Source organism: Novosphingobium sp. UBA1939 (genome assembly GCF_002336885.1).
Taxonomy (GTDB): domain Bacteria; phylum Pseudomonadota; class Alphaproteobacteria; order Sphingomonadales; family Sphingomonadaceae; genus Novosphingobium.
The window spans coordinates 1-57,671 of the sequence record NZ_DDFB01000012.1; the positions used below are offsets into that span (position 1 = coordinate 1).

Below are 57,671 nucleotides of genomic sequence, written 5' to 3' on the forward strand. Positions count from 1 at the left end.
CGCCTGCCGCACCGCGCCGGACCCGAAGCGGACGCCGCCGCGGCGCGGGCTGCCATGGCCGCGCTCGATCTGGAGGGCTTCGCCGCGCGGCCCGTTTCCGCCCTGTCCGGCGGGGAGCGCGCCCGTGCCCTGCTGGCGCGCGTGCTGGCCGGCGAACCGGGCTGGATACTCGCCGATGAGCCGCTCGCCAGTCTCGATCTCGCGCACCAGCTTGCCTTGCTGGCCCGCTTCCGCATCCTCGCGGGGGGCGGAACGGGGGTGGTCCTCGTACTCCACGATCTTGCGCAGGCGATGAACCATGCCGATCGCGTCCTGATCCTCGATCACGGGCGCCTCGTGGCCGATGGGCCGCCCGAAACGACGCTTACCCCCGCGATGATCGGAGAAGTGTGGGGCCTTGATGGCCATTGGCTGGGCGAGCCGGGCCGCAGGGCGCTGGCCTTCTCGCCGTCCTGACCGCGCCAGGCCCTTCTACTGGTCGCCGCTGAACGGGGGCGGCGCGAAGATTTCCACAATCGCGGTGCCGGCGGGCGCAGTCTTGCCGGACATGGTCTGCGCCGTGATCCCGGCACCGGCCAGCGCGTTCGGCAGGGCCTCGTCGTGCGCGTCCTCGGGCATGGCGATGCGCACGTGGGCAACGCCCCAGCGCTGCAACGCCCAGATCGCGACACCGGCGGGAATCGTGTCGGCGGGGGCTCCCTCGGTGGTCAGTGCGATACGCAATTCCGGTGTGGCGGGCGGGATCACGCGCACGCTCCAGCCTTCGGCGGCATCGGTGGCGATGCGTTCGGCCCGGAGATAGTCGGCCAGCTTCCAGCCGGGCGCGGCAACCGGTTGTATGTTCACCGCGCGTTCGGTCCGGTTGATCCACAGCGCGGTGGTGGGCAGGCCGATGCTGGCGCGGATGCGGGCATAGGGCGGCACGTCGGCGGCGATCCCGGCGGCGGTGCGTTCCATCGCCGCGTCGATCATGGCGCGGGTTTGCGAGGGCAGATCGGCGGCCAGCACCTGCTGGAGATTGACCGAGACCGCAGGCCCGACTTTGGCGGCAAGGAGATCGTGGACGCGCTGTTCGCCGTTCGCCGCATATTGCGGGGCGATGACGACCGCATTTATCGAGGGATCGCCGAACAGGGGCCAGTGCGCGTCCATTTGCGCGATGCTGGTGCCCCGTTGGCCTGAAACCTGCTCGATCGCATTCCTCGCCGACGAACGCAGCGTGCCCTCGCGCTTCACCTGCACCAGCGTCATGGCCAGCGGGGTGGCCAGCGCGAGGAACGCGGCAATCCCGGCGACAGTATGCGCGGTGGTCCACTGCACGTTCTGCAATGGCCGCGCCGCGCCGGACAGCCGGGCGACCAGCGCGAAGGCAAAGGCGATGGCCGAAAGGTTGGTCAGGAACAGCAGCAGCGCGCCCAGCGCGAAGGTGGGTTGCAGCGTGGCGATGCCATAGCCGACGGTGGTCAACGGTGGCATCAGCGCGGTGGCGATGGCCACACCGATCGCGGTTCCGCCCTTGCCCATCACCGTGGCGTACCCGCCGGCGATGCCCGAAAGCAGCGCGACGGCAAGGTCGAGCAGGGTGGGTTGCGTGCGGGCGAGAAGTTCGGGCGTGGCGTTGCGGATCGGGCTGATCCAGGTGATCAGCATCCCGGCGGCAATGCCGATCGCCGCGCCCACCAGCACCACGCGCGCGGCATCGCGGATGCGCTGCCCGTCAATGGAGGCGAAGCCGAAGCCCAGCGCGGCGATCGGGCTCATCAGCGGAGAAACCAGCATCGCGCCGATCACCACGGCGGTCGACGATTGCAGCAGGCCCAGTGCCGCGATGCCGGCGGCAAGGCCGCACATCAGCATGTAACCGCGCGTCAGCGCGCCATCGTCCTGCACCTGATGGCGCAAGTCGCGCGCGTCGTCAGGCGACAGTTCCGGCAGCAGGATGAGCCGCGCGAACCGGATCCGCCAGCGCAGCAGGCGATGCCGGACCGGAGCGAGGCGGGAGGACAGCGATGCGGGATCGGGAAAGCGGAATACCATGGGGGGGAGGATAGCGGCCTTGCCGCCGGCCGCCAAATCCGCAGGGGTTCGTGCCGCCGACGATTTCGTCCGGACCGGATGCGAAAAAGGGCATGGAACCGGTCCATGCCCTTTTGTTCGTTTGCGTATCGGCGGGCGATCAGGCCGGCAGCGTCAGCGCCTCGTAGCGTTCGAGATGCCAGTCGGCGGGGCCGAACTGGCTTTCGATCATTGTCAGGCGCTTGAAGTAATGGCCGGCAGCCAGTTCCACGGTGATGCCGATGCCACCGTGGGTCTGCACCGCGTTCTGGCCGATGAAGCGCAGCGACTTCGAGACTTTCGCCTTGGCCAGGCTGACCGCCGCCTTGCGCTGTTCGGCCGGAAGATCGAGCTTGAGCGTGCCCATCAGCGTCATCGAGGCGACCTGCTCGGCCTCGATCATCATATCGGCCAGGCGGAACTGCAGCGCCTGGAACCGGCCGATCGGCTGGCCGAACTGCTTGCGCTCCTTGGTGTAGGCCAGCGTCAGTTCGTGCAACTGGCGCCCGGCGCCCTGGCCTTCGGCGCAGACCGCCATCGTGGCCTCGTCCACCACCTGCTCGATCAGGTCCATGCCGCCCGGCAGCAGCGCTTCGCCGGGCACGGCGACGTTCTCGAAATAGACTTCCGATGCCTGGAACCCGTCGACCGTCGGGTAATCGCGGCGGGTGACGCCCGCGCTCTTCGCGTCCACCACGAACAACTCCACGCCACCGCGTTCGTTGCCCGATCCGCCGGTGCGCGCGGTGACCAGCAGGTGCGTGGCCCACGGCGCGGCATAGACCACCGCCTTGTGGCCGTTCAGCACATAGCCGGCGCCATCCTTGCGCGCGGTGGTTTCGATCCGCGCCAGGTCATAGCGGCCCTTCGGCTCGGCATAGGCGAAGGCGAAGATCACGTCGCCGCCGATGATGCCGGGGATCAGCGCATCGGCCATCGCGCCGCCCGCCGCCTTCAGCGCGCCGCCGCCGATCACGGCGGTCTGGAGATAGGGCTCGATCGCGATGACCTTGCCCAGTTCCTCCATCACGATCAGGTTTTCCAGCGGTCCGCCACCCAGGCCGCCCTGTTCCTCGGTGAAGGGGGCGGACAGGATGCCCAGTTCGGTCGCCAGCGCGCGCCAGATGCCCGGATCGCGGCCTTCGGGGCGCTCCAGCATCTTCTTGCGCGTTTCGAAGTCGTAGGTGTCCGCCAGGAAGCGCGAAAGCGTGTCGCGCAGCATGTCCTGCGTTTCGGTGAAGCTCAGGTCCATTCGTATCTATCCTCTCGGTCGGCCCGCCGGATGGCCAGCCTGTGGCTGGCTCAGAGGCCGAGAACCATCTTGGCGATGATGTTGCGCTGGATTTCGTTGGACCCGCCATAGATGGTGGTCTTGCGCATGTTGAAATAGCTCGGCGCGGTGTGGTGCGCCCAGTCCGGCCCGATCGGGTGCTCGTTGTCGCCTTCGCCGAAGCCGCGGAAATAGGGCGCGCCATAATGCCCCGCCGCTTCCAGCGCGAGTTCGGTGATGCGCTGCTGGATTTCCGAACCCTTGATCTTGAGCACGCTCGATTCCGGCCCCGGACCGCGCCCGGCGGCTTCGCCGGCCAGCGTGCGCAGTTCGGTGAATTCCAGCGCGGTCAGGTCCATTTCCAGTTCGGCCACCTTGCGGCGGAAGAACGGATTGGCCAGCAGCGGACGGTCGCCGTCCATTTCCGACGAGGCGATCGAGCGCACCCGCTCGATCCCGCGCTTCGAGGCTGCGACGCCGGCGATGCCGGTGCGTTCGTGCGCCAGCAGGAACTTGGCGCAGGTCCAGCCCTTGTTCTCTTCATAGACGCGGTTTTCGACCGGCACCTTCACGTCTTCGAGGAACACTTCGTTGACTTCGTGTTCGCCGCCCAGCGTGATGATCGGGCGCACGGTGATGCCCGGCGTCTTCATGTCGATCAGCAGGAAGCTGATGCCTTCCTGCTGCTTGGCATCGGGATTGGTGCGCACCAGGAAGAAGCCCCAGTCGGCATGCTGCGCCATCGTCGTCCAGGTCTTCTGGCCGTTGACGATATAGTGCGAGCCGTCCTCGCTCAGCACCGCGCGGGTACGCAGCGAGGCAAGGTCGGAGCCGGAACCGGGCTCGGAATAGCCCTGGCACCACCAGTCCTCGCCCGAAAGGATGCGTGGCAGGAAGCGGGCCTTCTGTTCGGGCGTGCCGAAGGTGTAGATCACCGGGCCGACCATGGTGATGCCGAACGGCATGATGCGGATGCAATCGGCCCGCGCGGTTTCCTCGGACCAGATGTAGCGCTGCGTGGCGGTCCAGCCGGGGCCGCCGTATTCGACCGGCCACGCGGGCGCGATCCAGCCCTTCTTCGCCAGCACCTTGTGCCAGGAGAGGAAATCCTCCTTGCTCAGGTCGCCGCCCTCGTCCTGCTTGCCGCGCAGCTGGGCGGGGTAGTTTTCGGCGATGAACGCGCGCACTTCGTCGCGGAAGGCAAGCTCTTCCGGGCTGAAATCAAGGTTCACGACGTCTCTCCCTTTTATAGACCGTCAGGCGCTGACCGGCGAATGCGAAGGCTGCCGGAACAGTTCAATCGCGCGATTGAATAGCAGGAAAATTCCCCGGTTTTAAGCGGGTGATGCAGGCTGCGGCGCAAGAGCGCGGCAGCGCCGGACGAGGCCGGATGACGTAACGGAAAGAAACGCGGCAAGGTGCCGAAGCAGCCGATTAGGGCGGTCTGCGGGGGCAGCGCGGATGTGCCGGGAAGGGCCGCAAAAGCACTTCGCGCGAATCGGGTCCGGATCTTAGACCGGCTTGGCGCGGGCAGGACGAAGTGTGATGAAACTCACGGACGCTGGCGATGCCATGGTTCTACCATTTGGCCCTTGCAACGCTTCCCTGAAGCTGGAAACGCGAAGTACCGGGCATGTCTGGCAGGTCGAAGGGAATGCACAGGGACGAACGCATAACGGCGATCGCCGCGATGTTCGATTGCGCGCCCGCGCTGGCTGCGCAAGTAGAGCCATCGATGCAGGCGGTATCGTTCGCGCACAAGGCGGTGCTTGCCCATCAGGGCGATAGCTCCGAACATTGCTGGCTGGTGATCGGCGGCACCGTGCATATCCAGGTCAACGGCATCGACGGACAGCGCGTGCAACTGGCTTACCACGGGCCAGGCGAATTCTTCGGGGCCTATCCCGAACCGGCCACCCACCGCGCGGACATGGTGGCGCATGGCGCGGTCGATTTGCTGCGCATTCGCTGCACCGAACTGGCGGCGTTGGCTCACAGCCAGCCAGCGCTGGCGGTGGGCCTGGCCAGACGGTTGGCGCGCCAGCTCGATCTGTCGCTGGACCGGATGGCCGCGCAGACCACGCTTTCGGCGCCAGGTCGCATCCATGCGGAATTGCTGCGGCTGGCGGATGCGGACTATCGCATCGTGCCGGCGCCCCAGATCACCGCGCTGGCGCTCAACGCCAACACCGCGCGCGAAACCGCATCGCGCGCGGTCAGCGCGCTGGAACGGCGGGGAATCGTGGAAAGGTCCGAGCGGGGCCTGACCATTCTGGCCCCGCGCATGTTGCGCGATATGATCTACTGACCGGGGGCCGGTCGCGCGGCCTTAGCGGACCGCCAGCAGCCCCAACGCCAGATCCCCCTGCGCCGAAGCGATCTGGCCGAAGTTTTCGCAGTGCAGGTCCGGCGCGTGCAGGGTGAGCGCCAGCGCCAGCGAGCGGGACACCGGCACTTGTCCCGGCAACCCCGCGCCAGCCACGCGCACGGCCGTTTCCAGCCGTTGCGTGGCGTTCCCGGCCGGATCGTAAGCGCCATAGGTCACGCCCAGCGTGCGGCCGTGCAGCGTCACGTCCGCCAGCGCGATGCGCGCCGCCGCGACCGGATCGTCGAATCGCGCGATGGTGAACGCGCCGTGCCGGATCAGCGCCGCGCCGGCGTGGGCAAAATGGTCTGCCTGTTCGCCATCGGGCACGGCGACAAGCGCCTCACGGGCGAAAGTGGGCGGAGGGCTGGCCGTGGTGCCGCTGCGCTCGAGCGAAACTCGTTCGATGGGCAGACCCCGATCGCGCCAGGCGGCGTCCAGCAGCGAACCTTGCGCGCGGGTGCCATCGCCCAGCCGCAGGGCCACGGCATGGCTTTCGAGCTGGCGGGCATGGCGGATCGCGCAGCCCATCGCCATCTCGTCGCCGACATAGATGCCCGATTGCGAAACCGCGTCCAGCGTCTCGATGGTTTCCACCGAGGCCGCAGCATCGAGAATGGCGTCGAAACGCGCTTCCCAATGCGTGCCGAAGCTGGAGACCGAATCGTGCCGGAAGCCCTCGATCGTGGCGGGCAGCATCACGTGGAGTTCCACGTCGCGTTCGAGCAGCGCTTCGGCCACCATGATGTCCGCCCCCGCGGCCAGCGCACCGAAGGCGAAGCCGGGCCGGATGCGGTCCACGGCCTCGGCGATCCGTTCGGGCGATTGCGTCTGGTCGGGCGCGACGTGGATGATCCCGCTGAAATGCAGGCTGGCCGGTGGGCGATAGGCATCCAGCCATTCGGCCGGCTGCGCGAGAGTCGCCATGATCAGCCGGAAATGCCGCAGGGTGGAGGCGTGATCCTCCCACGCGCGCGGAGCCTGCCGGACGGCCTGCGCCAGCACCGCCTGGCCCTTGTCGATCTCGCCCAGCAGCAAGCAGGCTTCCGCGCGCGTGGCGTGCAGCCAATAGGCGGTTTCGGGTTCGTGATCGCCCGCATCGAGCATGGTCAGGACGCGGGTTGCCAGGATCGCCGCGTCCTTGCGGTTGCCTTCGAGCAACGCGATCGTCGCGGCATTGATCAGCGGATACGTCGCCGGCATCATCGCCGCGGCCGAGAGATAGGCCTGCCGCGCCGCACCCAGCAGCCGCGCGCGTTCGGCCGTCGACGGCGCGGAAAGGCCCCGGTCCTTCAGCAGGCGGCCTTTCAGCGTCAGCGTATCGGGATGCCGATCGCCTTCCAGCGCGGCATCGGTGAACATCTGCCACGCCCGCATCGTATCGCCGCTGCGGGCAAGCCGTCTGATGATCGGGATTTTTGAATTGTGCACGGCTTGCCCAGCTTTCCTTGCGGGGTTTCAGTTCAGCTTCGGCGGCGGGTTCTTGATGTCGGGATCGATGCTCATTCCGATCCAGCGCGGTCCCCTGCGGCTTTTCTGCAGCAGATCGATGTTCACGTTGAAGGCGTGCGTGGTGCCGAACTTGCCGCCCTTGTTGAAGCGCGCCACGAAGCGGACGATCTTGTAGCGATCCAGCTTCTCGTCGTAGCCGTCGTATTCGAGATTGCCATAGAACGCGCCGAGATTGGCATCCTTCATGGTGATGGCGTCGAATGCCTTGGAGAAGAACAGCTGGTCGCCCTTCAGCACGATCTCGACCATCGTGTCTTCGGTGATCGCGATGTAGTCCTGTGCTTCCTGGCCATCCTGGTCCATCTTGAGCACGATTGCGCCGTTGCGGGCATAGAGGCTGATCGTGAAGGTCAGCGCCTTGCCCGCCGCCGTGCGCAGCGCGGGATCGTGGGGAAGCGCGTATTGCGCGGGGGAACATTGCGACATGTTACTTCTCCGTTTTCAGATCGGGAAAACTTTGCAGGATGCGCAGCCGCCAGGTCAGCCAGTCGCGGTTGTCGGGGTCGGTCGCGATCAGCCGGTTCGCGGCCTGCATGGCCTGTTCTGCGGGGCTACGCGCGCCGGCCTTGTCGCCAAGATCCCGAAGCAGCGTCGCCATCGAATAGCGCGAAAGCATCCAGTCCTGCTGATAGGCGGCATTGGCCGGATCGATGCGCAGCAGATCGTCCATGATCACGGCCTGCTGCTGGCGTTCCGCCAGCGCGTCGCGCTTGTTTCCGGCGGCGTTGAGCGCATCGGCCAGCCAGGCATGGCGGTTGGCGAGATCGGCCTTGATGCCGGCATCGCGCGGGTGGGAGCGCGCGGCCTGCTCCATCGCGGCGAGCGCGCTGCGGCAGGCGTCGAGCCCGGCCTGCGGGCGCGCCTGCTCCGCCAGTTCCAGCGAACAGATATTGCCCTGCGCGTAACCCAGCTCGCGCAGCGCACCGGCATCCCCAGGCTGCAGCTTCACCAGCTTTTCGGCCAGCGCGCGATAGGCGGTGAAATGCGGGCGCGCGGCGGCATAGCGGTTGCGCTGGTAGTCGGTATAGCCGATCCAGAACTCGCTTTGCGCGTGCGCGAACACGCGCTGCGGATCGTTCGGCATTTCCGCCAGCAGTGCGCCGGTGGCGCGGTGCGCCTCGCTGAACTCCATCAGTGCGGCGTCCATCCGTCCGCGTTTCTGGTCATCCTCGCCCATCGCCTGGAGGACGCGGGCGCGCCGGTCGAGCGATCCGGCGGGCAATCCATCAAGATCGCCCTGTGCGGCATAGTAATCCAGCGCGCGCGTGTTGACGGATTCCAGCACGTCGAGCCGCCCCACTCCTTCCAGCCTTGTCCGCAGGTCTGTCAGCATGAACTCGATCAGCCCTTCGGCCTGTTGCCTTTGCCGGTCTGCCTCGTTGCGCGCGTTGATCGCCACGAACAGGAGCGTGGACAGCACTACAACGGTCAGGGCGGAAACAAGCGTGATGGCCGTCACGCGGCGCAGCTGCCGCTGCGCGTCGCGCTGCACCAGTTCGTCCAGGCCGATGCCGGTCAATCCGGCGACAAGGCGCAGCCGGGCCAGCTTGCCATCGCCGATCCGGCGGAAGTCGGCGGCCGCCGGTTCGCGGACCGCTTCTCCGCTTTCCCGGTCGGCAGCCGGGTCGGTCAGACTGGGCGGAAACGCGTCGTCCGGATCACCGTGAAGCAGCCCTGCCAGAATCGGGCGATCCGGATGCTTTTCGCGGAAATAGCGGATTTCCTGATCGACCCAGCGTGAACGCCGCGCTTCCGGCGAACAGAGCACGATCAGGCAGGCCGAAGCCGCCAGCGCGTTGCGGACTTCCTCGTTCAGATCGCTGGATGCGGGCAGTTCGTTGCGATCGCGGAAGATCGGCGTCAGCCGGCGCGGCACCTTGCCGCGCGGCGTTTCCAGCCCCACCAGCCGGGGGGGGATGCGGTACGTTTCCAGCCAGCGGTGCAGCCGCGCGGCCGCCGGCGTATCGGCATGGCTATAGCTCAGGAAGGCGCGATAGCGCGGCTGCTCGTTTGCGGAACTGGCCTCCGGCGGGGCAGTCATCGATCACTCCAGCGGACAGGCTTGCAGACACAGGGCCAAGGGTTGCCGAGATGTATACTCGGGCAACGCCCTTAGACAATTGTCGCGGCCGCTGGTGTGATCGATGCCGCAGCCGGTGGGTCAGCCTATCCCGGGCACAGCCTCCGGCACGGCGGCATCGCTTTCGAAGCTGGCGACCGGATAGGCGCAGTAGTCAGCCGCGTACCACGCGCCCGGGCGGTGGTTGCCGGATTCGCCCAGCCCGCCGAACGGCATGTTCGCCGCCGCGCCGGTGGTCGGGCGGTTGCGGTTGATCACGCCGGCGCGCGCGAAGTCGAGATAGTGTTCCCACTTCGCGTCATCGCCGGTGATCAGCCCGGCGGAGAGGCCATAGGCGGTGGCGTTGGCGGCGGTGATCGCCTGCTCGAAATCGCCCACGCGGCGCACGAACAGCACGGGCGCGAAGATTTCCTCGTCGGGCACGTCCACGCCGGTCACGTCATAGAGCGCGGGCTTGACGAAGCTGCCCGGCCGGCCGGCGATCCCGGTGAAGCGCCGCAGCGGCCGCGCCCCCATCCGCTCGATCGCGCCGACCATGTCGAGCGCGCGTTCGGCGGCCTGCACCGACACCAGCGGTCCCATGAAAGCATCGCCCGCGTCGGACCACGCGGCCACCGGCAAGCGGTCGATCAGCGCGGCCAGCGCCTCGAGGAAGGCATCGCCCGTCGCGCCTTCGGGCACGATCAGCCGGCGCGCGCAGGAACAGCGCTGGCCGGTGGTGATGAAGGCGGACATCGCGATCACGCGGGCCACGGCTTCGGGATCGCCATCCCACGCGATCAGCGGGTTGTTGCCGCCCAGTTCCAGCGCCAGCATCACGTGCGGCCGGTCGATGAAGGCGCGGCGGAAGGCGCGGCCGGCGGCGGAGGAGCCGGTGAACAGCAGCCCGTCGATATCGCCCCCGATCAGCGCCGCGCCGGTTTCGCGCGCGCCCTGCGCCAGTTGCAGCACGCCATCGGGCAGGCCCGCCTCGGCCCAGGCGCGGGCCATGACCTCGCCGGTCCACGGCGCGATCTCGGACGGCTTGAACACCACCGTGTTGCCGGCCAGCAGCGCCGGCACGATGTGCCCGTTGGGCAGATGGCCGGGGAAGTTGTAGGGGCCAAGCACCGCCATCACGCCGTGCGGGCGGTGGCGCAGCACCGCGCGGCCGAACGCGGTCGCGCTTTCGCGGGTGCCGGCGCGTTCGGCCTGCGCCGCGATCGATACCTCGACCTTGCCGGCCATCGATGCGGCTTCGGTCTTGCTTTCCCACAGCAGCTTGCCGGTCTCGCGCGAGATCGTCTCGGCGATCGAGCCGGCGTTGGCCTTCAGGTAATCGGCGTAGCGCCGGGCCACGGCGATGCGCTCGTCCAGCGGCGTGCGCGACCAGCCCGGCAGGGCGGCGCGGGCGCGCTCGACCATCGCGGCGGCTTCCGCCGGCGCGGTGACGGCGCCTTCCCACACGGTTTCGCCGGTTGCGGGATCGATCGACTGGAGCATTTCGGCCATGTTCGCGTCCTTCAGGCCCGGACCAGGATCTGGCTGCCGGCGTCAAGGCCAAGCATCCGGGCGGTGGAAGCCGGAATGTGGGCATTCCCGTCGCAAATGTCGACGGGGGCGTGAGTCACGCGGAAGCGCTCGATGGCGTCGTTGGCGACCAGCCGCGAAGGCGCGGCGGCGGCGTTGTCGTTGACGGCCACCGTGCAGGGCGTGGTCCGGCGGATCGTGTCGATCTTGTCGCGCGCGCAGGTCACCGTTGGTCCGCCGTCGAACACGTCGACCAGGCCGGTCCAGCTGAAGCCTTCGCTTTCCAGCATCTTGCGCGCGGCGCGGCCATCGGGGTGGACTTCTCCGATCACGTCGCGCGCGAACGGTTCGATCAGTTCCAGGTAGATCGGGTGGCGCGGGGCCAGATCGACCAGAAACTGCCCGTTGCTGGCGGTGATCATGCGGTCCGCTTCCTCGAAAGGCAGGCGGAAGAACTTGGCGGAAACGCCTTCCCAGAACGGGCTTTCGCCTTCCCAGTCGAACCAGCCGCGCAGCTCGGAAACGATCTTGTCGGCAAAGCGGTCGCGCGCCGCCGCGATCAGCATGTAGCGCGATGCCGCCAGCAGCGTGCCGTTGCCGCCGCCGCGATGCTCCGGGTGGACGAACAGCGAGCCGACCTCGCTGGCTCCGGCGCATTCGTTGACGAGCACCAGCGCCTCGTGCTCGAAGTTCACGCCAGCCGCGTTCGAATGCTGCGCCAGCTTGACCACGCGGAACGAGAAGTGCGGGCGCGCCACGCCGATCGCCCCGCGCACCGAGGCGACGCCGATCACTTGCCCGGTCTCGCTTTCCTCCAGCATCAGCGTGTACCACGCTTCCGCCGCCGGCACGGCGCCGGCGAAGCTGGCGGCCGACAGCGCCAGCCGGTTGCCGAGCGTGTCTGCGCATTCGGGCAGACTGGTCAGCCCCGGTCCGCTCAGACGGGCCAGTTCGAGCAGGGCGTCGAGATCGGCTTCGGTGCCGGGGCGAACGATGCGGCCCATGGCGGTCAGGCCACTTCCGGAACGCGCGCGTTCCAGGCCGCGAAGGTGGCGTCGAGCTTGGCGAGCGCCTCGTCGGCTTCGTCCTCGCTGATGATCAGCGGGGGCAGCAGGCGGATGCAGTTTTCGCCGCCGCCGGCCACCAGCAGGCCCTGTTCGCGCGCGGCGGCCATCATCTCGCGGTTGTTGGGCTTCAGCTTCACGCCCACCAGCAAGCCCTTGCCGCGCACTTCCTCGACGATGTCGGGATAGCGTTCGATCATCGCGCGGAGGCCGGTGGCCAGCCGATCGCCCACCGCGCGCACATGGGCGAGCAGCGCTTCATCGGCGATCAGGTCGAACGCCTTGGCCGCCACCGCCATGGCCAGCGGATTGCCGCCGAAGGTGGAGCCGTGCGTGCCGAAGACCATGCCCTTGGCGGCTTCCGCGCTGGCCAGGCACGCGCCCACCGGGAAGCCGCCGCCCAGCGCCTTGGCCACGGCCATGATGTCGGGCTCGCAGCCGTCGAACCACTGGTGCGCGAACAGCTTGCCGGTGCGGCCCATGCCGCTCTGCACTTCGTCGTAGATCAGCAGCACGCCGGCTTCGGTGCAGCGCTTGCGGACATTGGCCAGCCATTCGCCGCTGAGCGCGCGCGCACCGCCTTCGCCCTGCACCGGCTCCACGATCAGCGCGGCCGTGGTGGGGGAGGCGATGGCCTTCTCGATCGCGGCCATGTCGTCGACATGAAGCTGGACGAAGCCGGGCAGGCGCGGGCCGAAGCCGTCGAGATAGGCCGCGTTGCCTGAAGCGTTGACGGCGGCATACGTGCGGCCGTGGAACGAACCGGCGAACCCGATCACGTCGATGCGTTCGCTCTGGCCGTTGACGTGGTGATAGCGCCGCGCCGTCTTGATCGCGCACTCGATCGCCTCGGAGCCGGAATTGCCGAAGAACACCACATCGGCAAAGGTCGCGCCGGTCAGGCGGTCGGCCAGTTCCTCCTGCCCCGGAATGCGGAAGATGTTGGAGACGTGCCACAGCTTGTCGGCCTGCGCCTTCAGCGCGGCGACCAGCGCCGGATGGCAGTGGCCCAGGCCGTTAGTGGCGATGCCGGCCACGCAATCGAGGAACACGCGGCCGTCGCGCGCGTGCAGGCGCACGCCTTCGCCGCGTTCGACTTCGATCGGGGCGCGGTTGTAAACCGTCATCAGGTGGTCGCTCATGCCTGTTCCTCCGGTTGCTGGGTCACGTATGCTCAGGCCGCGCGCGTCATCGTGAAGATGCCGGTCGCGTTGGCGCTGTCGAAGCTGAGATCGAGTTTGCGCGACAGCGGTTCGCGATCGCGCGTGATGAATTCGTAGAACGATCCGGGCACTTCGCGTTCCACGCCGCGCCCTTGGGCATCGCGGAAGAAGCGCAGCACCGGATCGGCGCGGAACGCGGTCTGGCGCACGCGGCCGTTGGCGGAAACCTCCACGCGGTCCTTGATCGGGCGGCCAAGGGCACGCTGCTGCCCCGCCACTTGCTCGACATCGTCGACCCGGTCGGTCACGTGGTTGAAGGCGTTACCCTCGGTCGCGATCCATGCCGCCTCGGCGGATTGGCTCAGCAGGGCTTCGTAGTCGGCCAGCGCCGGCATGGCGTGCTGACGATCGAACGCCGCCAGGATCGTGCGCAGGGCGGGCAGGGCATCGGCCAGCGGCACCACGCCTTCGCTGGCGAAACGGGCGAGTACCGCCTTCGCCTGATCGTCCAGCGGATCGCTGCTGCTGTCGAACACGCGGTGCGCGGCGGCGCCGAACGCGCCGTCGAACTGGCCCACATCCAGCTCGCTGACGAAGAACTGCGGCACGTTCTCGGGATCGCCCAGATGGCGGAAGGCGAAGCCGGTCATGCGCAGGCGGGGAAGGGGATAGACCGCCGCCACGCGATAGCCCAGCGGCTCCAGAATGCGGCGGAAGGCGTCGATCCCGCCCGGCAGCGCGCCGGTCGCGCTCGACGGGAAGCGGACGGTGCGCAGCGCGCCGTGATCGAAGCGGATGCGGTCGCCCGCCGCGATGCGGTCGGCGACGTAGGCCCGGCCGGAAGGCACGCGCTCCAGCAGATCGGCGAACAGCGCGGCGTTCATGGCCCAGGTGAAGTCCAGCCGCGATGCCATTCCGGCGGGCGCGCCGGTGGATTCGGGAAGATGGGCGATGCGCGCCAGCGTTTCCTGCGCCGCCGCTGGCCCGACCAGGCCTTCGACCAGCCGGGCAATCGCCGTATCATGCATATCGATCATCTTTCCTTGCGCCGAATGCCCTTAAATGCCAGCTTCACAAAAGGATCGGAAAAGACATTTCATCATCTTCTCATGACGGATCATCATCAGGAAGCCCGGCGCAAGGAACTGCCGCCACTGCCCGCGCTGGCCAGTTTCCTGGCCGCGATCGAAACCAGCAATTTTTCGCAGACGGGGCAGCGCCTTGCGCTCACCCAAAGCGCGGTCAGCCGCCAGATCGCCTTGCTGGAAGACTGGTTGCAGGTGAAGCTGTTCGAACGGAAAGGCCGGCGCGTGGTGCCGACCGCCGCCGCGCTGGCCTATGCCGAAGCGATCGGCCCGGCGGTCGACCGTATCCGCTCCGCCACGCGCCGCGCGCTGCAGCCGCCGCAGGACGCGGCACTGTCGATCGCGACGCTGCCCAGCTTCGGGATGCGCTGGCTGGCGCCGCGCCTGCCCGATCTCAGCGCGCACTATCCGGACATGCTGGTCAACCTTGCCGCGCGGTCCAGCCCGTTCGATTTCGCCGACGAAGGCTTTGATGCCGCCATCCACTTCGGCCTGCCGGACTGGCCCGGCGCGGAACACGCGCTGCTGTTCCGGGAAGACGTGGTGGCCGTCTGCTCCCCCGCATGGCTGGCGGCGCATCCGCTGAATCGGCCCGCCGATCTGGTCGGCAGGACGCTGCTCAGCCTCGATTCCCGGCGCGATTCCTGGTCGCGCTGGTTCGCGGCGGCCGGTGTCCCGGCCAAGGGGCCGCCGGCGGGGCCATTTTACGAACACTTCCTGATGCTGTCGCACGCCGCCGCCGCCGGGCTGGGCGTGGCGCTGGTGCCGCGCTTCCTGATCGTGCCCGAACTGGAAAGCGGCGCGCTGGTGGCGCCGTTCGACCTCGTGCTGACGGCCGAGGAAGCCTACTACCTCGTCTGGCCAATCGACCGGCCGGTCAGCCGGATGCTCGACCAGTTCCGCGCATGGCTGCTGCACGCGGCGGAGGGTTCCTGACGTCCCTCGCTCAGAACCCGTACACCATGGTGAAGCGGGTCACAGTATCGGTTTTCTTGAAGCCGGCCGGCGGATTGCTGTTGTTGGTGATCTGGTAGGATACCCGCGCCGACAGGGCGTTGCTGAGTTTGGCGGACAGCGAGGTCAGCGAATTGAGATTGGTGTTGTCGCGGCTGTAAAGCGCGTTGGCGTCTTCGGTCAGCGTCAGCGTGCGCGAAATCGCCCAGCGCGCGTTGAGCGCGGCGAGGCCCGTCAGGTCGCTGGCGGCCGGTTCGCCGATGTAGCTGGTCTTGCGCCAGGCCGGGCCGGCCTTCACGTCCACGGTGAAATTCGGCTGCGCGATCACGCGATAGCCGAGGCCGCCGGAAAGCGTGGTGCGCGAGGTGAAGCCGGCGAAGCGGTCGCGCTCGTACTGCGCCAGGCCATAGGCGAACAGGCGTTCGTTGAAGCGGTAGTTCGGTTCGAACGCGAACAGCATCTGGTTGCGGCTGGTCTGCCCATTGTTGCGCTGGTAATCGGCCAGCGCGCGCAGGCTGAAGCGCCAGCGCAGGCTTTCCCGGGTCAGCGCCAGCCCGGCGGTGAGGCCGACGGTGGTGGCATTGCCCGATGATTGCGTCGCGCCGATCTGGCCTTCGCCCTTCCAGCCCTCCAGCAGGCCCAGATGGCGCAGCTTCTCTTCCTTGGCGGCGGCGATCTGCGCGCGGTGGTCGCCGATCGTCCGGTCGATCTCCGCCGCGTCGGCGGGGCTGGCCTGCTTCAGGTACTTCGCGATCGTGTCGATATCGGCGTCGTTGCCGCTGGCGATCGCGGCGTCCAGCATGGAGCGCAGCTGGGGCGCGAGTTCGGCATGGGCGGTGCCGGCGGCCAGCAGGGCCGTACCGGCGAGAAGAAACGACGCTGTGCGCATAGAGCCTCGGCTGCGTGACGGATCGGGACTGCGCACAAAGTCCCGATCCCTGCCGGCGTCAATTTGGGGACTGGACCGAAGTGCCGAGCATCGGCGCGAACCTGCTCCATTACGGCAGGGTCCGCGTCGGGCGCGCCGGCTCAGCCCGTCCAATCAGCCCTTGGGCGCACCATAGGGCATCCGGCATTCGTAGCTGCCGGCCAGTTCCGCATCGCCGCCGGTATAGTGGGCATAGGACGGCCACGGGCACATCGGGCGCTGGCGCGAAGGCTGGCTGGAGCGCCAGCTCAGCACCGCTTCGGGCGTCCGGCCCTGTTCCACCCAGGCGACCACCGCGCCGAGCAGGTCGAAATCGTCGAAGGAATCGCCACCCCGGCAATGCCCCATGCCCGGCACCATGTAGAACCGGCTGGCATCGCGCCAGGCCGCGCCGTTCGCGGCGGAGGCGCGCTGCCAGTAGTTCAGCGTGTCGAACGCGGAAAACCACGGATCGCTGACACCGTGGTAGAACAGGATCTTGCCGCCGCGCCCGAGGAAGGTGTTGAGGTTGGTCCAGCTATCGGTATCGGTCAGGCGCTGGCTGGCATTGGCGCGGATGGCCTGGATGCGCGCATCGATATCGATCGCCAGATCGCGATTGGCCGGGCCAAACACGCCCGGCTTGCCCGTGGGCAGGAAGCCGGGAAGGCGGCCCTCGGTATTGGTAATGCCGGTGTCATAGGGATAGGGCGCGTAGAGCGAGGCGCCCGCCTTGTCGCGCGGGGCGGTGAACGCGCGCTGGATCGCGGTGACTTGCGCGGGCTTGAGGCAATCCGCCTTCTGTCCCTTGTGGCAGGCCAGCCGGCTTGCGTCGAAGCGGCATTGCGCCACATTCATGATCATGCCGTCGTCCAGGCCATCCAGCCCGTCGCACTGGGCGAGCAGCCCCTTCTTCAGCACCGCGCGGTCCGCGTCGGAGAAAATGCGTTCGACCAGCGGCTTGCCCGCGCCATCGCGCGGGGCGGCCTGGTTGAACTGCACGGCGGCCCAGCTCAGCGCCAGGTTGGAATTGCCGGTGCGCATGGCCGGCGCGCCCACCACGATGCCGTCGAACAGTTCGGGATAGCGCTGTGCCGCCAGCATCGATTCGCGTCCGCCGGTGGAACAGCCCGCCATATAGCTGTGCCCGACCGCGCGGCCATAATAGCTGGCGATGATCGCCTTGGCGGTGTGCGCCACGGTGGGGACGGCGTTTTCGGAGAAATCCAGCGCGGCGCGCTGGTCGGCCATGAAGCTGTCGTCGAACACCGCGCCCTTGTGGCCGCTGTCGTGGCTGGCCACGGCAAAGCCGCGCGCCAGCGCCGGGATGTCGCCGGCCGCCGCCGCGCCGATCGGCGGGTGGACCGTGCCGTTCAACCCGCCGCCGCCTTGCAGCAGGAAGCGGCCGTTCCAGTTGTCGGGCAGGGCCAGCGCGAAGCCGATGCCGAACGGCTTGCCCCCCGCGCCGGTGCGTTCGCCGATCACGCCTTCGATGCGGCAATGCGGCGGAATGGAATTGGCGAGCGGCGCGGCATCGGGTTCCAGGCGGGTGCCGGCCGGCGTGACGCCCACCGTCCGCGCGGTCAAAATCTTGACGTCGCCGGGCAGGGTCTGGCCGGCCAGCGCGGTGCAGCGGTCCGTGACGGGCGGCGCCGCCACCGCGACAGGGGCAGCGGGCGGAGCGGCGGCAGGACGTGCCGCCAGGGCATGCACGCCGGCACACAACACCGCGGTCATGCCCGTCAGGCCCAGCACCGTGCCGGAAATGCGTCTTGTCATCCGTTCCCCCCTCCACCGGTCCAGTCGTAACACCCGGTCCCCGAAGTTATCGGGTATTACGATTGGCGGGCGAAGGGCAAGCGTTCAGGCGGTTGGCGTTGCGACGATGCGCGTTCAGGCGGGAAGCGACAATTCCGCTTCCATCACCTTGCGCATCTCGAACTTCTGCGCCTTGCCGGTAACGGTCATCGCGAAGGCGCTGACGATGCGGACGTAACGCGGCACCTTGTAATGCGCGATGCGGCCCTTGCAGTGCGCGATCACATCGTGCTCGCCCAGCGTTTCGCCCGGCTTGGCTATGATCCACGCGCAGACTTCCTCGCCGAACTTGGCATCGGCCACGCCGAATACTTGCGCATCGGCGATCGCCGGGTGCGACAGCAGGAACTCCTCGATCTCGCGCGGGTAGATGTTCTCGCCGCCCCGGATGATCATGTCCTTGATCCGGCCGGTGATGCGGACATAGCCCTGCGCGTCCATCGTGGCGAGATCGCCCGAATGCATCCAGCCGTCGCCGTCGATCGCTTCGGCGGTCTTTTCCGGATCGTCCCAGTAGCCCAGCATCACGGCATAGCCGCGCGCGCAATATTCGCCCTGCTGGCCGATCGGCAACGTCTCGCCAGCGAGGCCCACGATCTTCGCCTCGGCATGGGGATGGACGCGGCCCACCGTGGCCACGCGTTCCTCGATCGGATCGTCGGTGGCGGTCTGCGTGGTCAGCGGGCTGGTTTCGGTCATGCCATAGCCGATGGTCACTTCGCGCATGTTCAGCCGTTCCATCACCTGCCGCATGGTGGTGACGGGGCAGGGGGAGCCTGCCATGATCCCGGTGCGCAGCGTCGATACGTCGTAGGCGTCGAGATCGGGCTGGTTCAGGATCGTGATGAACATGGTCGGCACGCCGTAGAGCGCCGTGCAGCCTTCGGCCTGCACCGCTTCCAGCGTCAGGCGCGGGTCATAGGCCTCGCCCGGATAGACCATCGCCGCGCCGCTGGTCAGCGCGGCCAGGTTGCCCAGCACCATGCCGAAGCAGTGGTACAGCGGCACCGGGATGCAGATGCGATCGTCCGGCGTCAGCCGGATCGTGCGCCCGGTGAAGTACCCGTTGTTCAGGATGTTGCGGTGGGTGAGCGTGGCGCCCTTGGGAAAGCCGGTGGTGCCGCTGGTGAACTGGATGTTGATCGCGTCGTTCGGGTCGAGCGTGGCATCCACGCCCGCCAGCCGCGCGGGATCGGGCTCGGCGCGCAGGTCGGCCCAGGGCATGAAGCCCTCGTGCCGTTCCTCGCCCAGCACCACGATCTGCTGCAGCAGCGGCAGCTTTTTCGCGCCCAGTTCGCGCAGCATCCCCACGTAGTCGCTGGTCTTGAACCGCGCCGCGGTGACCAGCACCGTGCAGCCCACCTTGTTCAGCGCGTATTCCACTTCGGAAACGCGATAGGCGGGGTTGATGGTAACCAGCACCGCGCCGATGCGGGCGGAGGCGAACTGGATCACCGCCCATTCCGCGCAGTTGGGCGCCCAGATACCCACACGATCGCCCTTGCGCACGCCCAGATCGAGCAGGCCGGTGGCGATGCGGTCGGCCTCGGCGTCCAGCTCCGCCCAGGTCCAGCGGATGCCCTGGTGGCGCGAAGCCAGCGCCAGCCCGTTGCCCCAGCGCCGGCCCGCTTCGCGCAGCGCGCCGCCGATCGTCGTTTCCAGAAGGGGGACATCGGTCGCCCCCCGCGTGATCGACAAGCCCTGCATCATCCTCCGCTCTTGTTTACTTCTTGATATTGATGACCTGAAGCTGGGTATATTCGGCCAGCCCTTCCACCGACTGTTCCACGCCCAGCCCCGAATTCTTGAAGCCCGCCATCGGAATGTGCGGCCCGATGCCGACATGCTGGTTCACCCAGACCTGCCCGCTTTCGATGCGCGAGGCAATGTCCGCCGCGCGGGCCACGTCCTTCGACCACACCGATCCGCCCAGCCCGTATTCCGAAGCGTTGGCGCGGGCGATCACGTCCTCCACGTCATCGAAGCGGATCACCGGCAGGATCGGGCCGAACTGTTCCTCGTCCACGATGCGATCGCCGTCGGTCACGTCGCGCACGATCGTCGGGCGGATGAAATAACCGGCGCGTTCCATCACCTCGCCGCCGGCGATCACCTTGCCTTCCGCCTTGGCCGCGTCGAGGAAACCCTTGACCTTGTCGAACTGCATCGCGTTCTGGATCGGGCCGATCTGCGTGCCCTGCTGCAAGCCGTCGTCCACCACGGCGGCCTGCGCCAGGTTGGCCAGTTCCTCGCACATCGCGTCATAGATATCGGCGTGGACATAAGCGCGCTTCACCGCCAGGCACACCTGCCCGCAGTTGAGGAAGGCGTTGCCGAAGATCGCCTGCGCGGTTTCGCGCACGTCCACGTCCTCCAGCACGATCGCCGGGTCGTTGCCGCCCAGTTCCAGCGTCACGCGCTTGAGCGTGTCCGCGCCCGTCGCGGCGATGCGCTTGCCGGTGGCGGTCGATCCGGTGAAGCCGATCTTGGCGACATCGGGGTGCGAGGTCAGGTGCGGCCCCAGGTCGTTGGCGTCGGTGATCACGTTGACCACGCCCGCCGGGAAGATGTCGCGGCACAGCTCGCCCAGCATCAGCGCCGCGACCGGCGTTGTCGGCGCGGGCTTCAGCACGATCGCGTTGCCGGCCAGCACGGCGGGGCCGATCTTCCAGCAGGCGACCAGCAGTGGGAAGTTCCACGCGATGATCCCTACCACCACGCCCAGCGGCTTGTGCTTCACCGCGATATAGCCCTCGGCATCGTCCTGGATCACGCGGTCGGGCAGTTCCAGCGTGGCGTAGTGCCGCAGGTATCCCTCGGTCCAGGCGAGTTCGCCCTGCGCCTCGGCCAGCGGCTTGCCCTGTTCCAGCGTCAGCGTGCGGGCGAACTCGTCCTTCCGCGCGGCGATGGCGTCCGCCAGTTCGATCAGCTTCTTGCTGCGTTCTGCGAACGGCACCGCTGCCCAGCCCGGCACGGCGGCCTTGGCGGCGGCGATGGCCTGGTCCGCCTGCGCCGCCGAGGCGCGGGGAACCGTGGTGAAGGGTTCCCCGGTCGCCGGGTTGACGATGTCCATGGTCATGTCGCCCGGGACGAGTTCGCCGCCGATCAGCAGCTTGGTATCGGTCATTTTCCTCTCCCCCGCGCTCGTGGCGCGGATTGTTGTCCCTAGAACTTGGCGCCCAGCGTCACGCCGAACGTGCGCGGGTTGCCGATGTGGTTGTAGTCGAAGCCGAAGCCCGCCAGCAGGTCCACCCGCGACGTGAAGTAGAACTTGTTGCCCAGATTCTTGGCCCAGACCGACAGCGAATAGCGCCCGTCCGCCGTCTCCAGATCCACATGCCCGCCCACCAGCGCATAGGACGACTGGCGCAGGCGGGGGACGTTGATCACCTCGAAGAACTGGTTCGACTGGTACGAGAGGTCCGGATGGATCGAGAACGTCAGGGCGTCGTTCTTGAACACGGTGAAGTCGATCCCGGCGTTGAAGGTCAGCGAAGGCGCGTTCGACAGGCGGCGGCCCGAAACGTCGGTGCCGCTCACGTCGCCCCGGATGATCTTGGTGGACAGCAAGCCCAGGCCACCGTGGAAGGTGAAGGTATCGGTCGGGCGCACCGTCAGTTCCGCTTCCGCGCCATAGATGCGCGACTTGGGAATGTTGAGCAGCGTCTGCGCGGCGGTGGTGGGATCGACGTTGATGAACTGCTGGTTGCGGTAGTCGTAATAGAACGCCGCCATGTTCAGCGTGACGCGGCGGTCTCAGAACTGCGTCTTGGCGCCGACTTCGTACGAGGTGACCTTTTCGGCCTTGGCGACGCTGAGTTCCGACGGATCGAAGAACGCCTGCGCGTTGAAGCTCGGCGCGCGATAGCCCTTGCTGAAGCTGGCGTAGAGAAGATCGCCGCTCGCCAGCTTGTAATCGAAGCCGATCTTGCCCGAGACGTTGTTGTTCTTGTAGCGCAGCGCCGACGGCGGGATCAGCGTGGCGACAAGGCTGTTGTCCACGCCCAGCGCGTCGGACCGGAAGCCGCTCTGCACGCCCGTATCGTGGGTATAGCGCAACCCGCCGCGCACGGTCAGCGCATCGGTCAGCTTGTATTTCAGGTCGCTGTAGAGCGCGAAACTCTTCTTGATCTGGGTGAACTGGTTCTTGACCTTGCAGGCCAGCGGCAGCCCGTCGGCGCAATCCTGCGCGTTGATGAAGCCATCGCCGTTGACGTCCACGTCGGTCGCGATCTCGAACGTGGTCTCGTTATAGACCTTCTCGCGGTTGAAATAGGCGCCCAGGATGAAATCGAACGGACCGCCGGTGTCGCTGGTCAGGCGCAGGTCCTGCGCGAACTGGCTGGCGCGGTCGTAATAGGGGATTTCCAGCAGCTTCGTGGCGGTGCCGTCGGTATCCTCGCGGAAGAACAGCGTGCCCTTGTCGTAGGAGGTAATGCTGGTGATCGCCAGCGTGTCGGACACGTCGATGTTGGTGGTCAGCGCGACCGACGTGGTGCGCGCGCGGCGGCGCTGGCTGACGTCGGAGGCGATTTCCCACTTCGACAGGCCGGGCCGCTGCACGGCTTCGGGCTGGGCATAGATGCCGTAATTCTGCGGGTTCTGAAAGCTGGTGGAGGCACGCAGGGTGAAGCGCACGCTGTCGGTCGGTTCGAACTTCAGCGTGCCGCGCAGCGCGTATTCGCGCGTGCTGGCCAGGTCCGGCAGGCCGGGCACCACGTTCTTGAACCAGCCGTCCGCGCGCGAGAACGTGCCGGCCACGCGCAGCGCGGCCTTGTCGCCCAGCGGCACGTTGACCGCGCCGTTCACGTCCACGCGGTTGTAGTTGCCGTATCCCGCGTTGAGATAGCCGCTGGTCTCGCCCAGCTTGGCATCGCGGCTGATGATGTTGACCGCGCCGCCGGTGGTGTTCTTGCCATAGAGCGTGCCCTGCGGCCCGCGCAGCACTTCCACGCGCTCCAGATCATACATGGCGACGCCCAGGAAGGCGAAGTTGCCTTTGTACACTTCATCGTAATAGGTCGCGACCGGGCTGGACTGGTTGAGGCTGTAGTCCGACATCGACACGCCGCGCAGCGCGAAGATCGGCGTGTTGTCGCCCACGATCGAGGTCAGCTGCAGGTTGGCGACCTTGGTCACCAGGCTGTCCACGTTGGTGATGCGCGATTTTTCCAGCGCGTCGCCGCCAATCGCCGAAACCGAGATCGGCACCGACTGGAGGTTTTCCGATCGCTTCGCGGCGGTGACCACGATTTCGCCCGGTGCGCTTTCGCTGCTGGTGCTGTTGCTTTGCGCCTGCGCGAAGGCCGGGGTGGCCGTGGCGGTGAAGATCGCGATCGCGCTCAGTGCGGTGTTGCGGAGAAGACGTTCCCTCATGGTATTGCTACCTCCCATTGTGATGGTGCCCCGTTTAGGGGCGCGCTTGTTCCTGCCCTGGTTGTGAAAACCCCTCGACCAGGCGCGCTCTCATCGCGGCGCGCTCGAGCCGAAGGGGGTGTTGGCGCAGACGCCCGATTTCCTCCGCCGTGTAGGGGCGGAAGTCGGCCGGCATGTGCGCCGCGTCGAACGTGTAGAGGGTCCAGTTGACCAGGTTGGCGAGCCGCGCGTCGTCGAGATTGACGGTCGAAACGCCGGGCACGCGGCCGATGAATTCGCGCCCGCCCGGCACTGACAGGAACCGGGCGACGATGTGCTTCATCGGCGGATTGGAATGATCATCCCCGCTGCCGTCGGGCCGGTGGCAGCCCTGGCATTTCAGCATGTAGTCGACCTTGGCCTGCCGCACGTCCGTCACGCCCGGCGGCGCGGCCTCGCCCGCCTTCACGCCAGCGCCGGCCAGCAGGGCGGCAAGGAGCGGAAAGGCGAGCAGGGCCGGTTTCATTTACCGCCGGCCCCGGCATGGAGGCGGGCGACGTCGGCCGAGGAAAGCGATGCGCCGCCGGCCCGGACCGTGCCGATCTCGGCCGGGGTGAAGCGGCGGAACGCCGGCCCGGCCTTGGTGATCGTGGTGCCGACATGGTTGAGCACGGCGGCGATGGCGGCATCGTCAAGGCCGGATTGCGCCGGCATCACCCCGCGAAAGGCCTTGCCTTCGACCGTGATCGGGCCGGACAGCCCCTTGATCACGGCCAGCGCGATGTAGCGCCGGCCCTCGTTGCGCGCTGCCAACGTGCGGAAATCCACGCCCAGAGGGGGATAGGCGCCGGGCACGCCCGCACCGGTCGCGGTGTGGCAGGCGGCGCAGCGGCCATAGAGCGCCGCGCCATTCGGTTCCGCACCGCCGGCCTGCGCCGGGCTGCGCGCGACCAGCGCCGCGGTCAGCGCCACCGCACCCAGCGCGGCGAACTTCAGGACCCCCTTCATTTCGGCTGGTCCAGCGCCACGCCCACGATCACCGCCGTGGAGCAGTTGTACACGCTGCTCTGCGAACCCAGGCACCAGTTGTAATCGTTGTTCGATTGCGGGCGCACCTGCGGGCGATCGCCCTCGTTGCGGTTGCACAGGCACTGTCCGCACGAGGACGTGCCGCAGCAGTCGTTATAGCTGATAATATAGGCGCGGTTGTCGGCCGGGTTGGTGCAGGTGCCGATCCAGGTGATCGGCGACATTTCCGTGCCCGGCGGGCAGCTGCTGACCGACCCGCCGCAGCAGGTGCAGAGGAAGCCGTCGATCGCGCAGTAGCGCCAGTAATCGCAGCTCGTGCGGTCACCGGGGTCCTGGTCGATGCCGGCGGTTACCGGGCTATGGGTCGGCCCGCCGCCGTGCGTGGCGGCGCGCGCCACCGGCAGGACGGGGAAGGTGGCCGCGCCGGTCATGCCGGCGCCTAGCCACGCCAGCATCGACCGGCGCGACGTGCCGCGGGCGATGCGCCGGGCGAATTTCTCGGTAAGCTTGTCAAAGCCGGCCATGGCTCAGGCCTCCCTGTTGCGGCGGGCGAGATAGTCCTGGATCGACGCCACGCCGCGTTCCTTGGCTTCGAACAGACTTTCGAGGTGCTCCCGGCTGTTGACGAGGCCGAGCGAGGCGACTTTGCCGGCTTCGTCGAGCAGCACCGCATAGGGCAGCTTCGATACGCCGAAGGCGCGGCCGAGCGCTTCGGACAGGACCAGCGGAATGCCGTCGAGGCCGTGGTCCTTGGCAAGCTGGCGGTATTGTCCCTTGGTGCCGTCGCCCGCGATCACGATGTCGATCCAGTCGGCTTCGGCGCGCGCGGCGGAGCGCACCACCGGCAGCAGGGACTTGCACACCGGGCAATCGGGCGAGGCGAAGAACAGCAACTGGCTGCGGCCTTCGCGCTTGCCGCCGATCTCGATCGGCGCGCCGTCGATGGTGGTCACCGTCATGGGCGAGGCGGTTTCACCGACCTCCACCTTCTGGTGCAGGGTCAGTGCGCCGGCCGGCGCGATGCGTTCGTGGAGAATGCCGACCTGGCGGGCAAGGGCTGCGATCAGCAGCGCCTGAACGATCACGGCGGTCCACAGCAGGATCTGGGATGTCAGCATCACGGCTTCCTCCACGCGGGTTGGGGAATGGCGAGCAGCTCGGAAACTCCGAGGTAGAGCGCACAAAGTCCGGCGGCGGCGAAGGGCGTTTCGATGCCGAACGCCGCCGCCGGGAGGGTGGAAACGAGGCCGGCTGCCAGTGCGAGCAGCGCCGGGCGGGCGGTTTGCGCCAGGGTCACCGGCTTTTCGCGGGCGACCAGGTCGCAGCCGCAATCGAGCACTTCGCCCCGGCGGCGGAACAGGGCGATAGCATAGCCCAGCCACAGCGCGGCGGCGATCAGCGCGCCGGTCCTTTGCAGGGGAGCGATCAGCAGGCAGGCCGCCGCCACCGCTTCCACGCTGCCCGCCGTCAGGAGGAGCAGCGGGCCGGAACTTGGGCGCGTGCCCGCCAGCCGCGCGGCGGCGATGGCGAGCCGTTCATGGGCCAGCCCCTTGTGCAGCGCCGATCCGGCCAGCAGCAGCGCAAGGAACAGGGTGATCGAGCCGGTTGCGGGCGCCATCTCAGGGCACCGGCGTGATGAGGATCGGGTTGGCGGCAACCGTCGCGCCCAGCGAACGGACGAAGGCCCCGGTCGCGGCGTCGTGCACGTCGATCACGCCATCGGCGCGCGCCACGATCAGGTGCGGGGTGTCCTCGGGCGTCACGCCCACGGCCACGCCCACCGACCGCAGCGGGAAGCGGGCAACTCGCGCCTTCTTCGCCGGGTCGATCACCCATACTTCGGTGCCGCCATCCTTGTGGCTGCCCTCGCGACCGTTGGGGCTCATCAGCACGTAAAGAAGACCCTTCGCGTCCGTCGCGATCACTTGCCAGCCGCCCGGCCGCCATTCGGGCGCGCCGCCTTCGGCCGTGCCCACGTTGAACGCACCGGGCAGGGGGCGGGGAACCGGGCCGGAGAAATCGAAGCCCTGGACCTGCCCGTAGTAGCTGACGAACCAGCCCGTTCTGCCCATCATCGCGGGTGTGCTGAACAGCGGCTGCTTGTCGATGTCCTGCACCGTGGCGATGGTCTTCGACGAGGCGACCTGGCCCTTGTCGTCCAGCGTCACGCTGAACATCGAACCATCGGCGCAGAAGCTGCTGAAACCGCGTTCGCCGGTGGGATAGATCTGCGCGCAGCCGGGCAGGTCGATCTCGCCCAGGATCCTGCGTGCGTCGAGGTCGACCACCGTCACCGATTGCGCGGGCGTGAAGTTCGCCACCAGCGCCCAGTGTTCGCCGTTGGTGAACTGGAACAGGTGCGGATAGGTCACCGATTGCTGGCGCTTGCCGCCGGGCAGCACGATCTCGCCCTTGGGCTGGAGCGTTTCCATGTCCCAGATGGTGATCGCGTCGGTGCGTTCGCCCCGCGTCAGGCGCGAGAAGAAGGTTTCGGCCGTGTAGATTTCGCCGCGCTGGCGCGAGACCAGCGAATTGGCGAACTGCGCCGCGCGCACCAGCCCCTTCAGCGGCTGGTTGGCCGATGTCGTGTCCACCACCGCAAGGCGTCCGTCGAGGATCGAGGCGAAGTAGAAATCGTGGATGACGACCCAGCTTTTCGGCCACACCTTCGGCAGCGCCTTGACCGTGGGGATCGGCTCTTCGGGCAGCGGCGTGGGATAGGCGGCGGGTGCGGCGGAAACCGCGCTCGCCGAAACGGAGAGGGCAAGCGCCAGAGCAAGAAACCTCATGCGGTACTCCCAGAGTCTCGGCGAATTGTTGCGCCTTTGTTGCCGGGAGAATGACGAAACAGGCGTAATTCTGTCAAGTGACCTAATTTTGTCGCGTGACATATTTTTTGAGAGAAGTTATCAAGGGCGAAAGCGGAGCTGAAATTTATTATGAATCAGTATGATGGTGCGCCATCGTTCGTCACGGACCTGGTATTTCCCGAACGCGAGGGCGGCTATGCCAAGGGCCACGAGACGCGCGAACTGATCCTGCGCACCGCGCTGCACATCCTGATCGAGGAAGGCTATCGCGCGATGTCGATGCGGCGAGTCGCTGCCGCCTGCGACATGAAGTTCGGCAACCTGACCTATCATTTCCGCAGCCGCGAGGATCTGGTGCGCGAACTGCTCGACGCCGTGATCCGCAGCTACGAGCAGGAATTCGACACCATCGTGAGGATGCCCGGCGCGCCGCCGGAGGAGCGGTTGCGCCGCCTGTGCTTGCTGGTGCTGGAAGACATCCGCAGCAAGAAGACCACACGCTTGTTCCCGGAGCTATGGGCGCTGTCCAACCACGACGAATTCGTGTTCGACCGCGTTCACGAACTCTATGTCCGCGCCCGCGCGCCGGCGATTGAGATCATCCGCGAAATGCGCCCCGACCTGCCGTGCGAGGCCTGCGAGATGCTCGCGCTGTTCATCTCCGCCTCGATGGAGGGGATGACTGTCTTCGCCGGCTACGACAAGCCGTTCGAGCCGCACATGGCCAAGCTGGAAAGCATCGCGCTCCAATCGTTCATCGCGCTGCTGAAAACGGTAACGGCGGAGGAGGCGCTGGCCCTGGGCGAGGGGCGCGTGCCTCCGACAGCCGGTTGAGTGGCAGCAAGGACGCGGTTAGCCGACCGCCCCAAAATCCCCCACACCCGTTCGTCCTGAGCTTGTCGAAGGACGCGCGATACAGTTGATCGAGAAGCAGCAGAGCGCAACGCCAGCACCGCGCGCGTCCTTCGACAGGCTCAGGACGAACGGAGTTGCTTATGTATGGCGCCCACTATTGTGTCCCGTGTGTAATAGCCGCTCGGGCGGGAATGGTGGGGGCAGACATCGCTCGAATCTCTAGCCATTGCCGTTTCACCTTGTGCCGCTGCAATCCGACGTGCAGCTAGGTAGCCGATGATTGGCAGCGCGGTGGGAATGGTGATGAGCCACCACAGGCTGGAAGCCGGGTAGGCGGAATGTTAGAGCGCAAATAAGAATTTAGGAAATCGGACGATGAGGACGTTTGCTGCCGTGAGGATTTTCCTAGTCACAGCCTCGTTGCTGCTCTCCGGCATTCTTTCCTCAGCGATGGCTGAAACCACAAAGGAGCAACTGCTATCCAGTGCGCTTATTCCAACTTTAAGATTGGACATGCCTACCTGGCAGCCTCTGTCTGATAAGCAAATAAAAGCCATATTTTTGGATCGACAACTTGAATTTGATGAAGACTATGAACCGGTGCCCGGTGCAAAAGTAGGTATCAGATTCTACGGCGGATGTCCGACCATCGAGACCTTTTTCGCCGACGGCACATGGCAAATGTATTTCTGTTCTATTGGACCGATGACGTTTCACGGACGCTGGACGGTGGAGCCACACGGACAGGTCGGATGGCTATGTGTTCAATCTGACGAATGGCCATCTGGTTGTCGCACTGTCTGGCAGGGTTCAACTGCAAACCGAATCATAATGCAACTCAGCGGGCCGGATGCAAAAAAAAATTGGGGGCGTGATGGGGCTTACAATCCTTATCGGCTTGTTCCTGCCGTGAAGTGAAGGTGGCAATTGCGTAAGTGGCAGCCAACAGGATAATCAAAAGGCCATCCCCGATGGCAGCAATATTGTGGTATCCAAAGAGGTTGGTATCTCAGCGGAATTTCCAGATAACTGCCGTCCCTACAACGCGAGCGCCCTCTCGATCACGCCGCGCGCGGCCGCAGGGGTGTCGTCGCGGCACAGCAGCGCCAGTTCGACGGTGGCGGCGTGATCGGCCAGGGGGCGGAAGGTGAGGCCGTCGAGCGCGAGGTGCTGGAGCGAGGCGGGCGCGAGGACCACGCCGCGCCCGGCGGCGGCGAGCACGGCGGCGGAGATGAAATCGTCGGTGCGGTGAAGCGCGGGCATGGCGAAGCCGCCGGCGCGCGCGAGGTCGCGCACCGCTTCGGCAAGGCCCACTTCCTCGTGGAACTGCGGCATGATGAACGGCTCGCCGGCCAGGTCCGCCAGCCGGACGGCGACGTGGCGGGTCAGCGGATGGTCGTCGGCCAGCGCCAGCACCAGCGGTTCGCGGTGGACGGTGCGCGCGGTGATGGCCGGGGGGTAGGACGGCCTGGGGCGGGTCAGCCCGATGTCGATCTCGCCCGAAACGATGCGGTCGAACTGCACCGGCGTTTCCATCAGCGAAAGGCGCACGTCCAGATCGGGCAGGGCATCGCGCAGCGCTCGCAGCACGCGCGCCAGCGTCCCGCTCATCGCCGCGGAGAACACATAGCCGATGCGCAGCGGTCCGGCGGCACCGCGCGCGATGTTGCGGCCGATCCGCTCGGCCTGCCGCAACGAGGCCAGCGCCGCGCGCGCCTCGTCCAGAAAGAGCTGGCCGGCGCGCGTCAGCGCCACGTCCTTGCGGCTGCCCCGCGTGACCAGCCGGGCGCCCAGCCGGTCTTCCAGCCGCTGCAGGCGCTTGCTGACGACCGACTGCGCGATGCCCAGCCGGTCGGCGGCGCGCAGGAAGTGCCGGGTTTCGGCAATGGCCAGGAACGCTTCGAGCTGGTCGCCGTCGAGCATCATTCATTCCATATCGCGATTGAACATGGCAAATTCGGTTCTTGATGCGATCGATGGCAGGTTGCAGGATCACGCGCAAGGAGGACGCCACATGGCAGGAATGGTTCGGTTCGATTGGGAAGACGCCTTCGCGCTCGATGGGCAACTGACCGAGGATGAGCGGCTTATCGCCGGCTCCGCCCGCAGCTTCGCGCAGGATCGCCTGCAGCCGCGCGTGATCGATGCCTTCGCGCAGGAACACACCGATCCCGCGATCTTCCGCGAAATGGGCGAACAGGGCCTGCTCGGTATCACGCTGCCTGAAAAGTATGGCTGCGCCGGCGCGTCCTACGTCTCCTACGGCCTCGTCGCGCGCGAGGTGGAGCGCGTCGATTCCGGCTACCGTTCGATGATGAGCGTGCAGTCCAGCCTGGTGATGTTCCCGATCTACGAATACGGATCGGAAGATCAGCGGATGAAGTACCTGCCCAAGCTCGCCACGGGCGAATTTATCGGCTGCTTCGGCCTGACCGAACCCGATGCCGGCTCCGATCCGGGTGGAATGCGTACCCATGCGGTGAAGGTTGATGGTGGTTATCGCCTATCCGGTTCAAAAACCTGGATTTCCAACGCGCCCATCGCCGATGTCTTCGTGATCTGGGCCAAGTCCGAAGCGCATGGCGGCGCGATCCGCGGCTTCATCCTCGAAAAGGGCATGAAGGGCCTGTCCGCGCCCAAGATCGACAACAAGATCTCGCTGCGCGCCTCGATCACCGGCATGGTGATGATGGACGATGTGTTCGTGCCCGAAGACGCGCTGCTGCCCAACGTCGAAGGGCTGAAGGGGCCGTTCGGCTGCCTCAACCGCGCGCGCTACGGCATTTCGTGGGGCGCGCTGGGCGCCGCCGAGTTCTGCTACCACGCCGCGCGCCAGTATGGCCTCGATCGCAAGCAGTTCGGCCGCCCGCTCGCCGCGACGCAGCTGTACCAGAAGAAGCTGGCCGACATGCTGACCGAGATCAGCCTGGGCTTCCAGGCATCGCTGCGCGTCGGCCGCCTGATGGACGAAGGCGCCTTCGCGCCGGAAATGATCTCGATCGTCAAGCGCAACAACGTGGGCAAGGCGCTCGACATCGCGCGGACCGCGCGCGACATGCACGGCGGCAACGGCATCTCCGGCGAATACCAGGTGATCCGCCACATGGTGAACCTTGAAACCGTGAATACCTACGAAGGCACGCACGACGTTCACGCGCTGATCCTGGGCCGCGCGATCACGGGCATCGCCGCGTTCTGAAGGCGTCAGGACAGGGGCGCCGGTACTGGCCCACCCCCAACCCCTCCCGCAGGCGGGAGGGGAGTCAAAGGAGGGGCTTTCGACACTTCTCCCCTCCCGCTTGCGGGAGGGGCAGGGGCGGGTAATCGATACCTTACGCGCCCCTCACGTTGCCTGTGGCGTTGGCGCGGTGATGATGCGATCGCGCGCGGCGCGGATGTCGCCGGCCTCGATCTGGATTTTCAGCCGTTCGCGATCGTTGTTGCGATAGATGTCTTCGGCCCGGTTGATCGCTTCCAGGTTGACGCCCGCATCCTCCAGCGCCAGCCGCGCCATCTTGACGGCCGATTCCATCACCTCGCGAACGATCCCGCTGACGGGCGTGCGCTTCAGGCGGATCACCGCGCGGCGGTCATAGGCTCGCACATAGATCAAGGCCTGTGGAAACGCCTCGTGCACCGCCTCGATCATCTCGGCGTCCAGCTGGTCGCCATCGGTGCAGAACAGGATCAGTTCGGCCTCGGCCGCGCCGGCCTGGCGCAGCACGTCCAGCCGGCAGCCGTCGCCGAAATAGACCTTTGCGCCGAAGCTCGCCGCCACGTCGATCATCTCGATGTCGGTGTCGATCAGCGTGACCTCAATGTCGCTGGCGTTCAGCATCTGCGCCACCGTCTGACCGAAGCGGCCATAGCCCACGACGATCGCGCTCGCGCCGTCGGCGCTCGGGCCTTCGCGCTCGCCCTGGTCGGCCGCTGGTTCGTCGCGAAAGCGGCGGGTGGCCATCATCAGGAACGGCGTGCTCGCCATCGATACGGTGACGATCGCGCCGAACAGGCTGGCGGCCTCGGGCGCGACAAGCAGTGCGTTCTGTGCCTGCGTGAACAGCACGAAGCCGAATTCGCCGCCCTGGCTCAGCAGCAGACCCAGCGCCATCGCACCGCGCCAGGTCATGCGGAAGGCCAGGCCGATCAGGAAGATCACCGCCGCCTTCGCCACCACCAGCGCCGTCGCCATGCCCAGCACGAACAGCGGCCGCTGCGCGATGGCATTGAGATCGAGCATCATGCCCACTGCCAGGAAGAACAGGCCCAGCAGGATCGACCGGAACGGCTCGACATCGGCTTCCAGTTCGTGGCGATAGGGCGAATCCGCCAGCATCACCCCGGCGATGAAGGCGCCCAGTGCGGTGGACAGGCCCAGTGCTTCCATGATCGCCGCCGCCGCGATCACCGTGAACAGCGCCGCCACCACGAACATCTCGCGCTCGCCCAGCTTGCCGATCAGGCGGAACAGCGGGCGGATCAGGAAGCGCCCTGCGGCGACAAGGCCGACGATCGCGCCGATGGTGTACAGCGACAGCAGCCATCCCGGCGGGCCACCCACGTCGGCCGGGTTGCGGCTCATCGCGGCGATGATCGTGATCATCGGAATGATCGACAGGTCCTGGAACAGCAGGATGGCGAAAGCCCGTTCGCCAAACGGCGTGCGCAACCGGCCCGACGATTGCAGCATCGGCAGCACCTGCGCGGTGGAGGAAAGCGCCAGCGGCAGGCCCAGCGCCAGCGCGGCGGCGGACGAAAACTCCGTGCCCAGCGCGATCATCGCGGCGATGGCCATGCCGCAGGCGGTCACCTGCAGCAGGCCCAGCCCCAGGATGTCGCGCTTCATCTTCCACAGGCGCGAAGGGTTCAGTTCCAGCCCGACCAGGAACAGCAGCAGCGTGATGCCCAGTTCGGCGATGCCCAGCTTCTGTTCGGCATCGCCGACCAGCCCCAGCACTTGCGGCCCCACCACCGCGCCGGCGACGAGGTAGCCCAGCGTGGCGCCCAGCCGCAGGCGCCGGAACAGCAGCACGAAGCCCAGCGCGAAGCCGAGCAACAGGAAGCCGTCGTGCATCATGGAATGCGGCGCGCCGCCGTTCATCGGGTTCGGACCTTCAGCATGCCTCTTCTGTAGCCAGCCGCGCGCGGGCCGCAACCCACCGCGTTCGCTTTCGTCCTGCCGCCTTTCGCTCAATCATGGCCGCGCGCTTGCTTGCCTCGCGGGCTGACGTCAGGCTAACGCGGCTGCATGATGCATCGTCGCCGATCCGGTCTGTTTCCGCCGCCCGTCCTGCGCGCATCTTTTTGGTTCTGCTGTGCCTTCGCGGTGGTCATGGCTGTGCTGCCGCATCCGCCGCAGCTGCCGGTAGACCGGCTGGGCGACAAGTTCGAACACATGCTGGCCTTTTCGGTGCTGACCCTGCTGGCCGCGCTCGGCTGGCCGGCGTTCCCGAAGCGGCGCATTGCCGAGCGGCTGTCGTTTCTGGGCGCGCTGATCGAACTGGCGCAGTCGATCCCGGAGCTGCACCGCGATTGCGACATCCGCGACTGGATCGCCGATACGCTGGCGATCCTTGTGGTGCTGGGGATCGTGGCGGCGGTCCGCCGCGCGCGTGCCGCCGGTTAACGGTTTCCTTGGCGCGCCCTTTGCATTAGGGCGCCTGCATGGAAAATCTGGTCCGTTCATCCGCTCAGCAGCCCACCGACAATCCCGGTGCCCTGCTCGACATCGCCGAGGTACGCGCGGCGGCGGAGCGAATTAGCGGACAGGTGGTGCGCACCCCCACGCTTTACAGCAGGACGCTGAGCGCCATCACCGGCGCCAACATCTGGCTCAAGTTCGAAAACCTCCAGTTCACGGCCGCCTACAAGGAACGCGGCGCGCTCAATGCCCTTCTACAACTCGATGAGGAACGCCGTTCGCGCGGCGTGATCGCGGCTTCGGCCGGCAACCATGCGCAAGGTCTGTCATACCACGGCACGCGGCTGGGCGTGCCCGTCACCATCGTCATGCCCAAGACGACGCCGACGGTGAAGATCATGCAGACCGAGAGCAACGGCGGCAAGGTCGTGCTCGAGGGCGAGACGTTCGACGAGGCCTATGCCTATGCCCGGTCGATGGAAAAGCAGCTCGGGCTGACCTTCGTTCATCCGTTCGACGATCCGCAGGTCGCCGCCGGGCAGGGCACGGTGGCGCTGGAGATGCTGGAGGACGCGCCCGAGATCGACATGCTGGCGGTGCCGATCGGCGGGGGCGGGCTGCTTTCGGGCATGGGCACGGCGGCGCGGGCGCTGAAGCCCGATATCGGCCTGATCGGGGTGCAGGCGCAGCTTTATCCGTCGATGTACGACAAGCTGAAGCACGCCGATCTGCCATGCGGCGGCGATACCCTGGCCGAAGGCATCGCGGTCAAGGAGCCGGGCGCCTTCACCTCGGCCGTGCTGGCCCAGCTTGTCGACGATATCGTGCTGGTCGATGAAGCCGCGCTCGAAACCGCGGTGGCGCTGCTGCTCCAGATCGAGAAGATCGTGGTCGAAGGCGCGGGCGCGGCCGGGCTCGCCGCGGTGATGCGCAACCGCGCCCTGTTCGAAGGGCGCAACGTGGGCATCGTGCTGACCGGCGGCAACATCGATACCCGCCTGCTCGCCAACGTACTGCTGCGCGATCTGGCGCGGTCGGGCCGGCTTGGCCGCCTGCGCATCGTGCTGCAGGATCGCCCGGGCGCGTTGTTCCATGTGGTCGAGGAGTTCAACCGCTACCAGGTGAACATTCTCGAAGTCTGGCACCAGCGCATCTTCACCTCGCTCCCGGCCAAGGGACTGACGGCCGAGATCGAATGCGAGGCGCGCGATCGCGAGCAGATCGACCTGCTGGTCGCGGCGCTCCGCGCCAAGGGATATGACGTGGTTCAGATCGAACTGGGCTGAAATCGCGCCTCGCCTGACCGTTCTGGGAGTGTCCGTCTCGTAAAGGATGCGCCGCCCTGTCGTCCGGAAGCGGGACAGGGCGGCGCAAACCGGGCCTGCGCCGGCCTCGAGACGGACTGAGGCGCATAATTTCGTGGTTAAGGGTCTTTCACCAAGTTCGATGCTGAGGCATTGTCGTTTTTGAACGGCGCCGGATGGTCCGGACGCCCAGAGGAAGCCCAGCAGGCCGTGACCGCGCCCGTCCGTTTTCCCCGCTTTTTCGTGACGAGCCCCGCGCCGTGCCCCTATCTTGAGGGCAAGAGCGAACGGAAGGTGTTCACCGAGCTGAAGGGGCCGCATGCCGACGACCTGAACGACGCGCTGGGCCGTATCGGTTTCCGCCGCAGCCAGACCGTCGCCTACCGCCCCAGCTGCATCGATTGCACCGCCTGCGTGTCTGTGCGCGTCGTGTCGGACGAATTTCAGCCCTCTTCGGCGCAGCGCCGGGCGATCAAGGCCAATTCGGACCTGATTGTTACTGCATGCAAGCCGTGGTCGACGCAGGAACAGTTTGACCTCCTGCGGCGTTACCTGTCGGCGCGCCACCCCGATGGGGGCATGGCGGCGATGGACGAGATGGATTTTGCTGACATGGTGGAACATACGCCAGTCAGAAGCTATGTGATTGAATACAGGGAACCGGGCGTGGGTGGCGCGCCGGGCAAACTGGTGGGAGCCTGCCTTACCGACCATCAGGGCGATGGTCTTTCGATGATCTACAGTTTCTACGATCCACATCACGAGACGCGCACCGGGCTTGGAACCTACATCATCCTCGATCACATTCTGCACGCGGCGAGAATCGGCCTGCCCTACGTCTACTTGGGGTATTGGGTCGAAGGATCTTCGCGCATGCAGTACAAGGTGCGCTTCCGTCCGCTCGAACGCCTTGGCCGCGATGGCTGGGAGCGTTTCTCGACTGATGAGCAGGCCAGTGCCATCGATCGCGCGGCCACCCCGCGGCAGGACGCTTTCGAGCGCGGGGGCAAGGATGGTCTGCACGCCGGACAGGAAATCTACCGTCCGGCCTGATCATGCTTCGTTGCGGATGTCTGGATCGCTGACGCGGATCATCGCGGCGGCGCTCGTTTTCGCGCTGGTGCCCGCGCCGATGGCGCTGGCGCAATCGCGCGATACCGACCAGGCGCTCAAGGACCTGATTCCCGATTCCGCGATCGACAATGCCGAAAGCTGGGCGCTCGATACCGATGCCGCGCGCCAGCCCGCGCCCGATGTCGCCGCGCTGCTGGGCGCGACCGAACCGTTGCAGGCGCTGACCGACATTCCCGGCATCACCATCGATTGGCCGCAGACCGCCGATCTTCCGCCGTTCAAGCCGCTCGATCCCGATCCGGACATCGCGCTGGCGCAGCAGCAGGTGGATGGCGCGGTCGATGCGCTGGATGGCGAACAGCAGCAGGTCGAAAGCGCGCGCAATGCGCTGATCCCCGATGCCTCGCTCTCGCACGTCGGCGGGCAGGTCGATCTGGCGTTCTCGCCCACCGATGCCTTCCCCGAACGCGATGAACTGGTTTCGCGGTTCTCCGGCCTCTCCAGCCTGCATTCGCTGGACGATGACGAGGACAACCTTGCCCAGCTGACCCGCCGCGCGCGCAGCGATCGCGACCTGATCGTCGAAATCCTGCGCACTTATGGCTACTACGACGCCGAGGTTTACCAGTCGATCGTCACGCCGCAGAGCGAGGCGGCGGCTTCGGCGGCGTCTGCCAGCGCGGAGGGTGGCAACGGGGCACGGCGCGGTCCGCGCCGCAATGCCATCGATCTGTCCAAGGTGGTCGTGCGGTTCGATGTGGTGCCGGGGCCGCAGTATCGCCTGGCGAAGATCGATCTCGGCGATATTGCCGGAACGGGCGCGGACTACGAGACCCTGCGCGCGGCCTTTGGTGTCCGCGTCGGCGATCCGGTCAATACCGAGAAGATCCTCAAGGGCCGCGCCGATCTTGCCGCCACGCTGGGCGACAACGGCTATGCCTTCGCCAAGGTGGGCGAACCGGCGCTGGTGATCGATCACGAGCCGCGCACCGGTGATCTGACGGTGCCGGTGACGAGCGGCGGCCGCTACGTGTTCGGGCAGGTCGTCAGCGGCATGCCGCGCTTCATGGGGTCGCGCCATATCCAGCATATCGCGCGGTTCCGGCCGGGCGATGTCTATCAGACCGCCATGCTCGACGATCTGCGGCAGGCGATCCTGGCGACCAGCCTGGTCTCGTCGGTCACGGTCAAGACGCGCGAAGTGACGCCGCCCGCCGCCGGCAAGCCCGGCGTGGTCGATGTCGATGTCGATATGGCCAAGGCCCCGCAGCGCACCGTGGCGGCGCTGATCGGCTATTCCAGCGGCGAAGGCTTCCGGGTCGAGGCGAGCTGGGAACACCGCAACCTGATTCCGCCCGAAGGCATGGTGCGCGTGCGCGGCGTGGCCGGCACGCGCGAACAGCTGCTGGGCGTGATCTATCGCCGCAACAACTTCCTGACGCGCGATCAGGTGCTGACCGCCGATCTCTATGCCCAGACCAAGGTGAGCGATGCCTATCAGGCGCGCACCCTGTCGCTGGTCAGCAGTATCGAGCGGCAGACCACGCTGCTGTTCCAGAAGCCGTGGGTCTATTCGGCGGGCCTCGAAGTGGTGGCCACCAGCGAGCGCGAGGACAGTACCCAGCCGCGCAAGACCTATTTCATCGGCGCGCTGCCCTTGCGTGGGGCCTATGACGGCAGCGACAGCCTGCTCGATCCCACGCGCGGTTTCCGCGTGGCGCTGCGCGTCTCGCCCGAAATCTCGCGCCAGGCCGGTGCGAACTCGACGTATGTGAAGGTCCAGCTCGACGCGAGCCTCTATCGCCCGGTCAGCGACAGCGTGGTCATGGCCGGCCGCGTGCGGTTCGGCGCGATCCAGGGTGCGGACATCGCCAGCATCGCGCCATCGCGCCGGTTCTATGCCGGCGGCGGATCGTCGGTGCGCGGCTATGGCTATCAGCAGATCGGCCCGCGCGACACCACCGGCGCGCCCAGCGGCGGCCGTTCGCTGACCGAATTCTCGCTCGAAGCGCGCGTCAAGACCGGCCTTATGGGCGGCGCGGTCAGCGTCGTGCCGTTCGTCGATGCCGGCGCGGTGGACGAAACCACGACACCGCGCTTCCGCGACATCAAGGTCGGCGTCGGGGTGGGCATCCGCTACCAGACCAACTTCGGCCCGATCCGCATCGATTTGGGCACGCCGCTCAATCCGTCGAAGGGCGATAGCCGCATCGGCGTCTATGTCGCGCTGGGGCAGGCGTTCTGATGGCGGACGACACCGTGCCCGCCGCGTTGCCGCCGGAAGGCCCCGATGCCGGCCCCCCGCCGCCACCGCCTCCGCCGCCACCCCCGCCGGCATCCGCGTCCGGCTTCGTCTGGCGCTGGACGCGGCGGATCGGTGCGGTTCTGGCCGTGCTGGCAATGGCGCTGCTGGGCGCCTTGCTCGTACTCGATTCGCCGATCGGCCACCGCTTCGTCGCCGATCGGATCGCCACGCTGGCCCCCGCCTCGGGCCTGCGCATCACCGTGGGCCGGATCGACGGTTCGCTGTTCGGCAAGGCCGGGCTCAAGGATCTGGTGCTCAGCGATCCCAACGGCCCGTTCCTGACTGTTCCCGATGTCGACCTGGACTGGCGACCCTATGCCTGGACGGTCAACACGCTCGACATCCGCACGCTCGCACTGCACCGGGGCACCCTGCTGCGCCGGCCGCAGCTGAAGCCGGGTGATCCCAACGCGCCGATCCTGCCGTCGTTCAATATCCGCGTCGATCGGCTGGAGATCGATGCCCTTACCATCGCGCCGGGCGTGATGGGGGAAAGACGCCGCGTCGATCTGACCGCGCGCGCCGATGTCCGCTCGGGCCGCACCCTGATCGACGCCAACGGCCGGCTGGGCGGCAAGGACCGGTTGGCGCTGCACCTTGATAGCGAGCCGGATCGCGACAAGTTCGATCTCGCGCTCGATTATGCCGCGCCGCGCGGCGGTCTGCTGTCGGCACTGACCGGCGTAAAAAGCGATATCGTGGCGAAAGTGGCGGGCAAGGGCCGGTTCCGCGCGTGGCACGGCTGGGCCGTAGCCCGGCGGGACGGCGAACGGCTGGCCGGCTTCCTGATCGACAACCGCGCCGGCACTTACACTGTGGCCGGGCAGGTCTTCCCCGAAGCGCTGTTGGCCGGCGCCGCACGCCGCATCGTGGGGAACAAGCTTTCGCTGTTCTACCAGGGCACCTTCGCGGATTCGACGCTGGACGGGCGCTATTACGTGGGCGGCGCGGCGTTCCGCGCCACGGGGCAGGGCGCGGTTGATCTTACCGACAACCGGGTCGATCAGCTGGCGCTCAAGGCCGATCTGCGCCGGCCCGATCTGGTGATGGCCTCGCCCGAACTCGCCGGCGTGCGCCTTGCCGCCACGCTCGATGGGCCGCTCCGCGATCTCGCCATCCGCCACGATTTCACCATCGACCGGCTGAAGAGCGGCACCACGCAGGCCGAAGGGCTGCACACCGCCGGCACCGCCAACTGGAACGGCAAGCGCCTGCTGCTGCCGCTGGCCGTCACCGCGAAGAAGGTGGTGACCGGCAACGGCATGATCGACCCGCGCTTCGTCGGCGCCAGCGTAAAGGGCGATCTGGTCGTGCAGGGCAGCCAGCTTTCCTCGGAACAGCTCGCGATCGATCTCAAGGGGCTGGCGGCGCGGCTGGTGCTGCGCAGCGACATGGCCAAGGGCATGTATGCGCTGGCCGGGCCGGTCACCGCGCGCGGCTTCGCGCTGCCCAATCTGGGGCTGGTCGATGCCGATGCCAAGATCGTGTTCGGCATGGGCAACGGCGTGCCCTGGTCGCTGCGCGCCAACGCGGCGGGGCGCATGGCGCGGATCGACAACGGCACGCTGGCCAACCTGACCGGCGGCAACATCCGCTTTTCCGGTGGCGTCGTCACCGGCGCGCTGATCCCGCTGCGGTTCAGTGATGCGCGCCTGTCCTCGCGCAAGCTGGCCATTGCCCTGAACGGGCAGGTCCACCCCGATGGCCGGACCACCGTGGTCGGCAAGGGGCGCCATCTCGACTATGGCGATTTCACCATCGACGCGGCCGTGGCCAAGGATGGTCCGTCCGCCGTGCTGGTCTTTGCCAATCCCTTGCCCGCCGCCGGCCTCAAGGACGTGCGCGTGGCGCTGTCCCCCGTGGCCGACGGGTTCCGGATCGAAACGAAGGGTGATTCCACGCTGGGGCCGTTCGATGGCGTGCTGGGCCTGCAATCGCCGCCCAAGGGGCCGACGCGGATCGCGATCGAGCACTTCAAGGTCTGGCAGACGGAAATCACCGGCGGGCTCGATCTTGCCACGGCCGGCGTCAGCGGCGATCTGGCGATCACGGGCGGCGGGATCGATGGCACCGTCCGGCTCGATCCAAAGGAAGGCGGGCAGGCGATCACCGCGCTGGTCACGGCGCGCAACGCCCGCTTCGGCGGCGCGCGGCCGATTTCCATCGGCAACGGCAAGGTCGAGGTGAACGGCTTCCTGGCCGAGGGCAAGAGCACGATCGACGCCACCGCGCATATCGAGGGCATCGGCGCGGGGCAGCTGTTCATCGGGCGGCTGGCCGTGAACGCGAAGCTCGTCAACGGCGCGGGCAGCGTCACGGCCTCCATCGCCGGGCGGCGCGGCACGCGCTTCGCCATGCAGGGCACGGCCTCGATTGCGCCGGACAAGATCGTCGCGCTCGCTTCGGGAGATTACTCCGGCCGCGCGATCCAGATGCCGCGCCGCGCGGTGCTGGAGCGCGAGGGCGAAGGCTGGCGACTGCAACCGACGCAGGTCAATTTCGGGCGCGGCGCTGTCATCGCCGAAGGGCACGTGCTGGGCGGGCCGACCGAACTGAAGCTCCAGATCGCGCGGATGCCGCTGTCGCTGGCGGATATCGTGGTGGCGGATCTGGGCCTGGGCGGGGCGCTTTCAGGCGTAATCGACTATCGCAACGATCACACGGGCGCGCCGTCCGGCCATGCCGCCGTACAGGTGCGCGGGCTGACGCGCTCGGGCCTCGTGCTCACCTCGCGGCCGATGAACCTTTCGCTGGTTGCCGATCTCGATCCTTCGGCGCTGCAGGCGCGCGCGGTGTTCAAGGATGGCGGGCGGGACGGCGGCACCGTGCGCGGCGGGGTGCAGGCGCTTCTCTCCGGCCTGCCGCGTGGCGGCACCGTGCTGGAGCGCCTGCGCGGCGGCCGCCTGCAGGCGCAGGTCCGCTATGGCGGACCGGCCGAAACGCTCTGGCGCCTCGCGGCAGTGGACTTCATGGACCTGACCGGCACCATCGGCGCGCGCGCCGACATCACCGGCACGCTCGACGACCCGACCTTCGTCGGCGCCATCGCCAGCAAGGATCTGCGCGTGCAGAGCAGCGTGATCGGCACCGACATCCAGAACATCCAGGCGAGCGGCACCTTCAACGATTCGCGCCTGTCGCTGAACCGTTTCGCCGGCACCACCGCCAACGGCGGCAAGGTTACCGGCAGCGGCACCATCGATCTGTCCAACATCGTCTCGCGCGGGGTCGCGCTCGATCTGCGCATGGCCGCGCAGAACGCGCGCATCGTCAACCGGGATGACATGGCGGCCACGGTGACCGGCCCGCTGCGCATCGTCAGTGACGGCATCGGCGGCACCATCGCCGGGCGGGTGCGCATCGAACAGGCGCGTTGGGCGCTCGGCAGCGCCAGCGCGGTGGCGGAGCTGCCCTCGATCCCCACGCGCGAGATCAACCCGCGTGCCGACGTCGCGCCGGCGCGCACGCCGTCCACGCCATGGACGTTCCTGATCGACGCCGCCGGCGCCAACCGCATCGACGTGCGCGGGCTGGGGCTGGACAGCGAATGGGGCGCGGACATCCGCCTGCGCGGCACCACCGCCAACCCGCAGATATTCGGCAGCGCCGATCTGGTGCGCGGCGGCTACGAATTCGCCGGCAAGCGCTTCGACCTCACGCGCGGCCGCATCCGCTTCGCCGGCGAAGTGCCGATCGATCCCCGGCTGGATATCGCGGCCAGCGGCGATGCCAACGGCGTCAGCGCCACGATCACGATCACCGGATCGGGGATGAAGCCGGTGATCGCCTTCTCCTCCACGCCTTCGCTGCCCGAAGAGGAACTGCTCAGCCGCCTGTTGTTCGGCAGCTCGATCACGCAGATTTCGGCGCCGGAAGCGGTGCAGCTTGCCGCCGCGCTGGCATCGCTGCGCGGCGGCGGCGGGCTGGACCCGATCAACAAGCTGCGCAGCGCCATCGGGCTCGACCGCTTGCGCATCCTCAACGCCGATGCCTCGATTCCACGCGGCACCAGCGTCGCCGCCGGCAAGTACCTCGGCCGCAAGTTCTTCGTCGAACTGGTCACCGACGGGCGCGGCTATAATGCCACGTCGGTCGAATTCCGCATCACCCGCTGGCTGGCGCTGCTCGCCTCCGTGGCAACGATCGGGGACGAGAGCCTGAACCTGCGCGTCAGCAAGGATTATTGACGCCGTTCAAGGAATTTTGCCCGCGGTCGCGAAAGAGTCATAACGGATCGATTGAAGGGATCCGTGACCATCGCCGGCAACGAACTCCTGATCTGTGACCTCACGCAAAGCTATGCCCCCCAGGGCGGCGGTGGCATCGGCACGTACCTGCGCGAAAAGCGCGCCCACGTGCTGGAGCATACCGGGCACCGGCTGTTGCAGATCGTGCCGGGCGCCGAGGACCGGGTGGTGGAGAACGGCCGCCATATCTGGGTGGAGATCGGCGCCGATCCGGTGCGGGGCAGCCCCAATTACCGCTTCATCCTGCGCACGGCGGCGGTGCGCGCGGTGCTGGCGCGCTACCAGCCCGATGTGATCGAATCGCTGTGCCCCTGGGTGCTGCCCTGGACCGCGATCGATCACCGCCGCGCGTTCCCGCACACCACACTGGTCGCCGGCTATCACACCGATTTTCCCAATGCCCACGTCTATCGCGTCAGTTCGGAACTGTTCGGCGATTTCGTCGCGCGCGGACTGCGCAAGGTCAGCGCCGGCTATGCCGAAGCGACCTATCGCGAATTCGACCGGGTCTATACTCTGGGGCAGGACATGCGCGCGATGCTGACGTCCTATGGCGTCGAGCATGTGGACGAACTGGCGCTTGGGGTCGATCCGGCGGTGTTCCACCCCGATCGCCGCGATCCCGGATTGCGCGCGCGGCTGGGTCTGGAAGGGCAGGGGCCGCTACTGGTCTATGCCGGGCGGCTGGACAACGAAAAGCGCGCCGACCGGCTGCTGGCGATGTTCCGCGCGCTGCCGGCCGATTGCGGGGCCGCGCTGCTGCTGATCGGCGATGGCAAGCTGCGCGACCGGATGGTGGAGGAAGCGCGCGGGCTGCCCGTGGCGTTTCAGGGCTTCGTCGGCGATCGTGCCGAACTGGCGCGGCTGCTGGCATCGGCCGACATCTATGTCTCCGCCATGGCGGACGAGACCTTCGGCATCTCGGTGCTGGAAGCGCAGGCGAGCGGGTTGCCGGTGGTCGGCGTCGCCTCGGGCGCGATGCTGGAACGGGTCACGCCCGCGCTGGGGCGGCTGGCGCCGGTGGATGACGTGGACGCGATGGCGCGGCTGGTGATCGAGGTCTGGCAGGGCGACTACGCCGCGATGCGCGCCGCCGCGCGGGCACATGTGGTCGACCGGTTCAGCTGGAAAGCCACGTTCGACCGCCTGCTGGGCGAAATCTATCCCCGCGCGACGGACGCCGCCGCCACGCGCGAACAGGCGCTGGCGCAACATGCGCGCCGCTATGCCGCCCGCGCGCTCAACAGCGCGATTGCCGGCATTACCGGCGCGATGAACGGCCGCGCCCGCACGCTGGAGGCGGCGGAGGGTGCCCGCCGCTGGCGGCAGGCCGGCTGATCCGGGCGATGGGGTGCTGCCCACCCCGCTGCGACTAACACCGCCTGCGGCGGCGCAAGTCTCGCTGCCCCTCCCGCAAGCGGGAGGGGATATCCCGAATTCTCCCCTCCCGCTTGCGGGAGGGGTTGGGGGTGGGCTCCTCCAAACCCGAACGGCAAAGGCCGGCGCTTCCCTGCGGAAGCACCGGCCCTTTCGTTCCGGCGTACCGGAAATCAGAATCTGGAAATCAGAACTGGGCGATCGTCTTCACTTCCATGAAGTCCTTGAGGCCGTACTTGCCGCCCTCGCGGCCGTTGCCCGACTGCTTGTAGCCACCGAACGCGCCGCCCTTCACGCCGGCCCAGCCGTTCACCGTGACCAGGCCCGCGCGCAGCTGGCCGACCACGTCGGCGGCCGATTCCGGCGTGCCGCTGACGGTGGCAGACAGGCCGTAGTTGGTCTTGTTGGCCAGATCGATCGCTTCATCGAGGTCGGTATAGGTGGTGATCGTCGCCACCGGGCCGAAGGTTTCCTCCTTGAAGATGGTCATGTCCGGCGTCACGTCGGAAAACACCGTCGGGCGGATGAAGTAGCCGCGGTTGACGTTGTCCGGCAGGCCGGGGCCGCCTTCCAGCAGGTTCGCGCCTTCGGAGATCGAGGCGTCGATCAGGCTCTGCACCTTGCTCCACTGCGCCTTGTTGACCACGGGGCCGATATGCGCGCCTTCGTCAGCCGGGCTGCCGACCTTCACGGCCGCGAAGTAGTTCTTCACGAACGCCTCGGCTTCGGCCTTGCGCGCCGCGGGGACAAGCAGGCGGGTCGGCGCGATGCAGCTCTGGCCGGTGTTGGCAACCACGCCCTGCAGCGTCGGCGGCAGGTGGGTGGCGAAATCGGCGTCTTCGAGCACGAGGTTCGGCGCCTTGCCGCCCAGTTCCTGATGCACGCGCTTGACGGTTTCGGCCGCATTCTTGGCAATCTGGATGCCCGCGCGGGTCGAACCGGTGAAGCTCACCATGTCCACGTCGGGATGCACGGTCAGCGCCACGCCCACGCCGGGGCCATCACCCTGCACGAGGTTGAACACGCCTGCCGGAACGCCGGCCGCGTCCAGCACTTCGGCGAAGATCGCCGCGTTGGTCGGGCATTCTTCCGAAGGCTTGAGCACCACGGTGTTGCCCGCCGCGATGCACGGCGCGATCTTGGCGCAGATCTGGTTGAGCGGCCAGTTCCACGGCGTGATCGCCGCGACCACGCCGACGGGTTCGTGGACCATGCGCGCGTTGGGCGTGCCGGGAATCGCTTCTTCCCATTCGAAGCCGTCCAGCGCTTCCAACGTGCCCAGCATGTAGCCGATGCCCGCGCCAACCTGCGCCGTGCCGGCGAAGCTGACGGGCGCGCCCATTTCCTCGCTGATCGCGGCGGCGAAATCGGGGATCCGCTTCTTGTATTCGGCGATGATGCGTTCCAGCAGAGCCTTGCGCTCGGCCACCGGCGTCTTGCTGAACGTGGTGAAGGCGCGCTTGGCGGCGGCAACGGCCTTGTCGACATCGGCCTGGCTGCCCAGCATCACGACCGCGCAGGGTTCCTCGGTGGCGGGATTGATGACCTCGTGGCGACGGCCGCCCTCGCTGTCGACCCATTTGCCGTCGATATAGTGCTGAAGCCTTTCGCGCATATCTTACTCCCGCTGAAAAAGTTAGTCTTACGAACAATTAGGAAGGCCATCGCAGATTTGCAAGTTTGAGTAGCCGATTGCAACCGTCCGGACGTGCAAAATCGTTGGCGATGGATAGTGCCGCGCTAACCATTTGTTCGGATAGGGCCTCTACCGTCCCGATGCATGGCGATTGGGTATCTGTCACGGGCAACGGCGCTGCGGCGCACGGCGGGCGTGTTGCGCTCCAGTTGGATTGTCGTGGCCACTTTCCTCGCGCTGGTGGCGCTGTCGGTCGCCCTGGTGGCCTCGTTCAGCAACTCGACTCGCATCGCCGACGAACTGGCGCAGAGCGACGAACGCGTCCGAGTCGCGCACTATCTCGACAGCTCGGCCAAACGGATACTCGCGGCGCAGAAGCTGCAGCAGACCTGGGATGACGCCATGCGCCATGCGGTGCTCGGCGACGATCCGGTCTGGACGCGGACCTACCTCGGCTACTTTTTCTGGGGCAGCCAGCGCGCCGATCACGTTTTTCTGGTGCGTGCCGATGGTTCGCTGGTGCGCGGGTGGGAGCGGGGCGAGGATGCGCCCGCCGACCGCTACGCCGGCCTGCAAACGCGTGTTGCCCGCCTGATCGCGCGCACGCGCGGCGAAAGCCGGGACGATGGAGACATCGCGCGGTGGATCACGCTCGAAGACGGCAAGTGGCCGGTCGACCGGCGCGGCTACCCGATGGAGCGCGGGCTTTACGAATTTTCCCGGTACCAGGGGCGGCTGGCGATCATGACCGTCGCCGCGATCATACCCGATTCGCACGTTGACCTGTTGCAGCGCGCTCCCAACTACGTGCTGCTCGTCCGGACCATGGACGAAACCCTGCTGCAGGAACTCAGCCGCGCGGTGCTGCTCGACGATATGCGGGTGAGCGATGGTCCGCCGTCCGCGGACGAGGCGCGCAACGGCACGCCGATCGCCGATCCCAGCGGCCAGACCATCGGCTGGCTCGATTGGGCGGCGCGCCGCCCCGGCGAAGCGATCATCCGGCGGACCGCGCCCCTGCTTTCGGCCTTTATCCTGTTCTTCGTGGGGGTGCTGCTCGGTGGCGTGATGATCGTGCGCCGTCACATGCGCACCACGCGCGAACTGGTGGCGAGCGAAGCGCAAGCCCAGCACAACGCGATGCACGACGCGATGTCGGGCCTGCCCAACCGCGTGCATTACATGCAGCGGCTGCGGCAGGAGCTTTCGGCCTGCATCAACGATCAGCGCCTGGGCGACGTGTTCGTCGCCTATCTCGATATCGACAGCTTCAAGGTCGTCAACGATACGCTGGGGCATCACGTCGGCGACGAACTGGTGCGGCAGGTGGCCATGCGCCTGCGCCGGGCCTTGCCGTCCACCGACTTCCTGTCGCGCTTCGGCGGCGACGAATTCGTGCTGATGCGCCGATCGCCCGGCGGACGCGCTACGGCCGACGAGCTGGGCACGCAGATCATGGATCTGATGCGCGAACCCTTCCTGATTTCCGGCAACACGCTGGAAGTCACCTGCTCGTGCGGGATCAGCTGGGGGCCGGAGCAGAGCGAGGATCCGGGCGAACTGCTGCGCCGCGCCGACATCGCGCTCTATCGCGCCAAGCAGCGCGGCCGCGCGCGCTACCGCCGCTTCACTCGCGATATGGACGCCAGCCTGAAACTGCGGCGTGAAATGGAAATGGAACTGCGCCGCGCCATCGCGCGCGACGAACTGTCGGTGGCGTTCCAGCCGATCATCGGGCTGCCCGATGGCGGCATCCACGGCTTCGAGGCGCTGCTGCGCTGGTACCATCCCGATCGCGGGGAAATCCGGCCGGGCCTGTTCGTGCCCGTGGCGGAACAGGCGGGCCTTATGATCCCGCTGGGCAACTGGGTGCTGCGGCGGGTGTTCAACGAATGCCACGCCTGGCCGTGCGACATCTCGGTCAACCTCTCGCCCTTGCAGATCATGGCCAGCGATTTCCTAGTCACGCTGCGCACCATCCTGGCCGAAACCGGCATGGACCCGCGCCGGGTGGTGCTGGAAGTCACCGAAGGCGTGATGCTGGATCGCAGCGAGCACGTTTTCTCGGTGCTGCGCGAACTCAACGGCATGGGCTTCCGCATCGCGCTCGACGATTTCGGCATCGGCTATTCGAGCCTCAGCTACCTGCGTTCGTTCCAGTTCGACCGGATCAAGATCGACCGGTCGTTCGTGCAGAATGTCGAAGGCGATGTCGACGCCCACTCGATCCTCTGCGCGATCGTCTCGCTCGGCCATACCTTGCGGATGAAGGTCGTGGCCGAAGGCGTCGAAACCGATGTCCAGCGCCAGCTCGTCCAGGCGGCCGGCTGCGAGCTGGTGCAGGGGCACCTGTTCTGGGCCGCGCTCGCGCCGCAGGAGGCGTTCGCGCTGTTGACCCGCGACGCCCAGGAGAGCGCTACGCGGCGGCTCGTCGGGTAAGCACCCGCTTTCAGCCCGCTTCCGGCGCGCGCGTTACCAGCCGGGTTTCGGTCAGCTCGATCACCGGCACTTCCCAGGGATGGGCGCGCAGGATCGCGCCGATCGCGGCATCGATCCGGTCCTGCGGCGCATCGTGCGGCAGGTGGACGGTCAGGATCACGGTGGATGACACCGCGTTTTCATCGGCAGTGCCGGCCGTGGGGCGGGCAGTGGCCGTCGGCGTGAACAGCTCCCAGCCGGGCGCGAGCTCCATGACGCCGCGATAGAGACCGAAATCGCCCAGCGGATTGTCGCCCCGCACGATCGCGAGCATGGCCGCCAGCGCCGGGTCGTCCTCCAGCGCTTGGCGATCGCCCGCGAGCAGGCGTGCCAGGACCGGCTCCGCCACGGGGCAGTGGATGCGCAGGGCGCGGGCAGGGCGGAAATCGTACTGGCGGGCCATCGCCCACCGATAGGCGTTATGGCCGGCGCAGGCCAGTGACACGGGGTGGGCGGCGTGCACCCTTCCAGCCTGCCTCGTGGAGTTTTCCACCCCAAACCCCTCCCGCCAGCGGGAGGGGAACGAGACTTGCGCCGCCGCAGGCGGCGTTAGGCGCAGCGGAGTGGGCTTTCCGCGCTCCGTCTTTGCAAGCGATACAATCGCCAAAGCAAAGGGCGCCCGGACCGAAGTCCGGACGCCCCCTGGTGATCGTGTCCCTTGCGGGCGGCGCGGATCAGGCGCTGTAGTACATGTCGAACTCGACGGCCGACGGCGTGGTTTCCCAGCGCATCACTTCCGGCCACTTCAGTTCGATGTAGGCTTCGATCTGGTCCTTGGTGAACACGCCACCCTGGATCAGGAAGTCGTGGTCGGCGCTCAGCGCGTCCAGCGCTTCGCGCAGCGAACCGCAGACGGTCGGCACGGCGGCGAGTTCTTCCGGCGGCAGATCGTAAAGGTTCTTGTCCATCGCTTCGCCCGGGTGGATCTTGTTCTTGATCCCGTCGAGGCCGGCCATGAGCAGCGCGGCGTAGCACAGGTAGGGGTTGGCCATCGCGTCGGGGAAGCGGAATTCCACGCGCTTGGCCTTGTCGCCGGCGCCATAGGGGATGCGGCACGAAGCCGAACGGTTGCGCGCCGAATAGGCGAGCAGCACGGGGGCTTCATAGCCCGGCACCAGGCGCTTGTAGCTGTTGGTGGTCGGGTTGGTGAAGGCGTTCAGCGCCTTGGCGTGCTTGATCACGCCGCCGATGAAGTACAGGCACATGTCCGACAGGCCGGCATAGCCGTTGCCGGCGAACAGGGGCTTGCCCGCGTCCCAGATCGAGATGTGGGTGTGCATGCCCGAACCGTTGTCGGTCTTGATCGGCTTCGGCATGAACGTGGCGGTCTTGCCATAAGCGTGCGCGACCTGCTGGACCACGTACTTGTACACCTGCATGCGGTCGGCGGTGGTGACGAGCGTGCCGAAGGTCAGGCCCAGTTCGTGCTGCGCCGAGGCCACTTCGTGGTGATGCTTGTCGCAGGGCAGGCCCATCTCGATCATGGTCGAGACCATTTCGCCACGCACATCGACCAGGCTGTCGACCGGGGCGACCGGGAAGTAGCCGCCCTTGGCGCGCGGACGGTGCGCCAGGTTGCCGCCTTCGTAATCCTTGTTCGAATTGGTCGGCAGTTCGATGTCGTCGATCGAGAAGCCGTTGCCGTTGTAGCCGTCGTAGAACTTCACGTCGTCGAACACGAAGAACTCGGCTTCCGGACCGACATAGACGGTATCGCCGATGCCCGAGGACTTGACGAAGGCTTCGGCGCGCTTCGCGGTCGAACGCGGGTCGCGGGCATAGAGTTCGCCGGTCGAGGGTTCGACGATGTCGCAGACCAGGATCATCATCGGCGTCGCGCTGAACGGATCGATGTAGACCGCGTCGAGATCCGGCTTGAGGATCATGTCGGACTCGTTGATGGCCTTCCAGCCTTCGATCGACGAACCGTCGAACATCAGGCCGTCTTCGAGTTCGTCTTCACCCAGGATGGAAGCAACCATGGTCAGGTGCTGCCACTTGCCCTTGGGATCGGTGAAGCGGAGATCGACCCACTCGATTTCCTCGTCCTTGATACGGGCGAGGATGTCCTTTGCACTTGCCATCGCTGGTCCTTCTTCTTGCCCCCCTCATCGGGGCATTCGGGGTGATAGTCTCTTGAAGGCTGACGGTCCCTGAGCCAGCCTCCCAAGAGGGAGCCCGCCCGCCCGGCTCCGTGGCGCCGGGCAGGCGGACAAGCCTGTCAGAAAACCGCCCTGTCAGAGGGCGGCGTCATCGCGTTCGCCGGTGCGGATGCGCAGCACGCCTTCCACGGGGATCACGAAAATCTTGCCATCGCCGATGCGGCCGGTCTGCGCGGCGGCGGCGATCGCCTCCACCACCCGGTCGACCAGGGCGTCTGCCACCACGACTTCGAGCTTCACTTTCGGCAGAAAGTCCACGACGTATTCGGCGCCGCGATAAAGTTCGGTATGGCCCTTCTGGCGCCCGAAACCTTTGGCTTCCGTGACTGTAATACCCGAAACGCCGATTTCGTGGAGCGCTTCCTTCACTTCATCGAGCTTGAAGGGCTTGATGATCGCCTCGACCTTTTTCACGTCGTTCAGACCCCTGCAACACGGGCCAAACTCCAAGCGACACGATCTGCGACCTTGTTCGCGCCAGAGTCCGGCGGTTGTCCCTGTGACACGGTACTAACAAGAATCGTGCCACGCGCTGTTTGATTGCACTAGGCCATCGCCGCAGGGCGGGAAAGCGGGAAAATCGGGGGGTGGCGAAAGAATTGAATCGGCAGCCCGCGGGCAACATTTTGCAAGTTGCGCGCGGTTGATCGAAAGATGCATAAAATTTGCGCAGCCCTGCTTAAAAAGCAGGCAGGCCGACCGCCCGAAGCGACCTTCAGGCCGAATAGGGCGGTCGGTGAAGTCCCTTCGGGCTGGCCGTGAAAATCTCGCAGCCATCCTCGGTGATGCCGATGGAGTGTTCGAACTGCGCCGAAAGCGAACGGTCGCGCGTCACCGCCGTCCAGCCGTCGTCGAGAATCTTCACGGCGGGCTTGCCCAGGTTGATCATCGGCTCGATCGTGAAGAACATGCCGGGGCGCAGTTCGGGGCCGGTGCCGGGGCGGCCGACATGGACCACTTCCGGCGCGTCGTGGAACAGGCGGCCCAGCCCGTGTCCGCAGAAGTCGCGCACCACGCCATAGCGCTGCCGTTCGGCATGGGCCTGGATCGCCGCGCCGATATCGCCCAGCCGCGCGCCGGGCCTGGCGTGTTCGATGCCGATCATCAGGCATTCGTAAGTCACGTCAACCAGCCGCCGCGCCTTCAGTGGCACGTCGCCGACCAGGTACATGCGGCTGGAATCGCCATGCCAGCCGTCCAGCAGCGGGGTCACGTCGATATTGACGATATCGCCGTCCTTCAGCGTCTTGTCCGAAGGGATGCCGTGGCACACGACATGGTTGATCGAGATGCAGCAAGAATGCGCATAGCCGCGATAGCCCATCGTGGCGGGCACGGCGCCGGCGTCCAGCGTCATCTGCCGCACCACGTCGTCCAGCGCAGCCGTGGCCACGCCCGGCTGCACCAGCGGGGCCAGCGCGTCGAGGATTTCGGCTGCAAGGCGGCCGGCCTTGCGCATGCCCTCGAACCCGGCCGGGCCATGAAGCTTGATGGTCCCGTCGCGCGGGAGGACTTCGGTATCGTCTGCGATCACATACTGGGTCATGCGGGCTATATAGCGCGTGTCCCGCGAAAATGCGAGATCATCGCGTCCTGAATGCGGCCCGGTATTCCGGCTTCACCGCGGCAAGCACCGCGCTCGTCACCGGGACGGTCACTTCATACGAGCCTTCGGCATAGGGGCCGGCATCGTATGGCGCCACCAGCACGCCGATGCGGTCGAAGCCCTGCTTGCCGGCCGACCCCAGGATCACCGTCTCGCCCACCGGATCGATGCAGGCGTCGAATTCGGAATCGCTGTTCGCGGGCACAGGTTCGCCGCGCTTCTTCGCGCGCTGGCGGTTGAGTTCGGCGCAGAACGGCTGGCGGATCGCCTGCGACAGCGCGGCTTTCGAGGTGAACAGGTCTGCCACGCCACGGCGCTGCCCGGCGGCCTTGTCCCACAAAACCGTGTCATAGACGTAGTTCGGGTGTGCGCCGCCCGAATAGCTGCCCACGATCGTCGACAGGCTCAGCCAGCCGGGCAGGTCGGTTACGACCTTCCAGTCGAGCGAAAGCGAATGGGCGTGGAAGGGATAGTCGTTCGCCTTGGCTTCCTTGCGGTCGTCGCTGGCTTCGTTGATCAGGCCCTGCTTCTTCTCGATCAGGTCCTTGTCGAGCTGGTCGCGCAGCGCCGGGATCGCGCCGGCCGCCGCCGGATAGGCATAGTCGAACTCGTAGAGATCGTTGTTTTCGGAAACCTTGCGCGCCACGGCCGGCATGGGCTGGGGCGGGGCGGGCGGCGCCGGGGGGGCGGTCAGCGCGTGCGACGAGGAGGCCTCCGCGCCCGGCTGCGTGGCCGGTGCCGGTTTGCTGCACGCGCCCGTCGCCAGCATCGCGCCGAACAGGACGGGGGCGATGGACAGGGTCGTGATCGAAACGGCAACCGGGTGCTTCATCGCAATTTCCTCTCGCGCTTGCCGCACGGCTGCGGCAAGGTCCGCAGCAACATGAACGACCGCACGCCCTTGAACCAGCCCACATTGATCCAACCTGACCGGGGACAGGCCGCCACCGCGCTCCACCTCGTCGACAAGGCCTCCTTCGCCGCATGGCAGAAGGCGCGCTCCCCCGGCCAGCGCGCGATCCTGGCCGCGCAGAAGTTCGAAGGCACGGCCGGCGAAGTCGCGATCCTGCCCGATGGCGATGGCTGGTTCGCGGCCGGCGGCGTTGCCGATGGCGCGGCGCTCACCAGCTGGTGCCTGGCGAAGCTCGCCGAAACCCTGCCCGGCGGCACGTACCGGCTGGCGAACGGAGAGGCTGGCAAGGCGCTGCACGGCTGGGTCACCGGCCAGTACCGTTTCGACCGCTACCGCAAGGACGCCAGTGGCGGCGAACCGCGCGTGCTGCTGACCAAGGATGCCAAGGCGATCGATCCGGCGCTGGCCGAGGCGGCGGCGGTCACCATGGTGCGCGATCTGGTCAACACGCCCGCCGAAGACATGGGGCCGGCGCAGCTCGAAGCCGAGGCGCGGGCGCTCGCCAAGGCGCATCACGCGCAGATCCACGTCTTCGCCGGGGATGTGCTGGAGCGCGACTACCCGATGGTCCATGCCGTCGGCCGCGCCGCCGCGCGCAGCCATGCCCCGCGCCTGATCGAGCTGGTCTGGGGCGACCCCAAGCATCCGCGCGTTGCCGTGGTGGGCAAGGGCGTGTGCTTCGATTCGGGCGGGCTGGACATCAAGCCGTCCTCGGGCATGGCGCTGATGAAGAAGGACATGGGCGGTGCCGCGCACGCGCTGGCGCTGGCCGGTCTGATCATGCAAGCCGGTCTCAGGATAAACCTGCATCTTCTTGTTCCAGCGGTGGAAAACGCGATTTCCGGCAACGCCTTCCGGCCCGGCGACATTCTGCGCACGCGGCAGGGGATGAGCGTGGAGATCACCAACACCGATGCGGAAGGGCGGCTGGTGCTGGGCGATGCGCTGGCGCGCGCCAGCGAGGACAAGCCCGAACTCGTGATCGATTTCGCCACGCTGACCGGCGCGGCCCGCGTCGCGCTGGGGCCGGACTTGCCCGCGATGTTCGCGCGGCAGGACGGCACGGCCGAGGCCCTGTTGCGCGCCGGGCTGGAGCGCGACGATCCGTGCTGGCGCCTGCCGCTGCACGATGGCTATCGCGAATACCTGAAGTCCGATGTGGCCGACATCATGAACAGCCACGCCAATGGTTTCGCCGGATCGAGCGTCGCCGCGCTGTTCCTCGATCGCTTCGTGGGCGAGGGGATCGACTGGGTGCATTTCGATACTTTCGCGTGGCGTCCGGCGGCTAAGCCGGGGCGGCCCAAGGGGGGCGAGGCGCTGGGCCTGCGTGCGGCCTGGGGGCTGCTGCTCGACCGCTATGGCCAGCCGGCGTAGCGCGTCCGACGGACCGGAGCGGAAGGGCCAGCCCTTGAATGAGGGGGCCGGGCCGTATAAGCGCGCGCTTTTCCGCTTCCGGGGACATGCCGAATTGACCATCGAGTCCGCCTTGATCGACCAGTCCGCCCTTTCGGGCGATGCCGTGCCCGCCGAACAGCTCGCGCTGTCAGGCCCGGTGCCGCGCCTGGAAGCGGACCATATCCCGGTGCGAGGCGATCTGGCGCACATCCGTCTGGCGGGAAAAGTCTTCGTGCCGCACTATTCGGTGCCGCTGCCGCGCGTGATCGCGGCGGGCGGAACCGAGCTGCGCCGCGCCGGGCGTGACGATGCCGATGTGATGGCGCCGCTGGATGCGGGCACCGTATTCAACGTGCTCGACATGGCGGGCAACTGGGCCTGGGGGCAGGTCGGCGTGGACGGGCTGGTCGGCTACGTTCCGCTGGCCGCGCTGGCGGAGCCGGGCGCGTGACCACCTCCGTCTTCATCGATGGCGCGGCGGGCACGACCGGCCTCGAGATCGCCGATCGGTTGGCCGACCGGCCCGAATTCACCCTGATCGCGCTGGACGAGGCGCGCCGCAAGGATGATGCCGCGCGGGCCGAGGCGATCAACGCTGCCGATGTCGTGATCCTGTGCTTGCCCGATGACGCGGCGAAGGCGGCCGTGGCGATGATCGCCAACGACCGCACCCGCGTGATCGATGCCTCCACCGCACACCGCGTGGCGGAAGGGTGGACTTATGGGCTGCCCGAGATCGTCGGGCGCGAAGCGGTCGCCAATGCCAAGCGCATTTCCAATCCGGGCTGCTACCCCACCGGCTTCATCGCGCTGGTCGCGCCGCTGGTGCGCGCGGGCCTGCTGCCTGCGGCGTGGCCTTATAGCTGCAACGCCGTGTCCGGCTATTCGGGCGGCGGCAANNGAAATGCAGCAATACGCGCACCTCGCCATCGCGCCGCTGTTCAGCCCGGCGGTGGTGCCGGCGCATCGCGGCATGATCGTGGAAGTGCCGCTGCCGCTGTCGATCATTCCCGGCAACCCCGCGCCCGATCTGCTGCGCGCGGCGCTGACGCAGTTCTACGCCGGCTCGCCCATCATCACGGTGGCGCAGGAGCCGCCGGCGGACGGCGAACTGCTGTTGCGCGGATCGATGGAGCCGTGGGACGGGCTGGAACTGCACGTCATCGCCAGCGCCGACGGCGCACAGGCGCGGCTGGTGGCGCGACTCGACAATCTTGGCAAGGGCGCCAGCGGCGCGGCGGTGCAAAGCCTCAACCTGATCGCCGGCCTCGAAGAGACGGCGGGCCTGCGCCTGTAGGGGCGTCCGCCTGCCCGTCATCCCATTCCCCCGTCATCCCGGCGAAAGCTGGGATCTCAGGCGGCCGGGCCGAACCTATCAGGGGTTTCCATCAACGGCCCGAGATCCCGGCCTGCGCCGGGATGACGGTTGGTACTCAGTCTTCCGGCGCGATGGTGATCTTCAGGCCTTCCAGTTCGCCGGTGATCTGGATCTGGCAGGACAGGCGCGACTGGTCGTTGCGGTGGTCCGAGCTGTCGAGCAGGTCGTTCTCGTCTTCGCTCATCGGCGCGATCTTGCCGGCGAAGGCGGGGTCGACATAGACGTGGCAGGTCGCGCACGAGCAGCAGCCGCCGCACAGCGCCAGCAGTTCGTCGAAACCGTTGTCGCGGATCGCTTCCATCACCGAAAGGCCGGCGTCGGCGTCCACGGTCTTTTCTTCACCAGCACGATTGACAACGACAATCTTGGGCATCGCTTGCGTCTCCGTTCAGGGACGGAATCCGCCCCCTGTTCCCGATTGGAAGCGGCTGCTAATGAGTGCCCCCGGCTTTGGCAAGCCGGTCTGCGCGAAAGGATGGAACGCCCGATGGGTTTGACTGCCGATGCCATTGCCACCGGGCTCGATCACATCGCCGCGCGTTCGCCCCGGATTGCGACCGCGCTTGGCCGCGTCGGCTATCCGGAACTGCGCATCCGCGCCACCGGCTACCGCACCTTGCTGCGCACCATCGTCGGCCAGCAGGTCAGCGTTTCGGCGGCGGCGTCGGTCTGGGCCAAGCTGGAGGCGCTGCTGGGCGACGACATGCCGCCGCACGATCTGCTCGCCGCCGATTTCGACGCGCTGCGCGCCTGCGGCCTGTCGCGCCAGAAGCAGGGCTATGCCCGGTCGCTGTGCGAACTGGTTGTGTCCGGCGCGCTCGATCTCGAAAACCTGCCGGCGGATGACGAGGAGGCGATCGCCGAACTCGTGCGGATCAAGGGCATCGGCCGCTGGTCCGCCGAAATCTATCTGCTGTTCGCGGAAGGGCGGCCCGACATCTGGCCGGCGGGCGATCTGGCGGTGCAGGTCGGCCTCGGCAAGCTGCTGGGGCTGGAGGAGCGGCCCGACGAAAAAAGCACCCGCGCCCTGGCCGAGGACTGGCGTCCCCATCGCGGCGCGGCGGCGATCTTCACATGGCACTGCTACAACAACCCCGCGCTCTGACCGCTCGCATCTTGTAAGTTCGCCGCCGCTGTAGGATGAGTTGCGCATAACAACGCAATTTGAACGGCCAATTACGGAGGGGCTTGGGCATTCATGGCACGCAAGGCAATCTTCATCACCGGCGGCGCATCGGGCATCGGCCGCGCCGTGGCGCAGCGGTTCGGGCGCGAAGGCTGGTTCGTGGGTATCGCCGATATCAACGAGGCGGGCATGGCGGAAACCGCCGCGCTCCTGCCGGCGGGTGCCAGTTCGATCCACAAGCTCGACGTGCGCGATCGCGCTGCGTGGGATGCGGCGCTGGCCGATTTCGCGCGCGCCGCCGGGGGCGGTATCGACGTGGTGTTCAACAATGCCGGCATCCCCATCGGCGGGCAGCTCGCCGACCTGGGCGTGGACGAGGTCGAGCGCACGCTCGACATCAATCTCAAGGGCGTGATCTTCGGGGCGCAGGCCGCCTATCCCTGGCTCAAGCGGAGCGCGCCGGGAAGCTGCCTGCTCAACACTGCCAGCGCGGCCGGCATCTATGGCACGCCCGGCGCCTCGGTCTATACCGCCACCAAGTTCGGAGTGCGCGGGCTAACCGAATCGCTCGATGCCGAATGGGCGCCCGACGGCATCGAGGTCCGCGATCTGATGCCCGGCTTCATCGATACGCCATTGCTCGATCACGCACCGAACCGGGCCTCGAACGAGGATATTCGCGGCCGTGTCAAGGAAGCCGGGCTGGAAATCACGCCGGTTTCGCAAGTGGCGGACGCGGCATGGGCGGCCATCCACGGCCAGACGCTGCACACGCTGGTCGGCGCTACCGCGCGCAAGCTGGCCTTCGGGGCGCGCTGGCTGCCCGGCCGCGTGCGCAAGCAGGGCAGGGCCAGCCTCCGGCCGCTGGGGGGCTAGTCGAAGCTCGTGTTGTCCGGCTGCGCCATCAAGGCTTTGCGGCGCAGCAGGAAGATCACTGCAACGACCGGCAGCGAAAATGACAGCATCCACGCTTCAAACGGGGAGGTCTTTAACGCCGCGCTGCCGAGCAGGAAAAAGCCGAGCGGCCGGAAGGACCATGCGCCGGTCGACCAGTTGAGCGTGAACTGACCGAAGCCGACCGCAGATCCCACCGCCCAAAGCCAACGCCGCCTTATACCCTTGGTGCGGGCAATGAGGATCAGCGCGGACACGATGGTTATTGTCGAGAGCGCCATTGCGGCGAGCCACAGGTAAC

47 protein-coding genes and 2 pseudogenes (1 of these 49 running past the window's edge) are annotated in these 57,671 nt (G+C 67.2%); 18 read left to right on the forward strand and 31 right to left on the reverse strand.

Going from position 1 to position 57,671, the window contains the following annotated elements:
* Window positions 1-456, forward strand: a 456-nt coding sequence (locus tag B3547_RS01940) for an ATP-binding cassette domain-containing protein (RefSeq protein WP_292959760.1), incomplete at its 5' end; no start/stop codon positions are given.
* Between the two features lie 15 nt (window positions 457-471).
* Here B3547_RS01940 and B3547_RS01945 read toward each other — a convergent pair.
* The 3 genes from B3547_RS01945 to B3547_RS01955 all read right to left on the reverse strand — a co-directional run bounded on the left by B3547_RS01945 (window position 472) and on the right by B3547_RS01955 (window position 4,557).
* A complete protein-coding gene (locus B3547_RS01945) occupies window positions 472-2,037 on the reverse strand; it encodes a DUF389 domain-containing protein (RefSeq protein ID WP_292959761.1) in 1,566 nt (521 codons plus the stop codon).
* Between the two features lie 139 nt (window positions 2,038-2,176).
* A complete protein-coding gene (locus B3547_RS01950; RefSeq protein WP_194918333.1) occupies window positions 2,177-3,307 on the reverse strand; it encodes an acyl-CoA dehydrogenase family protein in 1,131 nt (376 codons plus the stop codon).
* Between the two features lie 50 nt (window positions 3,308-3,357).
* Complete coding sequence (locus B3547_RS01955) at window positions 3,358-4,557, reverse strand: acyl-CoA dehydrogenase family protein (protein WP_125957202.1); 1,200 nt, start codon at window positions 4,555-4,557, stop codon at window positions 3,358-3,360.
* A 422-nt stretch (window positions 4,558-4,979) separates the two neighbouring features.
* Between B3547_RS01955 and B3547_RS01960 the strand changes: the two genes are divergently transcribed.
* Complete coding sequence (locus B3547_RS01960) at window positions 4,980-5,633, forward strand: Crp/Fnr family transcriptional regulator (RefSeq protein WP_125957299.1); 654 nt, start codon at window positions 4,980-4,982, stop codon at window positions 5,631-5,633.
* Between the two features lie 21 nt (window positions 5,634-5,654).
* On the opposite strand, the gene B3547_RS01965 is transcribed toward B3547_RS01960, so the two are convergent.
* The 7 genes from B3547_RS01965 to B3547_RS01995 form a co-directional block, all read right to left on the reverse strand.
* Window positions 5,655-7,121: a TRAFs-binding domain-containing protein gene (locus B3547_RS01965; RefSeq protein ID WP_292959763.1), complete on the reverse strand. Its 1,467-nt coding sequence runs from the start codon at window positions 7,119-7,121 to the stop codon at window positions 5,655-5,657.
* 27 nt (window positions 7,122-7,148) lie between these two features.
* Entirely contained in the window at window positions 7,149-7,628 is a 480-nt protein-coding gene (locus B3547_RS01970; RefSeq protein WP_124808977.1) for a nucleotide synthetase, read from the reverse strand.
* 1 nt (window position 7,629) lies between these two features.
* A complete protein-coding gene (locus B3547_RS01975) occupies window positions 7,630-9,243 on the reverse strand; it encodes a toll/interleukin-1 receptor domain-containing protein (RefSeq protein ID WP_292959765.1) in 1,614 nt (537 codons plus the stop codon).
* A 120-nt stretch (window positions 9,244-9,363) separates the two neighbouring features.
* Window positions 9,364-10,764 (reverse strand): succinylglutamate-semialdehyde dehydrogenase, encoded by a 1,401-nt coding sequence (gene astD / locus B3547_RS01980; protein WP_292959812.1) that lies wholly within the window; start codon window positions 10,762-10,764, stop codon window positions 9,364-9,366.
* A gap of 20 nt (window positions 10,765-10,784) precedes the next feature.
* Entirely contained in the window at window positions 10,785-11,795 is a 1,011-nt protein-coding gene (locus B3547_RS01985) for an arginine N-succinyltransferase (protein ID WP_292959767.1), read from the reverse strand.
* A 5-nt stretch (window positions 11,796-11,800) separates the two neighbouring features.
* Window positions 11,801-12,997 carry an aspartate aminotransferase family protein gene (locus B3547_RS01990; RefSeq protein ID WP_292959768.1) on the reverse strand — a complete coding sequence of 399 codons (1,197 nt, stop codon included), beginning with the start codon at window positions 12,995-12,997 and terminating at the stop codon, window positions 11,801-11,803.
* A 32-nt stretch (window positions 12,998-13,029) separates the two neighbouring features.
* Window positions 13,030-14,055 (reverse strand): 2-oxoadipate dioxygenase/decarboxylase family protein, encoded by a 1,026-nt coding sequence (locus B3547_RS01995; RefSeq protein WP_292959769.1) that lies wholly within the window; start codon window positions 14,053-14,055, stop codon window positions 13,030-13,032.
* A 72-nt stretch (window positions 14,056-14,127) separates the two neighbouring features.
* On the opposite strand from B3547_RS01995, the gene B3547_RS02000 reads away from it, so the two are divergent.
* On the forward strand, window positions 14,128-15,039 hold the full coding sequence (locus tag B3547_RS02000; RefSeq protein WP_292959770.1) for a LysR substrate-binding domain-containing protein: 912 nt from the start codon (window positions 14,128-14,130) through the stop codon (window positions 15,037-15,039).
* 10 nt (window positions 15,040-15,049) lie between these two features.
* On the opposite strand, the gene B3547_RS02005 is transcribed toward B3547_RS02000, so the two are convergent.
* From B3547_RS02005 to B3547_RS02055, 11 genes and pseudogenes are all read right to left on the reverse strand, one after another.
* Window positions 15,050-15,946 (reverse strand): DUF481 domain-containing protein, encoded by an 897-nt coding sequence (locus B3547_RS02005; protein WP_292959771.1) that lies wholly within the window; start codon window positions 15,944-15,946, stop codon window positions 15,050-15,052.
* A gap of 153 nt (window positions 15,947-16,099) precedes the next feature.
* Window positions 16,100-17,743 (reverse strand): DUF6351 family protein, encoded by a 1,644-nt coding sequence (locus B3547_RS02010; RefSeq protein WP_292959773.1) that lies wholly within the window; start codon window positions 17,741-17,743, stop codon window positions 16,100-16,102.
* Between the two features lie 114 nt (window positions 17,744-17,857).
* Window positions 17,858-19,489: an AMP-binding protein gene (locus tag B3547_RS02015; protein ID WP_292959813.1), complete on the reverse strand. Its 1,632-nt coding sequence runs from the start codon at window positions 19,487-19,489 to the stop codon at window positions 17,858-17,860.
* A 16-nt stretch (window positions 19,490-19,505) separates the two neighbouring features.
* Entirely contained in the window at window positions 19,506-20,909 is a 1,404-nt protein-coding gene (locus B3547_RS02020; protein WP_292959774.1) for an aldehyde dehydrogenase family protein, read from the reverse strand.
* Window positions 20,910-20,947: 38 nt separating this feature from the next.
* A pseudogene (locus B3547_RS02025) lies at window positions 20,948-23,176 on the reverse strand (TonB-dependent receptor).
* A gap of 16 nt (window positions 23,177-23,192) precedes the next feature.
* Complete coding sequence (locus B3547_RS02030; protein ID WP_125957181.1) at window positions 23,193-23,663, reverse strand: cytochrome C; 471 nt, start codon at window positions 23,661-23,663, stop codon at window positions 23,193-23,195.
* Entirely contained in the window at window positions 23,660-24,145 is a 486-nt protein-coding gene (locus B3547_RS02035) for a c-type cytochrome (protein WP_292959775.1), read from the reverse strand. Before B3547_RS02035 ends, B3547_RS02030 begins: the two co-directional genes overlap by 4 nt.
* The gene (locus B3547_RS02040) at window positions 24,142-24,690 is read right to left on the reverse strand and encodes a methylamine dehydrogenase light chain (protein ID WP_125957177.1); all 549 of its coding nucleotides are present in this window, start codon (window positions 24,688-24,690) and stop codon (window positions 24,142-24,144) included. Before B3547_RS02040 ends, B3547_RS02035 begins: the two co-directional genes overlap by 4 nt.
* 3 nt (window positions 24,691-24,693) lie before the next feature.
* Window positions 24,694-25,284 (reverse strand): thioredoxin fold domain-containing protein, encoded by a 591-nt coding sequence (locus tag B3547_RS02045; RefSeq protein ID WP_194918318.1) that lies wholly within the window; start codon window positions 25,282-25,284, stop codon window positions 24,694-24,696.
* The gene (locus tag B3547_RS02050) at window positions 25,284-25,784 is read right to left on the reverse strand and encodes a MauE/DoxX family redox-associated membrane protein (RefSeq protein WP_125957172.1); all 501 of its coding nucleotides are present in this window, start codon (window positions 25,782-25,784) and stop codon (window positions 25,284-25,286) included. Before B3547_RS02050 ends, B3547_RS02045 begins: the two co-directional genes overlap by 1 nt.
* A 1-nt stretch (window position 25,785) precedes the next feature.
* The gene (locus B3547_RS02055; RefSeq protein ID WP_292959777.1) at window positions 25,786-26,955 is read right to left on the reverse strand and encodes an amine dehydrogenase large subunit; all 1,170 of its coding nucleotides are present in this window, start codon (window positions 26,953-26,955) and stop codon (window positions 25,786-25,788) included.
* Window positions 26,956-27,105: 150 nt separating this feature from the next.
* On the opposite strand from B3547_RS02055, the gene B3547_RS02060 reads away from it, so the two are divergent.
* Together B3547_RS02060 and B3547_RS02065 are read left to right on the forward strand one after the other, a co-directional pair.
* Window positions 27,106-27,810, forward strand: coding sequence for a TetR/AcrR family transcriptional regulator (locus tag B3547_RS02060; RefSeq protein ID WP_292959778.1), 705 nt, complete (start codon window positions 27,106-27,108; stop codon window positions 27,808-27,810).
* A gap of 396 nt (window positions 27,811-28,206) precedes the next feature.
* Window positions 28,207-28,749: a hypothetical protein gene (locus B3547_RS02065; protein ID WP_292959779.1), complete on the forward strand. Its 543-nt coding sequence runs from the start codon at window positions 28,207-28,209 to the stop codon at window positions 28,747-28,749.
* A gap of 120 nt (window positions 28,750-28,869) precedes the next feature.
* On the opposite strand, the gene B3547_RS02070 is transcribed toward B3547_RS02065, so the two are convergent.
* Window positions 28,870-29,757, reverse strand: a complete 888-nt coding sequence (locus B3547_RS02070; protein WP_292959780.1) for a LysR family transcriptional regulator — start codon at window positions 29,755-29,757, stop codon at window positions 28,870-28,872.
* An 88-nt stretch (window positions 29,758-29,845) separates the two neighbouring features.
* Here B3547_RS02070 and B3547_RS02075 point away from each other — a divergent pair, with 88 nt between their 5' ends.
* Entirely contained in the window at window positions 29,846-31,030 is a 1,185-nt protein-coding gene (locus B3547_RS02075) for an acyl-CoA dehydrogenase (RefSeq protein WP_292959781.1), read from the forward strand.
* A gap of 144 nt (window positions 31,031-31,174) precedes the next feature.
* Here B3547_RS02075 and B3547_RS02080 read toward each other — a convergent pair whose 3' ends face one another.
* Window positions 31,175-32,932: a cation:proton antiporter gene (locus B3547_RS02080; RefSeq protein WP_124809068.1), complete on the reverse strand. Its 1,758-nt coding sequence runs from the start codon at window positions 32,930-32,932 to the stop codon at window positions 31,175-31,177.
* 231 nt (window positions 32,933-33,163) lie between these two features.
* Here B3547_RS02080 and B3547_RS02085 point away from each other — a divergent pair, with 231 nt between their 5' ends.
* From B3547_RS02085 to B3547_RS02110, 6 genes are all read left to right on the forward strand, one after another.
* Entirely contained in the window at window positions 33,164-33,457 is a 294-nt protein-coding gene (locus B3547_RS02085) for a hypothetical protein (protein WP_194918312.1), read from the forward strand.
* A 38-nt stretch (window positions 33,458-33,495) separates the two neighbouring features.
* Window positions 33,496-34,758 carry a threonine ammonia-lyase gene (locus B3547_RS02090; RefSeq protein ID WP_125957158.1) on the forward strand — a complete coding sequence of 421 codons (1,263 nt, stop codon included), beginning with the start codon at window positions 33,496-33,498 and terminating at the stop codon, window positions 34,756-34,758.
* A 228-nt stretch (window positions 34,759-34,986) separates the two neighbouring features.
* A complete protein-coding gene (locus B3547_RS02095; protein WP_124808997.1) occupies window positions 34,987-35,829 on the forward strand; it encodes an arginyltransferase in 843 nt (280 codons plus the stop codon).
* Window positions 35,830-35,845: 16 nt separating this feature from the next.
* Entirely contained in the window at window positions 35,846-38,095 is a 2,250-nt protein-coding gene (locus B3547_RS02100) for an autotransporter assembly complex protein TamA (protein WP_292959782.1), read from the forward strand.
* Complete coding sequence (locus B3547_RS02105; protein WP_292959783.1) at window positions 38,095-42,342, forward strand: translocation/assembly module TamB domain-containing protein; 4,248 nt, start codon at window positions 38,095-38,097, stop codon at window positions 42,340-42,342. The genes B3547_RS02100 and B3547_RS02105 overlap by 1 nt, the downstream gene beginning before the upstream one ends.
* A gap of 63 nt (window positions 42,343-42,405) precedes the next feature.
* On the forward strand, window positions 42,406-43,740 hold the full coding sequence (locus B3547_RS02110) for a glycosyltransferase (RefSeq protein WP_292959784.1): 1,335 nt from the start codon (window positions 42,406-42,408) through the stop codon (window positions 43,738-43,740).
* A gap of 226 nt (window positions 43,741-43,966) precedes the next feature.
* Here the strand turns inward: B3547_RS02110 and B3547_RS02115 are convergent, their stop codons facing one another.
* Window positions 43,967-45,394, reverse strand: coding sequence for an aldehyde dehydrogenase family protein (locus B3547_RS02115; protein WP_292959785.1), 1,428 nt, complete (start codon window positions 45,392-45,394; stop codon window positions 43,967-43,969).
* Between the two features lie 165 nt (window positions 45,395-45,559).
* Here B3547_RS02115 and B3547_RS02120 point away from each other — a divergent pair, with 165 nt between their 5' ends.
* A complete protein-coding gene (locus B3547_RS02120) occupies window positions 45,560-47,854 on the forward strand; it encodes a putative bifunctional diguanylate cyclase/phosphodiesterase (RefSeq protein WP_292959786.1) in 2,295 nt (764 codons plus the stop codon).
* 10 nt (window positions 47,855-47,864) lie between these two features.
* On the opposite strand, the gene B3547_RS02125 is transcribed toward B3547_RS02120, so the two are convergent.
* The 5 genes from B3547_RS02125 to B3547_RS02145 form a co-directional block, all read right to left on the reverse strand.
* Entirely contained in the window at window positions 47,865-48,356 is a 492-nt protein-coding gene (locus B3547_RS02125; RefSeq protein WP_292959787.1) for a hypothetical protein, read from the reverse strand.
* A gap of 211 nt (window positions 48,357-48,567) precedes the next feature.
* On the reverse strand, window positions 48,568-49,977 hold the full coding sequence (gene glnA, locus B3547_RS02130; protein WP_124809002.1) for a type I glutamate--ammonia ligase: 1,410 nt from the start codon (window positions 49,975-49,977) through the stop codon (window positions 48,568-48,570).
* Between the two features lie 153 nt (window positions 49,978-50,130).
* Window positions 50,131-50,469: a P-II family nitrogen regulator gene (locus tag B3547_RS02135; RefSeq protein ID WP_124809003.1), complete on the reverse strand. Its 339-nt coding sequence runs from the start codon at window positions 50,467-50,469 to the stop codon at window positions 50,131-50,133.
* Between the two features lie 301 nt (window positions 50,470-50,770).
* On the reverse strand, window positions 50,771-51,601 hold the full coding sequence (gene map, locus B3547_RS02140) for a type I methionyl aminopeptidase (RefSeq protein WP_292959788.1): 831 nt from the start codon (window positions 51,599-51,601) through the stop codon (window positions 50,771-50,773).
* 37 nt (window positions 51,602-51,638) lie between these two features.
* Entirely contained in the window at window positions 51,639-52,493 is an 855-nt protein-coding gene (locus B3547_RS02145) for a DUF4163 domain-containing protein (RefSeq protein ID WP_292959789.1), read from the reverse strand.
* 51 nt (window positions 52,494-52,544) lie between these two features.
* Here B3547_RS02145 and B3547_RS02150 point away from each other — a divergent pair, with 51 nt between their 5' ends.
* From B3547_RS02150 to B3547_RS02160, 3 genes and pseudogenes are all read left to right on the forward strand, one after another.
* On the forward strand, window positions 52,545-53,951 hold the full coding sequence (locus B3547_RS02150) for a leucyl aminopeptidase family protein (protein ID WP_194921197.1): 1,407 nt from the start codon (window positions 52,545-52,547) through the stop codon (window positions 53,949-53,951).
* Between the two features lie 94 nt (window positions 53,952-54,045).
* A complete protein-coding gene (locus B3547_RS02155) occupies window positions 54,046-54,423 on the forward strand; it encodes an SH3 domain-containing protein (RefSeq protein ID WP_349676466.1) in 378 nt (125 codons plus the stop codon).
* Window positions 54,420-55,269: pseudogene (locus B3547_RS02160) on the forward strand (N-acetyl-gamma-glutamyl-phosphate reductase). Before B3547_RS02155 ends, B3547_RS02160 begins: the two are co-directional and overlap by 4 nt.
* A 136-nt stretch (window positions 55,270-55,405) precedes the next feature.
* Here B3547_RS02160 and B3547_RS02165 read toward each other — a convergent pair.
* Window positions 55,406-55,723 (reverse strand): 2Fe-2S iron-sulfur cluster-binding protein, encoded by a 318-nt coding sequence (locus B3547_RS02165; RefSeq protein WP_124809006.1) that lies wholly within the window; start codon window positions 55,721-55,723, stop codon window positions 55,406-55,408.
* A 114-nt stretch (window positions 55,724-55,837) separates the two neighbouring features.
* Between B3547_RS02165 and B3547_RS02170 the strand changes: the two genes are divergently transcribed.
* Together B3547_RS02170 and B3547_RS02175 are read left to right on the forward strand one after the other, a co-directional pair.
* On the forward strand, window positions 55,838-56,455 hold the full coding sequence (locus tag B3547_RS02170) for a DNA-3-methyladenine glycosylase family protein (RefSeq protein ID WP_292959790.1): 618 nt from the start codon (window positions 55,838-55,840) through the stop codon (window positions 56,453-56,455).
* A 93-nt stretch (window positions 56,456-56,548) separates the two neighbouring features.
* On the forward strand, window positions 56,549-57,352 hold the full coding sequence (locus B3547_RS02175; RefSeq protein ID WP_124809008.1) for an SDR family oxidoreductase: 804 nt from the start codon (window positions 56,549-56,551) through the stop codon (window positions 57,350-57,352).
* Here B3547_RS02175 and B3547_RS02180 read toward each other — a convergent pair.
* On the reverse strand, window positions 57,349-57,671 hold the 3' portion of the coding sequence (locus B3547_RS02180; RefSeq protein WP_292959791.1) for a hypothetical protein. Its footprint extends 454 nt past the window's final position; the window shows 323 of its 777 coding nt (coding positions 455-777); its start codon lies beyond the right edge, outside the window; it ends in the stop codon at window positions 57,349-57,351. The two genes, B3547_RS02175 and B3547_RS02180, sit on opposite strands and share 4 nt — an antisense overlap.

Excerpts from the sequence above, each read along its gene's own strand:
- B3547_RS01945 (WP_292959761.1), bottom strand. The coding sequence starts at position 2,037 with ATGGTATTCCGCTTTCCCGATCCCGCATCGCTGTCCTCCCGCCTCGCT.
- B3547_RS01950 (WP_194918333.1), bottom strand. The coding sequence starts at position 3,307 with ATGGACCTGAGCTTCACCGAAACGCAGGACATGCTGCGCGACACGCTT.
- B3547_RS01960 (WP_125957299.1), top strand. The coding sequence starts at position 4,980 with ATGCACAGGGACGAACGCATAACGGCGATCGCCGCGATGTTCGATTGC.
- B3547_RS01970 (WP_124808977.1), bottom strand. The coding sequence starts at position 7,628 with ATGTCGCAATGTTCCCCCGCGCAATACGCGCTTCCCCACGATCCCGCG.
- B3547_RS01975 (WP_292959765.1), bottom strand. The coding sequence starts at position 9,243 with ATGACTGCCCCGCCGGAGGCCAGTTCCGCAAACGAGCAGCCGCGCTAT.
- astD (WP_292959812.1), bottom strand. The coding sequence starts at position 10,764 with ATGCTCCAGTCGATCGATCCCGCAACCGGCGAAACCGTGTGGGAAGGC.
- B3547_RS01985 (WP_292959767.1), bottom strand. The coding sequence starts at position 11,795 with ATGGGCCGCATCGTTCGCCCCGGCACCGAAGCCGATCTCGACGCCCTG.
- B3547_RS01990 (WP_292959768.1), bottom strand. The coding sequence starts at position 12,997 with ATGAGCGACCACCTGATGACGGTTTACAACCGCGCCCCGATCGAAGTC.
- B3547_RS01995 (WP_292959769.1), bottom strand. The coding sequence starts at position 14,055 with ATGATCGATATGCATGATACGGCGATTGCCCGGCTGGTCGAAGGCCTG.
- B3547_RS02000 (WP_292959770.1), top strand. The coding sequence starts at position 14,128 with ATGACGGATCATCATCAGGAAGCCCGGCGCAAGGAACTGCCGCCACTG.
- B3547_RS02005 (WP_292959771.1), bottom strand. The coding sequence starts at position 15,946 with ATGCGCACAGCGTCGTTTCTTCTCGCCGGTACGGCCCTGCTGGCCGCC.
- B3547_RS02010 (WP_292959773.1), bottom strand. The coding sequence starts at position 17,743 with ATGACAAGACGCATTTCCGGCACGGTGCTGGGCCTGACGGGCATGACC.
- B3547_RS02015 (WP_292959813.1), bottom strand. The coding sequence starts at position 19,489 with ATGCAGGGCTTGTCGATCACGCGGGGGGCGACCGATGTCCCCCTTCTG.
- B3547_RS02020 (WP_292959774.1), bottom strand. The coding sequence starts at position 20,909 with ATGACCGATACCAAGCTGCTGATCGGCGGCGAACTCGTCCCGGGCGAC.
- B3547_RS02030 (WP_125957181.1), bottom strand. The coding sequence starts at position 23,663 with ATGAAACCGGCCCTGCTCGCCTTTCCGCTCCTTGCCGCCCTGCTGGCC.
- B3547_RS02035 (WP_292959775.1), bottom strand. The coding sequence starts at position 24,145 with ATGAAGGGGGTCCTGAAGTTCGCCGCGCTGGGTGCGGTGGCGCTGACC.
- B3547_RS02040 (WP_125957177.1), bottom strand. The coding sequence starts at position 24,690 with ATGGCCGGCTTTGACAAGCTTACCGAGAAATTCGCCCGGCGCATCGCC.
- B3547_RS02045 (WP_194918318.1), bottom strand. The coding sequence starts at position 25,284 with ATGCTGACATCCCAGATCCTGCTGTGGACCGCCGTGATCGTTCAGGCG.
- B3547_RS02050 (WP_125957172.1), bottom strand. The coding sequence starts at position 25,784 with ATGGCGCCCGCAACCGGCTCGATCACCCTGTTCCTTGCGCTGCTGCTG.
- B3547_RS02055 (WP_292959777.1), bottom strand. The coding sequence starts at position 26,955 with ATGAGGTTTCTTGCTCTGGCGCTTGCCCTCTCCGTTTCGGCGAGCGCG.
- B3547_RS02060 (WP_292959778.1), top strand. The coding sequence starts at position 27,106 with ATGAATCAGTATGATGGTGCGCCATCGTTCGTCACGGACCTGGTATTT.
- B3547_RS02065 (WP_292959779.1), top strand. The coding sequence starts at position 28,207 with ATGAGGACGTTTGCTGCCGTGAGGATTTTCCTAGTCACAGCCTCGTTG.
- B3547_RS02070 (WP_292959780.1), bottom strand. The coding sequence starts at position 29,757 with ATGATGCTCGACGGCGACCAGCTCGAAGCGTTCCTGGCCATTGCCGAA.
- B3547_RS02075 (WP_292959781.1), top strand. The coding sequence starts at position 29,846 with ATGGCAGGAATGGTTCGGTTCGATTGGGAAGACGCCTTCGCGCTCGAT.
- B3547_RS02080 (WP_124809068.1), bottom strand. The coding sequence starts at position 32,932 with ATGAACGGCGGCGCGCCGCATTCCATGATGCACGACGGCTTCCTGTTG.
- B3547_RS02085 (WP_194918312.1), top strand. The coding sequence starts at position 33,164 with ATGGCTGTGCTGCCGCATCCGCCGCAGCTGCCGGTAGACCGGCTGGGC.
- B3547_RS02090 (WP_125957158.1), top strand. The coding sequence starts at position 33,496 with ATGGAAAATCTGGTCCGTTCATCCGCTCAGCAGCCCACCGACAATCCC.
- B3547_RS02100 (WP_292959782.1), top strand. The coding sequence starts at position 35,846 with ATGTCTGGATCGCTGACGCGGATCATCGCGGCGGCGCTCGTTTTCGCG.
- B3547_RS02105 (WP_292959783.1), top strand. The coding sequence starts at position 38,095 with ATGGCGGACGACACCGTGCCCGCCGCGTTGCCGCCGGAAGGCCCCGAT.
- B3547_RS02115 (WP_292959785.1), bottom strand. The coding sequence starts at position 45,394 with ATGCGCGAAAGGCTTCAGCACTATATCGACGGCAAATGGGTCGACAGC.
- B3547_RS02120 (WP_292959786.1), top strand. The coding sequence starts at position 45,560 with ATGGCGATTGGGTATCTGTCACGGGCAACGGCGCTGCGGCGCACGGCG.
- glnA (WP_124809002.1), bottom strand. The coding sequence starts at position 49,977 with ATGGCAAGTGCAAAGGACATCCTCGCCCGTATCAAGGACGAGGAAATC.
- map (WP_292959788.1), bottom strand. The coding sequence starts at position 51,601 with ATGACCCAGTATGTGATCGCAGACGATACCGAAGTCCTCCCGCGCGAC.
- B3547_RS02145 (WP_292959789.1), bottom strand. The coding sequence starts at position 52,493 with ATGAAGCACCCGGTTGCCGTTTCGATCACGACCCTGTCCATCGCCCCC.
- B3547_RS02150 (WP_194921197.1), top strand. The coding sequence starts at position 52,545 with ATGAACGACCGCACGCCCTTGAACCAGCCCACATTGATCCAACCTGAC.
- B3547_RS02165 (WP_124809006.1), bottom strand. The coding sequence starts at position 55,723 with ATGCCCAAGATTGTCGTTGTCAATCGTGCTGGTGAAGAAAAGACCGTG.
- B3547_RS02170 (WP_292959790.1), top strand. The coding sequence starts at position 55,838 with ATGGGTTTGACTGCCGATGCCATTGCCACCGGGCTCGATCACATCGCC.
- B3547_RS02175 (WP_124809008.1), top strand. The coding sequence starts at position 56,549 with ATGGCACGCAAGGCAATCTTCATCACCGGCGGCGCATCGGGCATCGGC.